The organism is Streptomyces sp. NPDC036813 (genome assembly GCF_055609245.1).
Genome location: NZ_JBVJPV010000016.1, coordinates 169,630 through 224,750 on the forward strand (window position 1 = coordinate 169,630; position 55,121 = coordinate 224,750).

Consider the following 55,121-nt stretch of genomic DNA (forward strand, 5'->3'; position numbering starts at 1 on the left):
GGCTGCGGTGCCGCCTCGTGCACACGGCCTACGGGCGGCGAGCCAGCAAGTGGGCGTCCAGGAAACCCCGTTCGGTGTCCGGGTCGTGGATCAGCCGGGCGAACGTGACGAGTCCGGCGCCGGCCAGCAGCTCGGCGAACCGGTCCACCGGCCAGCTGTAGGCGGGCGTCACCTTGTGGTCGAAGCGGACCGGCTCCGGTCCGTCGGTCGCGAAGAACGAGACCAGGAGCAGGCCACCCGGAGCCAGCACACGTACCTGCTCGGCGAGCAGCGCGGGCAACTCTCCGGGCGGAGTGTGGATCATCGAGTAGTGGGCGAGCACGCCGCCGAGCGCGCCGTCCTCGACCGGGAGGGCCTCCATCCGCGCCTCGTCGAACCGCAGCGCCGGATGGGCCCGCCGGGCGTGGTCGACCATGCCCGGGGCGAGGTCCAGCCCGAAGGCGTCCAGCCCCAGGTCCTTCAACATGGCCGTCAGGTGGCCCGGCCCGCACCCGACGTCGGCTGCCCGCGGGTTCCCCGTCCCGCGCACCAGCTCGGCGAAGGTGCCGATCATGTTCCGCGAGAAGGGGTGCGTCTCCAACCGGTTGGCGAACTTCGACGCATACAGCTCGACGACCCCGTCGTAGGCCGCCCGGGTCTGCTCCTGGTGCTCCATCACGGGAAGGGAAGGTAACACCCCGGCGCAGTACCGGCACTTGGACCGTTCTGCGTCGTGGCGGAAGTTCACGCGTGGTCCAGTCCGCTGTCAGGTGCCCTGTCCTGGGAAGAGGGCAGCCCGAGAGCCCCGATTGGTCTAGTCCCATTTTGGTCCAGACCATTGACCCGCCTCCTGGCTCCGGCGATATTCCGGTAGTCGGCAACTCCCCCGCGTCTCGGGGGTGTTGTCCCAACCCTCCACACACCGGGACTGACATGAGACTCGTGCGATCCGTCCGCGCAGCCCTCACCGCCGCCGTCACCCTGGCGGCCGCGACAGGCCTCGCCCTCACGGGTACCGGCACCGCCCAGGCCGCCACCCCCCTGCCGAACCACGTCTTCGCCCCCTACTTCGAGGCATGGACCGGCGAGAGCCCCGCCGCCCTGTCCGCCCAGTCCGGCGCCAAGCACCTGACGATGGCGTTCCTGCAGACCGCTTCCAAGGGCTCCTGCACGCCGTACTGGAACGGCGACACGAGCATGCCGATCGCCGCCTCGACCTTCGGCGCCGACATCAAGACGATCCAGGCGAGCGGCGGTGACGTCATCCCCTCGTTCGGGGGTTACACGGCCGACACCACCGGCACCGAGATCGCCGACAGCTGCACCGACGTCCAGCAGATCGCCGCCGCCTACGAGAAGGTCATCACCACCTACGACATCTCACGGCTCGACATGGACATCGAGGTCGACTCGCTCGACAACTCCGCCGCCATCGACCGCCGCAACAAGGCCATCAAGCTGGTCGAGGACTGGGCGGCGGCGAGCGGGCGCAGGGTCGAGATCTCCTACACCCTTCCGACCACCACGCACGGCCTCGGGGACACCGGTGAGGCCCTGCTGCGCAACGCGGTGAGCAACGGCACCCGGGTCGACGTCGTGAACCTCATGACGTTCGACTACTACGACAACCAGGCCCACGACATGGCGAAGGACACCCAGACCGCCGCCCAGGGCCTGTACGACCTGCTCGCCGAGCTGTACCCGGGCAAGAGCCCGGCCCAGTTGTGGAACACGGTCGGCGTCACGGAGATGCCCGGCGTCGACGACTTCGGCAAGGCGGAGACGTTCACCCTGGCCAACGCCCGGACCGTGTACGACTGGGCCGTCTCCAAGGGCATCGACACCCTGTCGTTCTGGGCGCTGCAGCGGGACAACGGCAGCTGCGCCGGAGGTGCCGCCGCGGACAACTGCTCGGGCATCCAGCAGAACACATGGGACTTCACGCACGTCTTCGCGCCGTTCACCGGCGGCACCACCACCCCGTCCGACGACTTCTCTCTCGCGCTCAGCCCGGCCTCCGGGTCCGTGACCGCCGGCCAGTCCGTCACGGCCACGGTGAAGACGGCCGTGACGACGGGTGCCGCCCAGAGCGTGAAACTCGGCGTCGCCGGGGCCCCGGCAGGTGTCACCGCCTCCCTCAGCCCGTCGTCGGTCACCGCGGGCGGCACCTCCACGCTCACCCTGGCCACCAGCTCCGCCGCGGCCTCCGGCACCTACACGGTCACCGTGACCGGCGCCGGCACCTCGGGCAGCCACTCGGCGACCTACGCGCTGACCATCACCGGCGGCTCAGGCAACCAGTGCACGGATGCCCCGTGGGCCCGGGACAAGGTCTACACCGGCGGCCAGCGGGTGTCGTACAAGGGCCACTCCTGGAAGGCCAAGTGGTGGACGACGGGCGAGGAGCCCGGCACCACCGGCGAGTGGGGCGTCTGGCAGGACCTCGGCGCCTGCTGAACCGCCGCCCGTCACCTGCCCGGGCCGCCACGGCCCGGCAGAAGGCCCCCGGACAAGGCGTCGGAACCGAGCCTCGTCCACGGGGGCCCCTGCGGGGGCCGTCGGGGCCGCGAAGGATCCCTGGCCCTCCTGCCGCCCCTCGACGACACCGGCTACCGGTGGATCCGACCGCCGCCGAGCAGCTGGGCTTCGTGGTCGGCGGGTCCGGCGCCCTCACCCGCGGGGCCGGGGGCGGCGTGTCCCAGGCCCCTGCGGATCGCGATCTCCACGGGTGAGTACGCGCCGTCGGCCCGGTCCAGTTCGTACGGCGCGGCCGGCATCAGCGGCGGCTGGGCCATGAAGCGCGGTCGCACACCGTGGTGCGGTTGCGCCGCGTGGACCAGGAACGGGTGGCACAGAAAGACGTCCCCCGGGGAACCGGTGGCGAGGGCGAGCGGGCGGTGGGCGGATGCCGCTGCGAGGTCCGGCGCGATGGCCAGGCCGCTCGCGCCCTCCTCCCCGTACGGCTCCAGCACCTTCGGCACGTCGAGATGGGAGCCGACCCGGATCCGGGTAGGGGCGTCCTCCTCCCCCACCTCGCTGAACAGGAACAGCATCAGCAGGGCCCGGCCGCGTGAGCGGAGATTGGTGAAGGGCCAGGTTTCGCCCTCCACCACATAGCTGCCCTCGATGTGCCAGCCCGCGTCGTCGGGCTCCTCCTCGTGCGGGAAGCGCAGCGGGAAGGTGCCGAGCGAGTAGCGCGGCTCCCAGCGCCCGGCGCCGACCAGCAGGTCGTACGCCCGGTGCAGGTCCGGGGAGTTGGGTGCGGCGGCGAACGGTCCCTGTGCCATCCCGCCGACCCAGTGCACGGGCCGTGTCCACGTCTGCGGGTCGTCCGGGTCGCAGCCCGTCTCCTGCCACAGCAGCCGCGCGCAGCTCGCCGCCACGCGGGGCGCGACGGCGCCCTCCAGCTTGACGAAGCCGTCGCGGAGGAAGCGGGATACCAAGGTCGTGTCGTCCATGCCTCCATCGTGCGGCGCCGCCCGTGACGGCCACCCGACACTTGCCGCACCGCTTTTCTCGGGTGGGGCGGGCGGTTCCTCGCCTGATTGAATCGTCGGTCGGATCTTGGAGGCGACGGTGCTGGAGCGGTTCAATCAGGTCATGGAGCACATCGAGGGTCAGCTCGACAGCTCCATCGACGCAGGCGAGCTGGCGCGAGTCGCCGCCACCTCGGAGTACCACCTGCGGCGCATGTTCTCGGCGCTCGCGGGGATGCCGCTGTCCGAGTACATCAGGCGCCGGCGGCTGACCGTCGCGGGCGCGGAGGTACTGGCCGGTGAGCGGACGCTGCTGGAGATCGCCGTGCGGTACGGATACGGCTCGGGAGAGGCGTTCGCACGGGCCTTCCGCAGCGTGCACGGCGTCGGACCCGGCGAGGCGCGGCGCACCGGTGCGGCGCTCAGCTCCCAGCCGCGGATGTCCTTCCGCCTCGTCGTCGACGGGAGCAGCAGCATGCGCTACCGCGTCGTGCACAAGCCGGAGTTCAACGTCGTCGGGGCGAAGGCCCGGGTGCCGCTGGTGCACGCGGGGCCGAACCAGGCGATCATCGATTTCGTCCGCGGGATCGGCCACCAGGTGAGGGAGCTGCTGGAGAGACTGTCCGACCAGGAGCCGCGCGGCATCCTCGCGGTCTGCGACGACCTCGACCCCAGCCGGACGGAGGGCACCGAACTCGACTACTACCACGGGGTCGTCACCTCGGCCTCGGCGCCGGAGGGCATGGCCACGCTGCCCGTGCCGGCCGGGACATGGGCGGTGTTCACCGCCTCGGGGCCGGCCCCGGAGGCGATCCAGGCGCTGTGGCGGGACGTGTTCACCGAGTGGTTCCCGTCCAACCCGTACCGGAGCCGCCCCGGGCCGGAAATCCTGCGTATGCGGATGTCGACGGACGGCAAGGTGGCGGATGCCGAGCTGTGGCTGCCGGTGGAACGGGAGCCGGTTCAGTGATGCGATGACGTGGCGCCGAACCGGCCGCGAGCGGCGCCGTCCCGGGTCCGGGCCTGCGGGTGAGTTCCGTCAGGTGGGGAGCGGGCGGTCACGAGCAACTCGCCGCGCACCGGGCCCGGTAGGGCACGGCCTGGCCTCACGGGCGACACGCCCGGGCGCCCCGACAGACGAACTGCGGCGTTCCACCGGTACGGCCCTGCCGATCCTGCTAGCTTGAGGCCGCCGCGATCATGGCGCGGGAGGTCTTCGTCGCGGGGCCGGGACGAGGGCCGTGGGGGCGGTCGGGACCGGGACCGTCTCGCGGGTGCCGATGACGTGACGCCGTGCCGGGGGGAGAGAGTATGCGTTCCATACGCAGGCCGGGGGGCCGGGAGAGAGCGCGCTGGGCCGCTGTGGTGGTCACGGCCGGTCTGCTGGCGGGCTGTTCACAGTCCGGCGGCGACGGGTTGTCGGCGGGGCAGCGGCATCGTGAGGGAACTCCGTCGGCGACGGCAGCCACCGGCTCGCCGGTGACGCCCTCCGCCAGTACCTCGGCGGGCGGTGCCACCGATGCGTCCCCGACGACCCCCTTCACGCCCGACGCCGCCAAAGTGCCCAGGACGACCGCGGACGCCGAACGGCTGGCCGACGCGGTCGCACTGCGACCCGAGGAGTGGCGGCAGGACTTCGTGGCGCAGAAGCCGGCCGCGAGCGCCCCGGGCACCTGGGCGGTGCTGGACGACTCGTGCCGGTGGCAGCGGCAGAAACCCCCCGCCGGCGTGCTGGCCGGCGTCTCGCGCTACAGCGAACTGCCCGGCGGTACGGACGCCGCCACGATCAAAGTGACCGCCATGGTCACCGTCCACGCGTCCCTGACCGGCGCCGACCAGGAACTGAGCACCACGCTCGAAGAGGTGCTGCGCTGCCCGGACCAGCAGATCAGGTCGGGCGAGCGGGTGACGGGCCTCGGGTCGCTCGGCAACCCCTTCGGCAAGGGCGACCAGAAATACGCCGACGACACCGTCTACGAAGCCGGCCACTACGACCTGGGCGGCGCGGCACCGAACGGCCAAGGCGCCGCGGGCCAGGCCCAGTTCACGTATCAGTGGCTGGTGGCCCGGCTGAGCACGGTGACGGTGGGCGTGTCGGCGCGCTGTGCTGCCGGCTGCACCCAGCAGCAGCTCAGCCGCACGGCGATCGACGGACTGGTGCGGATGCTGCAAAGGATCAGGACGTCGCTCGGGACGGTGGGCTGATGGAACCGCTGCGTACCTCCGACCCGGCCAGGGTGGCGGAGTACCGTCTGCTGCGCCGGCTCGGCGCGGGTGGCATGGGAGCGGTCTACCTGGCGCGCTCCAGGGGCGGCGCCCTCGTCGCCCTGAAGCTCGTGCTGGAGGAGTACGCCGCGGACGACGGCTTCCGCGAGCGGTTCCGTCGCGAGGTGGCCGCGGCCGGGAGTATCACCAGTCCGTGGGCCGTACCCGTCGTCGACGCCGACTCCGAGGCAGCGGCCCCCTGGCTCGCGACCGAGTTCGTGCCCGGCCCGTCCCTCGCGGAGGCCGTCGCGGCCCATGGGCCGCTCGCACAGCCCGGGCTGAGGGTGCTGGGAGCCCGGCTCGCGGAGGCCCTGCACGCCGTCCACACGGCCGGGCTGGTGCACCGCGATGTCAAACCCGGCAACGTGCTGCTGGCCCTCGACGGACCACGACTGATCGACTTCGGTATCGCGCGGGCACCGGAGGACACCGCGCTGACCGCGACCGGCATCGTGGTCGGCACCCCCGGATACCTCTCACCGGAGCAGGCCCGGGCAGGCGACGGTCCGTCGGTGGGAGCGCCCAGCGACATCTTCTCCCTCGGCTGTGTCCTCGCCTTCGCCGCGACCGGGCGGCCCCCGTTCGGCACCGGCGCCCCCGACGCGCTGATGTTCCGCGCGGTGCACGACCCCGCGAACCTGGACGGCGTACCGCAGGACGTCGCCGCGGTGGTGCGCGGCTGTCTGGAGAAGGACCCGCGGGACCGCCCCACCGCCGACGAGGTCAGGGCGGCGTTCGAAGGTGACCGGCCGGTGCCCGACCAGGCAGAGGGTGCCGGTGGTGCGCTGGGCGGCACGCCCGAGGCGGAATCCCCCGTGTGGCTGCCCGAACCGGTCGTCCGGCTGATCGCCGAACGGTCCGCGTCCGTGCTCGAACTGCCGGACATCGACGCCACCGAAGTGGACACGGCGGCCGTGCCCACCGCCGGCGCGCCCACCGAGACCGCCGCGGAAGCCGCGGCACCACCGGGACGCCGCCGGTTGCTGCTGCTCGCCGGAGCCGCGGCGGTCGTCGCGGCCGGGGGCGGGCTCACCGCGTGGGCGGTGACCCGCGACGACGACCCCCCGGCGGCCACCGCCGGCGGGCTTCCCGTGTACGTCCTCGGGGTGCACGCCGACCTGACCGGGGACCGCAAGGACATCGGCAGGGCCCAGGAGCGCGGTGTGCGGCTGGCCGTCGAGCAGTTCAACGCCCGCGCGGACCGGCCGTTCACGCTCTCCGTGCGGGCCGAGGACGACCGTGGGGACCCCGCCGAGGCAGCGCGCGCGGCGCAGCGGCTGGCCGCCGACCGCTCGGTCCTCGCCGTGATCGGGCCCACCACCGACGCCACGGCAGCGGTGTCCCTGACGACGTACGACACCGCGCTGCTGCCGGTCGTCGCGGTGTCGCCGGGGGCGATCAGCCTGTCCGTCCAGGGGCACAAGTCCTTCTTCCAGGCCCGCCCCCAGGATTCGATCCTGGGGTTCTACCTGCGCGCGTTCCTGCTCGGGACGGCCCGCGCGCGGACCGTCGGGCTCATCGACGACCGGAAGGCGGACGACTACGCCTGGGAGCTCTGCGGCCCGTTGAGCAAGCTGCTGCGGGAGGCCCAGCGGCCGGCCGTGCCCAAGGTGGTCAGCGCGCTGCAGACCGACTTCGCCGCCGTGCTGGACGAGCTGATCGCTGCGGGCATCGACTCCCTCGTGTTCGCGGGCTACCACGACCGGGCGGCGCTGCTGGCAAGGGAACTGCACGAGCGGCGCTTCACCGGGGCGCGCGCGGCTGCTCACGGCGTCCTCGACGAGCGCTTCCTGAGCGCGGCGGGGGGCGCCGCCGACGGCTGGACGATCGTCGCTCCCGCCACCGACCCGTCCGTCAAACCGGAGGGACGGAAGTTCGCCGCCGCCCACCGCAGACGCTTCGGCACCGCACCGCACTGGTACGCCGCCGAGGCCTACGACGCGGCCGGCCTCGTCACGAGCGCCCTGCGGGCGCTGCCCGCCGCACAGCGCAACCGCGGGAAACTGACGGAGGCCGTCCGCGCCGTCACCTACCGGGGCATCACGAAGAACTTCGCCTTCGACGCGGCGACCGGTGCGCTGCGCATCGACGGCAGTGGCGTCTTCCTGTGGAAGGTCACGGGCGGCAGGTTCCAGTACGTCGGTCCGGCGCCGTACCAGGTCCCGGTCTGATGCAGCCCTTGCGCGCCACCGACCCGCCATGGGTCGGCCGCCACCGGGTGCTGCACCGGCTGGGCGCGGGCGGCATGGGCGTGGTGTATCTGGCGCGCTCGCCCGGCGGTGCCCTCGTCGCCGTCAAGGTCGTTCGGGCCGGGTACGCGGACGATTCCGGCTTCCGCGCCCGTTTCCGCCGCGAGGTGGAGATGGCCGGCCGGGTCCGCAGCCCCTGGGTGGTGCCGCTCGTCGACGCGGACCCGGACGCGGCCCTGCCCTGGCTGGTCACCGCGTTCGTACCCGGGCCGGCGCTCGCCGACGTCGTGGAGGAGTGCGGGCCGCTGCCGCCGGCACCGGTACGGCGTCTGGGGGCCCGGCTCGCCGAGGCGCTGGACGCCGTGCACGAGGCCGGCCTGATCCACCGTGACGTCAAGCCGGGCAATGTGCTGATCGCCCATGACGGACCCCGTCTGATCGACTTCGGCATCGCCCGGGAAGCCGAGGACACGGCGCTCACTGCCACCGGCACGGTGGTCGGCTCTCCCGGGTTCCTGTCGCCGGAACAGGCACGGGGCAGCGGCGGGCAGATCGGGCCGCCCAGTGACGTCTTCTCCCTCGGCTGTCTGCTGGCCTACGCCGTGACCGGCGTCCGGCCCTTCGGAGAGGGCTCGCCGGCCGGCATGCTGGCCCGCACGGTCTACGACGAACCCGACCTGGACGGTGTGCCGACCGGGCTGACCTCACTGCTGCGGGCGTGTCTGGAGAAGGAGCCGGGGTCCCGGCCGACGGCCGCCGAGGTGCGCCGGGCGCTGACGGCCACGGATCCGAGGCAGGGCGAGGCGTGGCCGCCCGCCCCGCGACCGCTGACGAACGACGCACGACCGTCTCCGCTGGAACCGCTGCCGGGCGACGCACGACCGTCTTCCCCGCAACCGCTGACGGGCGACGCGTGGCTGCCCGAGCCGGTCATGCGGCTGATCGCCCATCGCTCTGCGGCAGTCCTCGCGCTGCCCGCGGTCGAGGCGACGCAGGTGTCCGAGGGCCTCGGGCTCGCGGCCGGCCGGCCGACACCCGAAAGCGGCACCCCTGCTCCGGCCGGGACCGCACCGTCGGCCGGAACCACCGTCCCACCCGCCCGGTACACGCGCCGCCGGTTCCTCGCGCTGGGATCAGCGGCGGGTGTGGTGTCGGCCGGCGGCACAGCGGCCTGGTGGGCGGCACACGGCGGCCGGGGCGCCCCGCCATCGAGGACGGCGGCGAAACCGCCGCGTCTGGCCATCGCCGTCCAGGCGGATCTGACCGGACCTGGCCGGGCCGCAGGCATCGCCCAGCGCGACGGCGTGCTGCTCGCCGTGGACGCGTTCAACTCCCGCGCGGGGCAGCCCTTCCTGCTCGACCTGCGCATCCACGACGACGCGGGTCTGGCGAAACGGGCGGTGGCCGTCGCGGAGCAGTTGGCTGCCGACGACAGGATCCGCGCGGTGATCGGCCCGACCACCGACGCGTGTGCGACAGCCGTCCATCGCACCTATCAAGACGCGCAGGTGCCCATGCTCTGGGTGTCCGTCGGCGAAAGCACCACCGAGCTGCCCGCGTCCTCCGTCACCACCCGGGAGGCCGTGCCCACGAACCCGTCGGACGCCGCGCTGGCCGCCCCACTCGTCGCGTGCATCAACCGTCTCCCCGGCGCGCGCAGAGCGATGCTCATCGACGACCGCACGGAGGGCACGTTCGGCTCCGTCGTCTGCGCCTATGCCGCGGAGGGCCTGAGGTCGGCCGGGACGGTCGCGCCTGTGTCGGGCACCCTGGCAGCCGACGGCGACTTCTCCGCTCTCGCCACCCGCATCACCGACTCCCACGTCGACGCGGTCGTCTTCACCGGCGGCCCCGAGCGCACCGCGCGCCTGGCCGGGGCGTTGCGCACGGCCGGCTATTCCGGCGCGCGGCTCGCCACGCAGCGCGCCCTGGATCCGGCGTTCCTGCGGGGAGCGGACCGACTCGCCACGGAGGGCTGGCTGTTCGCGACGGTGTTCATCGACCCGGTGGCGGTGTCCTCCGCGAAGCCCTTCGTGACCGCCTACCGCAAACGCTTCCGGTCGGCCTCCCCGCCCTGGTACGCCGCCGAGGCGTATGACGCGGCACTGTTCGTCACCACGGCGATGGCCGCACTGGGCGCGAGCGGCGCGGCACGCGCGGCTGTCCTCAACCAGCTGCGCGACACCGAGTACCGCGGCGTCACCAAGACCCTGCGGTATTCGGCCACCACCACCTACGTGCGCGACGAGGACGCCCTCTATCTCTTCCGGTCCACGAACGGCCGCTTCCGCTTCCTCGGCCACTATCGAAGCGCCCGTCCACCGGGGTGAGCCGGACACCGGGAGAGCCGCCGACATTGGCTCGATCTGGGGCGAGCCGACAGCTTGCTCGCGGGCGGGAGCCGCGGTCACGCCGGCGGCATGGTGAGGTCGTGGGCGCTGACCGTGCGACGGGCGGCCGGGCGTGCTGCTCGGTGGCTGGCAGTGTGCGCCGTCGGGTCGTTCGTGGCGACCGGGTTCACCCTGTTCATGGCGTGGGTGCCGCTGGCGCTTTGGGCCCAGGGGCACCGGGAGCCGTCGGCTCTCTTCCTGGGGTGCGGTGGGGCCACGGTGTCCTTGGCCGTCCCCGTGCTGGCGGCTGTGTATCTGCATGCCCGTGACCGTGAACTGGCGTACATCTTCGTCGGATTCGGCCTGGGCCTCCTCGCCACCTGTGCGTTCGGCTGTGTTCTGTTCTTCGGCTGGCAGGACTCCGACCAGCAGGCTCTGCATGACCGCGGCATCGCGGCGACCGGTGTCGTGACCGAACAGTGGGAGTCGTCGACTCCGGATGGCACCACCTCCGGGGTTTTCGTGACTCTTCCGGACGGCTCCACACACAAGCTGCGAGGGGAGCAGTCGCCGGTGGGAGCGCAGGTCGTCGTGACAGTCGACCCCGTTCACCACGTCGACGACCGGCTGGGACCGCCGCCGGGGGCGCCCGACCATGTCGCACTGCGACTGTCGGTCGCCGCTGTGACGCTCGGCTGCGTTGTGTCGTCCGCGTGCTGCGCGGGGCTGCTGACGCAGGACATACGGCGCTGGGCGCACGCGGGGTGGGGGTCGAGGTCGCCTTCCGTGGCCGAAGGCGCCGCCGGGAAACGGCAGTTGTGATCGCCGCCGGGCTTCGTCCCGTGCCGCGGGCCTCCCCTTCGTGCGCCGGTCCGTGATCGACTGGGCTCATGACACAGCTGAGCCGCATCTACGTGGACGAGTGCCGGAACGGGAACGAGGGGCTGCGGGACGTGGTCGCGCGTGCCGCGCTGCCGCCCGTGTACGGCGGCGCCTGGCGCAGGCATCTGCTGCACCGGCCGTGGTTCGTGGAGGCGGAGGAAACTGCTGACTTCGCACGTGACGTGGAGGACCTGTTCGCGCTTCTCGTCTCGCTGCCGGACCGCCTGTTCGATGGCGACCGGGAACGTTACGCGGCCGCGCTCGGGCTCGCGCCCCGGCACGCGGCCCTGCTGCGGCGCTCGGCGGACGGGTACCCGGCGAAGCTGGGGCGCGCCGACGCGTACCACGACGGACGTGGCTACCGGCTCCTGGAGTTCAACCTCGGCAGCGAGATCGGCGGCATGGACATGGCCGTGTGCAACGCGGCGCTGCTCGGCGTCCCGGAGTTCTCAGGCTTCGCCGCCGCGCACGGCCTGGAGTACGTCGACACGGCCGCGCGGCTCGCGGAGGACCTGCGCGAGCGGGCCCGGCCTGTGCTGCCGGGCGGTTCGGTGGAGCCGGTGATCGGCTTGATCGAGGGGCACGGAGGCGTGGCCTCGTACGGGCCGTTGATGCGGTCGATGCAGGAGGCCATGGCCATGCAGGGCCTCGACGTGCGGATCGGCGAGGTGGACCAGCTGCGCACCCGGTCCGACGGGAAGCTGACCCTGGACGGCGCGCCCCTCGACCTCGTGCTGCGCAACTTCGGCGCGAGCCAGCTGCTCGACGACCCGGCGGGCCCGGAGGTCGCCGAGCAGTTGTTCCGCGCGCACGACGCGGGGCGGACGGTGCTGTTCACCACGCTGGAGAGCGGGTTGTACGCCCACAAGAACGCCCTCGCGATGTTGTCCGACCCGCGCTCGGCGGACGCCTTCGACGACGCGGAACGGCAGTTGGTGGAACGGGTGCTGCCGTGGAGCCGCACGCTGGGCCCGGCGGCCCCTGCGGCTCTCCTGGCGGAGTGCCACGAGCGCCGCGAGGAGCTGATCCTCAAGCCGGGCGCGGGCCACGGGGGCCTGGACTCCTTCGCCGGCTGGGAGTGCTCCGACGCCGAGTGGCGCGCGGCGCTGGCGACGGCCGCCGAGCGGGGTCACGTGGTGCAGGAGCGGGTGACCCCGCGCGCCGAGCCGGTCCTCGATCCGGCGACCGGCGCGGTCCAGGCGTGCATCGCGGTCCTCGGTGTCTTCCTCACCTCGCGCGGCTTCGCGGGTGCCCACGCCCGCGTGAACCGGGCGGACGGCGGTGCGATCGTGGGCTTGAGCAGCAACCCGGACACCCGGATGGCGTGCGTGTTCACGCACGGGTGAGGGGGCGGTACAGGGGGCCGGTGTGGCGTCGGCCATTTCGGCACGGTCGGCCAGATCGTGAGGTCGCTCGCCGGTGCGCCCTCCAGTTCGGCCTGCCGCAGGTCTGCGCCGGTGAGGTCGCAGCCTCGCAGGTGGGCCGATCGCAGGTGCGCGCAAGCGGTGCGCTGCCTGGCGGTCTGGGCCGTGTTCACCATCGTCATGCGCTTTGTCACGGACCTCAGGGCTGGTTGACCACCGCGGTGACGTCCGCGTCGGTGGTGGCCGTCTGGTACCTGGTTCCGTGGGTGCGGTCCCGCAGGGGACACGGAGCCGCAGCAGAGTAGCCACGCGGCGGCAGGGAGCTCACGCGCTTCCCGGCGAGAGTTCCCGGGTCCGCGAGCGGAACGTGCGGCGGTAGGTGTCCGGCGGCACCCCCAGCGTGCGGTTGAAGTGGCGGCGCAGCGTCGTGGCCGTACCCATGCCCGTGGACTTCGCGATGGTGTCGATGTCGTCGTCCGTCTTCTCCAGGAGTTCCTGGGCGTGGCGGATGCGCTGGGCGAGGAGCCACTGGAGGGGTGTGGTGCCCGTGGCCGCGCGGAAGTGGCGGCCGAGGTGGCGGGAGCTCATGCCGGCCTGGCGGGCCAGGTCCTCGACCGTCAGGGGCTGGTCGAGGCGTTCGATGATCCAGGGGAAGAGGGCGGTGAGCGGGTGGTCGTCCTGGTCGGGGACCGGGGCGGTGACGAACTGCGCCTGGCCGCCGGCGCGGTGCGGCGGAACGACCAGGCGGCGGGCGACGGTGTTGGCGATCGCCGAGCCGTGGTCGAGGCGGACGACGTGGAGGCACAGGTCGAGGGCGGCGGCCTTGCCGGCGGAGGTCAGCACGGTGCCGTCGTCGACATATAGGACGTCCGGGTCGACCTGGACGGCGGGATGGCGGTCGGCGAGGACGTCGGTGTGAGCCCAGTGGGTGGTGGCGCGCCTGCCGTCCAGGAGACCGGCGGCGGCCAGGACGAAGGCGCCCGTGCACAGGGAGACGATGCGGGCGCCCCCGTCGTGGGCGGCCCGCAGCGCGGCGATGAGGTCCGGGGGCGGGGGAACGTCGACGTCGGCCCAGCCGGGGACGATCACTGTGCCGGCGCGCCGCAGATGGTCGAGGCCGTGGTCCGGGGCGAGGCGGAAGTGGCCCAGCCGGACGGGGTGCGGGGCACAGACGGTCAGGTCGTACCAGGGGACGCTGACGGCGGCCGGTGCGGATCCGAACACCTCGAGCGCCACGGCGAGTTCGAAGTGCAGCATGCCGTCCGTGACGGCCAGCGCGACAGAAGCCATGTCTGAAATTGTATGGGGTGTGTCGTTCCGGACACTCACGGTTCGTTTCCCGGCCGCGCCAGGATGGCGCCAGGTGATCGGTTCACGAGAGGGAGGACGTCATGCCGGCGGGACAGACGGTGGCGGTGTACGGCGCGTACGGGCACACGGGACGGTTCGTGGTGGCACACCTGGTGGAGCGGGGGTTCACGCCTGTACTGGTGGGGCGCGATGCCCGCAAGCTCGGGGTACTGGGCGACGAGTTCCCGGGGTTCGACGTCAGACCGGCCGCCGCGGACGACGCCGGCGCGCTCGACCGGGCACTGGCGGGGGCCGCGGCCGTCATCAATTGCGCGGGACCGTTCGCGGTCACCGCGGTCCCGGTGATCGAGGCGGCTCTGCGCGCCGGGATCCCGTACGTCGATGTCGCCGCCGAGATCGAGGCGAACGCCGACACCTTCGCGCACTTCGCGGAGCGCGCCCACCGGGCCGGCGCGGTGGTCGTGCCCGCGATGGCCTTCTACGGCGGGCTCGGCGATCTGCTGGTCAGCGCGGCGATGGGTGACTGGACCGAGGCCGACGAGGTGCACATCGCCTACGGCCTGAACAGCTGGCACCCCACACCGGGCACCCGGCTCGCGGGCAAGGTGTCCGCCGAACGGCGCGGCGGGCGCCGGGTGCGGTTCACTCAGGGCCGGCTGGAGTACCACGACGACGAACTGCCCACCCTGACCTGGCCCTTCCCGCAGCCGATGGGGAGCCGGCCCGTCATCGGCGGGTTCACCATGGCCGACGTCGTCACCGTCCCCAGCCACCTGGCCGTTCCCGAGGTGCGCACCTACATGACGATCGAGGCGGCGGGAGGCGTGAGCTCGCCGGACACGCCCACGCCGAGCGCCGTCGATGAGCGCGGGCGCTCCGCGCAGACCTTCCTCGTCGACGTCGTCGTACGCCGCGGCGACGCCCAGCGCGGAGCGGTCGCGGGCGGGCAGGACATCTACGCCGTCACGGCGCCCCTCGCGGTCGAGGCCGTCGCCCGCGTCCTCGACGGACGGACCCGGGCGGTGGGCGTCGCCTCCGCCGGCGAGATCTTCGACGCGCCCGACTTCCTTCGCTCGCTGGCGCCCCACATCACCGTCACCCTTCAGGCGAAGTGACAAGTACCTCGTGATGATCAGAGTGACGCTCGGTCAGGGAGAGCGATCGCGAGGCCCGGGGAGCCCTCCGGCCTGGAGCGCGGTGACGTCGGCGTGGGCCTGCTCGACGGCATCGGGGTACGCCTCTCGCTCGGCGTGCTCGGCGAGCGCCCGGCAGACGCTCGCGAGGGAGGGCTTCTGTCCCTCGCGCTTGCCGGTGATGATCAGGCCGGGCCGGATCTGCTCGACGGGCTCGCCGCCCGCGCGGCGCCGCAGCACGGTGTGGAGCATGTCGTCGGTGATGACGGGCGGCCGGCCGCCGTGCTTGCCCTTGCGGGACGCGGTGTCCAGGCCCGCCGGCGTCGACTCCCGGATGTTCTCCCGCTCGGTCTGCGCCATCGCCGCGAAGAACGCGAACCCCAGCTTCCCGGCCCGGTGGTTGCGGGTGTTGGGTCCGGCGGGTCCGGCGCCGGCGCCTGCCGCGCATCGGGGAACCTCCCGGCGCCACCCGGATCAGCATCGGGCCCCGGTCCGGCTAGGGTTCGAGGAATCCGAGCGCCTGTGCGACGAATTCGCCATGGTACTGGAAGATGCCCCCGTGTCCGGCATCCGGGTAGAGGGGGACGAGTTCGCCCCGGGGGAGCCGCGCGGCCAGGTCGAGGGTGTTCTCGCTCGGCACCATCCGGTCGCTCTCGCCGTTGGCCACCAGGACCGGCTGGCCGATGCGGGACAGGTCGGCCGGCGGCTGGAGGCCCCAACGGCGGATGGCCCTCAGCTGGGCACGGAACGACGTCAGCGAGATGGATTTGTCTCGGTCGGCGGTACGCTCCTTCAGCCGTTCCACGAAGGCGCGTGCTTCCTTTCGGCCGTGCGCGGTGTCGGTGAAGAAGAGGTACTGCTTGGGGTCCTTGCGGGTCAGGAAGCCCTTCAGGGTGTCCTGGAGGGTGAGCGCGGTGACCTTGTCGATGCCGGGGCCTCCGGCGGGGCCCGTGCCCGCGAGGATGACCTTGCGCACCAGCTGCGGCTCCTCTGCCGCGATGACCTGGGCGATGAAGCCGCCCATCGAGAGGCCGAGCAGGTCGACCTGCTCGAAGCCCAGGGCGCGGATGAACAGCACCGCGTCGCGGGCCATCGCCTCGACCGTGTCGGGCGTGGAGCCGCCCGACGCACCGACTCCACGGTTGTCGAAGGCGATCACCCGGCGCCGGGCGGCGAGTCCGTCGATGACACGCGGGTCCCAGTTGTCCAGGACCGCGGCGAGGTGGTGGAGCAGGATCAGCGGTACGCCGTCACCTTCCCGGCCCAGCTGCCGGTAGACGAAGTCGACGCCGCGCACGGACACCGAACGAGTCGGCGCGTCTTTGTACGACGAGGCGGGGGCGGGCATGGGGGAACTGTGCGGTGCGCTCATGATCGATCCCTGTGGGGGTGGGGCGGAGGGAGACAGGATCCTCTCGTCGCCCGGGACTTGTGGGTCGTGGTTTCGGGTGGGGGTCTGGCCCTCACGCCATCGCGACGACGACCTTGCCGGCCTTGGCGCGGCCCTTCTCGGCGTACTCCATCGCCTCGCGTGTCTGGTCGAAGTCGAAGACGCGGTCGACGACGGGGCGGATCTCTCCGGCGTCGATGAGCCGGGTGAGTTCGCGCAGCTGGTCGCCGTCGGCCTTCATGAACAGGAAGGAGTAGGTGACGCCCTGGCGCTTGGCGTGGCGCCGGGTCTTCCAGCTCAGCGCGTTCATCGCCTGCCGCAGGACGGGGTTCGCACCGAGCTCGCGGGCGAAGTCCGCGTCGGGGGGTCCGGCGATGCTGACGGCCTTCCCGCCGGGCTTGAGGACCCGCAGGGACTTCTCCAGGGTCTCGCCGCCGAGGGTGTCCAGGACGACGTCGTAGCCGTCCAGGACCTCCTCGAAGTCCTGTGTCCGGTAGTCGACGACGACATCCGCGCCGAGCTCCTTGACCAGGCCGGCGTTGGCCGCGCTCGCGGTGGTCGCCACGTGTGCGCCCAGCTGCCTGGCCAGCTGGAGGGCGATGGTGCCGACTCCGCCGGAGCCCGCATGGATCAGGACCTTCTGGCCCGGCTGGACCTGTGCCTTCTCGACCAGCGCCTGCCACGAGGTGAGGGCGACCAGGGGCAGGGAGGCGGCCTCCGCCATGGTGAGGCCGGCCGGCTTGGGCGCCAGGTCGTTCTGGTGGACGGCGATGAGTTCGGCGAACGTGCCGATGCGGTCCTTGTCGGGCCGGGCGTAGACCTCGTCGCCCACCGCGAACCGGGTGACGTCCGACCCCACCTCGACCACCACCCCGGCGAGGTCGTTGCCCAGAACGAGAGGGAGACGGTACGGCAGGATCGCCTTGAAGGCGCCGTCGCGGATCCTGAAGTCCAGCGGATTGACGCTCGCCGCGCGGACCCGGACCAGCACGTCGTCGGCGCCCACCTGCGGGGCCGGAGTCTCGCTGATGCGGCCACCGTCCTTGTCGCCGTACCGCTCGATCATGAAAGCCTTCATCGTCGTCTCCGTTTCCCGCCCACAAGGGGACGTGACTGTTGCGCGTCGGTCTTCTGCGCGGACGGCACACTTTGTTGGGTTTGGTCCGGTGTTCACGGGGGCCCCTCGCCGATGCGATGGACGGACCTCACCGGCGCGGTGTCCGTCGCCGGGCATCAAGGCCGCCGACGGGACGATGTGCGCTCATGCCGCGTTCGGCGGTGCGGCCAGGCTCTGCTTCACGTACCGGGTGATCTCGTCGGCGAGGATCTCGGGCAGGCCCGCCTCGATGCCGGCCAGGGCCTGAGCGGCGACCTCGGCGGGGTCGGCCCTCTGGTCGGCGGGGACGCTCGCAGCCATGTCGGTGTCCATGTATCCGACGTGCAGGGCCGAGACGGCGATGCCCCGGGGCGCCAGTTCTTCCCGGGCCGCGCCGGTCAGCGCCCACGCCGCGGCCTTGGCCGCCGCATACGCTCCGAGGCCGGCCGGGTGCAGCCAGGACAGGACCGACAGGACGTTGAGTACGCCGCCGCCTCCGTTGGCCTCGATGACGGGAGCGAAGGCCCGCGTCACGGCGAGCGGACCGAAGAAGTTCACCTCCATCTCCAGGCGCACCGCGTCCGGGCTGCCCGCGATCAGCGGAGTGCCGGTGGAGATGCCGGCATTGTTCACCAGCAGCGTCGCGTCGGACGCGATCCGGGCCGCGGCCCGGATCGACTCCTCGTCCGTCACGTCGAGCCGCAGCGGGGTGACCCCCGGCAGGTCCACCGTCTCGGGGCGCCGGGCCGCCGCGTACACGCTCGCTCCGCGCTCCACGAGCTGGGCGGCCAGATGCCGCCCGAGCCCCCGGTTGGCTCCGGTGACCACCACGACCGCGTCCTTCAGTTCCATGCCCACTCCCAGCGTCACGGCCGACGTCGAGTGACCGACCCGGCCAAATTAGATTACGAGTGCAATCTAACCACTGGTCTAGGATAGATGCCAGTCGACATCCAATCGGGAGGTGGCCGATGGGCCGCGTATCGCAGGCGCAGGCAGAGGAGAACCGCCGACGGGTCGTGGAAACCGCGTCGCGCCTGTTCCGGGAGCGGGGGACTCACGTCAGCGTGGCCGACCTCATGAAGGCGGCCGGTCTGACCCACGGTGGCTTCTACAAGCAGTTCTCCTCCAAGGAGGCGCTCATCGACGAAGCCACCGCCCATGCCTTCGGCGAACTCGCCCGTCGTCACAAGGACGGACTCGAGCAGCATGGCGGGCAGCGCGGCGCCGCCCAGCAAGCGCTGATCGACACCTACCTCTCTCCCGAGCACCGCGACAGCCCGGCGGACGGGTGCCCCGTTGCCGCGCTCGCGACCGACATGGCGCGCGAAGGCGAAGATCATGAGGCCCGCCGGATCTACGCCGAAGGCGTGGCCGACTTTGCCGAGTGGCTCGCTACGGAGGACCAGGACGGCCTCACCCGGCTGTGCACCATGTTCGGCGCGCTCGTCCTGGCCCGGGCCACCAGCGGTTCCCCGCTCTCCGATGAGATCCTCACCGCCGCGCGTGCGGCACTGGCGGCAGCCGGCTGATCAGCGCCACGCCGCCGGTCGGGTGGTTTCCGCGCCGGGCGCGGTTCGGGGGCTCGGCACGGTGGCCGCCGTCCCAGTGAGGTCGAGGTGGGAGAGGCGACGAGGTTCTCCCGTTCCTCCTGCTTGCCCAGCGGCGAGACCTTGATCCACGGCTCGCCGTGCTTCTTGACGATGTCCGGCCCGCACGCTCGTCGCCCGCTACCGCGACGACACCTGGGGCGAGATGCGGACCAAGTGGCACTTCACCGTCGACGAGGGCAAAGTGTCCCGCTTCGAGACCGGCCAGGCGTAGGGCGGTCGCAGTCGGCAGGTGCCCCGGCCCCCGCGACCCCGCGTGAGGAGCGCTGCGTCTCACGGACGTGGGGGATGCCGGATCCAGGGTTTGCCGGCGCTGATCACCTTGGCCACTTCGCTCATGTCGTTGTTCAACTGGTGGTCGCGTCCGGGCAGTCGGTGCACCTGTGCCTGCGGAAGCGCGCGAGCGTAGAAATCGGCGTGCGACGGTGGGGCGATCTCGTCCTCGAGTCCGTGGAACACATGCACCCACGTCCCCCGCGGCAGTCTCGCGCCGAGATCACCGGGCAGTTCGAACTCGGTGCCCGGCCAGCCGCCGCTGCCGACGAACGGGGCGGCGATCAGCACGATCCCCGCGATCCTGCACTCCGGCGGCTGCTCGGCGAGTGCATGGACGAGGATCGTTCCGCCCACGGAGTGGCCCGTCACGACCGCGCCGTCGCCGAGTTTCGCCAGCTCGCGCCGGATCGCCGGGCTCCACCGGGCATGGCTCGGGTCGTCCTCGTCCGGCATCCGCGGGTAGCGGACCTCGTACGCGTCCCCGAGCTCTCGCCTCAGGCTGTCGACCAACTTGTCGTCCCACGCGTCGTGCGCGCCCGCGCCGCCGCCCTGGATGAACAAGATCTGCTGAGTCCCTGTCATGGCAATCGCCCCTCGCCCCGTCCGACCACCCGGTGTTACCCGCTGCGGACAGATGGCAGCGCGCGGAGGACCCCGGCCGGCACCCGAACGGTGACCCAGGTGCCCCCATATGGATCTGCACGAACCCCGTCCTCGGGTGAGGCGAGCACGACGCCCGCCTGGCGCGCCCCTCTTGCCGGGAAGGCCCGGCGCTGACGCTTCGGGAGAGGCAGGACCACGTTGTGATCACACGGGGGTTAGGATCACGCCGACTCTTCAACTCTCCCAGGGGGAAGGCCAGTTCATGTTCAAGACACGCAGCCGGACAGGCACGGTGCTGGCGGCGACCGCCGTATCGGTCTGTCTCTCGATCGGTGTGGGTGCGGGCAGCGCCTCGGCGGCGCCCCGGCTCACCACCGACACGATCTGGTACCAGGACGGCAAGTCGGTGGTCGTCTCCCTCTACGCCGACGGCAAGTACGCCGGCGCGGTGACCTGGAACGCGGACCCGCTGGGCGAGAAGCCCGGGGACGCACTGCAGGCGTACGACGGCGGGGCCGACGGCTGGGGCGTCAAGGGGACGGTCACGGACCCCTGGATCTACCGCACGGCCTCGACCGCGGGGCACGCCTCCCCGTACACCACCAAGTGGGTGACCGGTGACATCAAGGAGGGCACGTGGCTGGACATCTCGGTGTGTCTGGTCAAGGGGTCGGAGAAGGTCTGCGACTACAACCTGCCGCGCGTCTCCTCGTAACCGCACGCACCTGACGCCGGCGGACTGAACCGGGGCACATGAGGGGGGCCGTTCCGGTTCGGGGCGGCCCCCCGCTTTCACACTTGAGTGACTGCCGCTGGACGACCGGCATCCGTCGCCGAGGCGGGTGGGCGTCGTCGCGTTACTCGCGGACCTGAGCGTGCGCTGCGGGATGCCCGTCGCGGCTGTCCGAGCCCAGGCCCGCGAGAAGGCGCAGCCCGTCCTCGGCGGGGCTGCCCGCAGCTGCCGACAGCACCAGCAGCTCCATGCCCGAATCGTCCGGGAGCGCGAAGTTCTCCTGGTGCAGCTCCAGCAGTCCGACCAGCGGGTGCCGGTACGCCTTGCGTCCGTGTGTACGGGCACGGACGTCCGCGCGGGCCCAGAGGCGGCGGAAGCGCTCGCTGCCCATCGCCAGCTCGCCGACGAGCGAGGCCAGGCGGGGATCCTCGGGGTATTTGCCGGCGGCCAGCCGAAGGTGCCCGACCACGTCGAGGGTGCATGTCTCCCAGTCGGCGTAGAGGCCGCGCTCGGTCTCCTCGAGGAAGATGTGCCGGGCGATGTTCAGGCCCGGCATCGGCCGGCCGAACAGGAGCCCGGCGAGACGGTTCCCCGCGAGCGCGTCCAGGCGGTGGTTCATGATCAGCGCGGGTGCGTCGGCGACCAGGTCGAGGACGCGCAGCAGCTCCGGCCTCACCCGGCCGCCGGGCACCTTCGCACTGCGGCGGCGCTGGCGGGCCAGCCGGTAGAGGTGCCCGCGTTCGGTCTCGTCGAGAGCGAGGACGCGGGCCAGTGCGTCGAGGACCTGCTCGGAGGGCTGGGTCGCGCGGCCCTGCTCCAGGCGTACGTAGTAGTCGACACTGACTCCGGACAGGTGTGCGACCTCTTCGCGGCGCAGCCCTTCGACCCGACGACGGCTGTCGGTGGGGATGCCCACAGCCGCCGGGTCGACCCGGGCACGGCGGGTCCGCAGGAAGCCGGCGAGATCGTCCATGCCGCCAGTATGGCCTCTGAGCTGCCCGTGAAGGTGGTACTGCCGTTACCAGGAAGTCCCGTCCGACGGAAGCGGCGCCCCTGAACACCGGCGCCGCGGCGCTCCAGGATCGAAGGCACCCGATCCGAAGGAGTTTTCATGAAGACGCTGATCGTGCACGCCCACCCGGAGCCGAAGTCGCTCAACAGCGCGCTGAAGGACCTCGCGGTGTCCACGCTGGAGGACGCCGGGCACGAGGTGCGGGTGAGCGACCTGTACGCGATGAACTGGAAGGCGGCCGTGGACGCGAGGGACTACGGCCCCCACGCCTCGAATCCGCTGAGGGTCGCCCTGGACTCGGGCCGGGCCTTCGATGCCGGAACACTCACCCCGGACGTCCGCGCCGAGCAGGAGAAGCTGTTGTGGGCCGACACGATCATCTTCCAGTTCCCGCTGTGGTGGTACACGATGCCCGCGATCCTCAAGGGCTGGGTGGACCGGGTGTTCACCTACCACTTCGCGTACGGCGTCGGCGAGCACAGCGACACCAGGTACGGCGACCGCTTCGGTGAAGGCACCCTCGCGGGCAGGAGAGCTCTGCTGTCGGTGACCACCGGCGGCCCGGAGTCGCATTACGCCGCTCGCGGGATCAACGGCCCCATCGACGACCTGCTGTTCCCGATCCACCACGGCATCCTCTACTACCCGGGCATCGAGGTGCTGCCGCCGTTCGTGCTGTACGGCACCGACCGGATGACCCGCGAGGAGTTCCCGGACGTCGCCAAGGCCTGGACGCAGCGCCTGCTCACCCTGGAGTCGACCGAGCCGATCGCGTTCCGGCGACAGAACTTCGGCGACTACGAAATCCCCTCACTGCAGCTGAAGGAGGGACTGGAGCCCGCGGGCCGCATGGGCTTCGGACTGCACGTACGCGACTGACCGCCGACGATCGGCGGGCGAACCGGGGCACGATGACAGGGCTGGTGTGCCGAGTGGTGTGGCCCTCACCTGCCGGATACACCTCTGCGGTCAGTCTGCCCTCCGGCCAGCAGGCCAGCCGATCGACGGCAAGGCGATCGTCCCATGGGGGAGGTCGCCGTCGGCCTCGCACGGGGGCGGCTGACCGGCTCGGGCTTGCCCCGGCCGAGGCATCGGGCCGGCCTGCGCCGCACAGCGCCTCGGGTGCGGGTAGCGCGGCTACCCCGACGGCAGTTCAGCGATGCCGCTCCTCAGGCCACGGCCGGAACTTCCGCCGACCCCATTCCTGAGCCTGCTCCCTGAGACGGCGACGCGACCAGAGCATCCACAGCGCCAACGGCGTGGCCGTGAGAGCGCCCGGCAATGCCGTACCCCGGCCGTCCTGTCCTTCACTGCGGTCACGCGAGGTCGGTCAGGTCCTCCGCGTACACCTGTGACAGGGGTTGCGGGCCCACGTACTGCTGGCAGTTGCACTGGCCGGCCTCGTAGCGCAGGGGCTTTTTGTTCTCGTCCCAGGCCGTCGGCAGCTCGACTCGTTCGTGGCAGCGGCCCTGCTTGTCGTGCTTGGCCAGGTGATGCGTGCAGCCGCACACCGGCTCCGGGGGCCTGTTCGCCGCTTCGACGGCCAAGCGCTCCTGTTTCGCCGCCTCCAGCAACTGCAGTCTGCGCTCGTGCCGGTTGCGCAGCGCGGTGCGGATGTTGTCGGCCGCCCAGGCGAAACCGCCCGTCCAGAAGGCGATGAGCACCCACCAGAACCAGTCCATCAACTGCCCCTTCCCCCTTGGTCCCTGCCGGGTCAGCATAGGGGGCCGTGCCGAGCGCCTTGGGGTGTACGTCTGCCCTGGTCGGCATCCTTTGCTTAGGATCGGGCGCATGGCCCTGATCACTCGTGACGTCGACCGGTTCCAGGCCGCCAGGCCCCGGCTGGAGGCCATCGCCTACCGGTTGCTCGGCTCGGCGAGCGAGGCCGAGGACGCCGTGCAGGAGACGTTCCTGCGCTGGCAGGCGGCCGACGTCGAGCGGATCGAGGTGCCCGAGGCCTGGCTGACCAAGGTGCTCACCAACCTCTGCCTGAACCAGCTCACTTCGGCACGCGCCCGGCGTGAGACGTACGTGGGGAGGTGGCTCCCCGAGCCACTGCTCGCCGGGGACCCGATGCTCGGCCCGGCCGACACCGTCGAGCAACGCGAGTCGGTGTCGTACGCCGTCCTCGTGCTGCTGGAGCGTCTGTCGCCCAACGAGCGGGCGGTGTACGTGCTGCGCGAGGCCTTCGCCTACCCGCACCGGGAGATCGCCGAGATCCTCGACATCACCGAGGCCGCCAGCCAGCAGATCCATCACCGGGCCAAGAAGCACGTCGCGGACGGCAGGGCGCGTACCGAGATCGACGAGGCCGCCGCCCGCAGGATCGTCGAGGAGTTCCTGGCCGCGGCGACCAGCGGCCGGACCGAACCCCTGGTGCGGCTGCTCACCCAGGACGCCGTCTCGGTCGGCGACGGCGGCGGGAAGGTCCCGGCCCGCGCGAAGGCGTTCGAGGGGGCGCTCGCGGTCGCCAAGTTCCTGCGCGGCCTGTTCAAGCCGAGCGCGGCCAAGAGGGCCCACGTCGGCGGCGCGGCCGAGATCTACGCGACGACGGCCAACGGCGAACCCGCCGTCGTGGCGGTCGTGGACGGCCGGGTCGTCGGTATCACCTGCCTGGAGGTGAGCGCGCGGGGCATCGTCGCGCTGCGCAGCCAGGTCAACCCCGACAAGCTGGTCCGCGCGAGTGAGCTGTGGGCCGCCGCGGACCACGGGGACCCGCTGTACACGCTCTGACCAGGTGTGACGTCCTACCGGGCGTGACGCGCGCCGAGTGTGATGTGCTTCACATCCTGATCCTGTCAGGAAACGCCGGGCTGCCCGGTTCATGAGGCGAAACCGCGCAGACAGCGGCGCGATCCTCACCGACAGGAGCAGGCCCATGCAGCACCGCATCGTCGTCCTCGGAGCCGGCTACACCGGAGCCATCGCCGCCGGGCGCCTCGCCAAGCGGCTGCACCGCGAGGACGTCACCATCACCCTCGTCAACCCCGAGCCCGACTTCGTCGAGCGGGTCCGGCTGCACCAGCTGGCGGCCGGTCAGGACCTCAGGCCCCGGCCGTTCGGCGAGATGTTCGCGGGCACGGGCGTCGAGCTGAAGCTCGCGAAGGTCACCGCCGTGGACGTGGACCGCAAGGCGGTGACGGTCACGGCCGCCGACGGCGGCGGGCGGGAGGAACTGGCGTACGACACCCTGGTCTACGCCCTCGGCAGCGGCTGGAACGACGGGGGCGTCCCCGGCGTCGCCGAACACGCCCACGAGGTCTCCAGCCGGCCCGGCGCCCTGCGTCTGCGCGACCGCCTGGCCGCCCTGGACTCCGGCCGGCCCGTGGTCGTCGTCGGCGGTGGCCTGACCGGCGTCGAGGCCGCGACCGAGATCGCCGAGGCCCGCCCGGACCTCGACGTCGCCCTCGCCGTCCGCGGTGCGCTCGGCGACTGGCTGTCGGCCAAGGGCCGCGCCCACCTGCGGAAGGTCGTGGACCGGCTCGGCATCACGGTCCACGAACACGCCGAGGTCACCGCCGTGGAGGCAGACGCCGTGACGACGGCCGACGGCCGGACGGTCCCCGCCGAGGTCACCGTCTGGACCACCGGCTTCGCCGTCCACCCCGTCGCGCAGGCCACCACGCTCGAGGTGACCGACGGCGGCCGGATCGTGGTCGACGACACGATGCGCTCGGTCTCCCACGAGGACGTGTACGCCGTGGGCGACGCGGCGATGGCGATCGGCCCGGGCGACAAGCCCCTGCGGATGTCCTGCGCCTCGGGCGTCCCCATGGCCTGGCAGGCCGCCGACGCCATCGCCGCCCGTCTCGCCGGCGTCAAGGTCCCCCGCGTCCCCATCCGTTACTTCCAGCAGTGCATCTCCCTCGGTCGCAAGGAGGGCCTGATCCAGTTCGTCACCGCCGACGACCGAGCGGTCGAGCGCGCCCTGACGGGCCGCGGGGCCGCCTTCTACAAGGAGATGATCTGCAAGGGCGCGGCCTGGGGCGTGGCCAACCCGACCGCGGGCATGCCGTCCCGGCGCCGGCGGGTCCTGCGCCCGGAGACGGTCCACGCACCGGCCGGGGTGGCGGCCTGACCCCGGACGACGCCGCGGGCACGGGACACACACGGATCATGGACTACGGCGTGAGGGAGCCGGCGCGGCTCGGACAGGTCCGGCTGCCGGACGGTCGCCTCCTGGGCTGGGCGGCATGGGGGGCGGCCGACGGCACCCCCGCGCAGTCGGCCCCGGCGGGCGTGTGGTCCCCTCTCCTGGCGTGGGCAGTCGGCCCCCGCGGGTGCGTATCCCGGCCCCCGGCCGTCAGGTCTGCGGTGTCCGCCCGGGGCGGTTGTCGTAGCGGGCGGCCAAGGTGCGTACGGTCTCCGCCATGCGGTCGCGGAGTTCTGGCGGGGCCAGGACCTCGATGTCCGCGCCCAGTCGCAGGAACTCCCCGTGGGCGTGGTCGATCGATTCGATCGGCAGCCGGGCCTTTGTCCACCCGTCGCTCGTGGGCGTCACTCCGAGACGGCGGGCGCCCTCCGGGGTGACCCGCACCAGGGCCTCCCCCGTGTGCAGCCGGGCCCGGAAGTCGGCCACGTAGTCCTGCCAGTACGTGGCCAGGTCGAACCCCTCCGGAGCGGCGAACTCCGCCAGCGGACGAAGGGCGAGGATCTGGTCGACCCGGTAGGTGCGGATCCCCGGCGGCCCGCCCGCGACCAGGTACCAGCGGCCCGCCTTCAGCACGAGCCCGTGCGGCTCCACCCGCCGCTCGATCTCCTCCGGCGCCCGCCAGCGCCGGTACCGCAGCAGCACCGCCCGCCGCTCCCACACCGCGGCGGCGACCGCGGCCAGGTGGGGCGTGCGGTCGGCGTCGCTGTACCAGCCGGGGGCGTCGAGCAGGAAGCGTTCCCTGATCCGCCCGGCGTGTTCGCGCAGCTCCGCGGGGAGCGCGGCGCGCAGCTTGAGCTGGGCGGTGGCGAGCGCCTCGCCGAGGCCGAGGTCGGCGGCGGCGCCGGGCAGCGCGGCGAGGAACGCGGCCTGCGCCTCGTCGGCGGTCAGACCGGTGAGCCGGGTCCGGTAGCCGTCGACCAGGCGGTAGCCGCCCGCGTGTCCGGCGGCGCCGTACAGCGGGATGCCGGCGGCGACGAGCGCCTCGACGTCCCGGTAGACGGTACGGACGGACACCTCCAGCTCCTCGGCCAGTTGCCCGGCCGTCATCCGGCCCCGGTTCTGCAGCAGGAGGAGCACGTTGACCAGTCGGCTCGCGCGCATGCCGCACAGTATCCGCCTTCACTGACAGTGGATGTCAGGGGACCGTCCCTAGTCTGCGGCGCATGAACGACTTCGACTTCCTGCACGGCTCCTGGGACGTGGCCAACCGCCGGCTCACCGCACCGCTCGAGGCGGGCTCGGGGACCTGGGTGGAGTTCCCCGGTCACGCGGTGGTCCGGCCGCTGTTCGGGGGCGCCGGCAACATCGACGAGATCACCTTCCCCACCCTCGGCCGTCAGGGCGTGACCCTGCGCCTGTTCGACCGCGAGACGCGGCGCTGGTCGATCCACTGGTCCGACAGCCGGACGGGCCGGCTGGACCCACCGGTGGTCGGGGGCTTCACCGGCGACCGCGGTGACTTCCACGGTGACGACACCTACGACGGGCGCCCGATCCGGGTGCACTTCACCTGGTACCGCCTCGGCCCGGACAACGCCCGCTGGGAGCAGGAGTTCTCCGCCGACGACGGCCACACCTGGGAGCACAACTGGACCATGGACCTCACCCGCAGCGGGCGGACCGGCGCATGAGCATCGTCGAGCTGCGGCAGTACACCCTGCGTCCGGGAGCCCGGGAGACACTGATCGAGCTGTTCGAGCGCGAGTTCGTGACCGGTCAGCAGGCGGTCGGCATCACCGTCGGCGGCCGCTTCCGCGACCTGGACGACCCGAACCGGTTCGTCTGGCTGCGCGCGTTCCCCGACATGGCGCGCCGCCGGCGCTCGCTGGAGGCGTTCTACGGCGGCCCCGTCTGGCAGCAGCACCGCGACGCGGCCAACGCCACCATGACCGACAGCGACGACGTCCTGCTGCTGCGCGGCCCGGGCTTCACGCCTGCGCCCGGCGCGGTCGAGGTGCTCGCGACCGTCTGCCACCCGTCCGGGGCGACCGCCTTCGACGCGTACGCCGCACGGCACCTCGGCCCCGGCCATGCGCTGCACCGCACCGAGCACGCCGAGAACGACTTCCCCCGGCTTCCGGTCCGCACCGGGGAGGACGTCCGGGTCTGGTTCGGCCCGGCGGAACCGCCGCCCTGGCCGACCCGGCGACTGCGGCTCGAACCGGTGACGGCCTAGGGTCTGGGGGAGCCACCCACCCCGCAGGCCGACGGCACCGCTTGCCCCTGTCCGGTAAGGAATCACGGCATGACCATCGCGCACGCCTTCCCCCTGGAGCCCACCTCGATCCATGTGCCCGACGAGGTCCTCGACGACCTGCGGGCCCGTCTCGCGCTGACCCGTCCGCCGCTGGACGAGGGGAACGCGGACTGGTCCTACGGCGTACCGGACAGCTTTCTGCGTGAGCTGGTCGCCTACTGGCGGGACGGCTACGACTGGCGCAAGGCGGAGAGCGCCATCAATGTGCACGAGCACTACGAGGTGAGTGTCGCCGGTGTTCGCGTGCACTTCATGCGCAGGCCCGGCCGCGGCCCGCGCCCGGTCCCGCTGATCCTCACCCACGGCTGGCCGTGGACGTTCTGGCACTGGTCGAAGGTGATCGACCCGCTCGCCGACCCGGCCGCGTTCGGCGGCGACCCCGCCGACGCGTTCGACGTCATCGTGCCGTCCCTGCCCGGCTTCGGCTTCCCCGGCCCGCTCACCGGCTTTCCGGACGTCAACTTCTGGAAGGTCGCCGACCTCTGGCACACCCTGATGACCGAGACCCTGGGGTACGACAGGTACGCCGCCGGGGGCTGCGACATCGGCGGGCTCGTCTCCAGCCAGCTCGGGCACAAGTACGCCGACGAGCTGTACGGCATCCACATCGGCTCCGGGCTGCCGCTCGACTTCTTCAACGGCCCCCGCGCCTGGGACTTCGCCCGCAACCGGCCCCTCACCGACGGCCAGCCCGCCGACATCCGTGGCCGCATCATCGAGCAGGACCACCGCTGGGCGTCCCACCTCGCCGTGCACATGCTCGACGGCGCCACCCTGGCCCATGCCCTGAGCGACTCACCCGCCGGACTCCTCGCCTGGCTGCTGGAGCGCTGGCACGCCTGGAGCGACCACGGCGGCGACCTCGCATCCGTCTTCACCAAGGACGACCTGCTCACCCACGCCACGATCTACTGGGTGAACAACTCCATCGCCACATCGATGCGTTACTACGCCAACGCCAACCGCTACCCGTGGACCCCCGCCCACGACCGCACCCCCGTCGTGCAGGCCCCGGTTGGCCTCACCTTCGTCACCTACGAGAACCCGCCCGGCATCCACACCGCCGAGGAGCGCGTCCGGGCGTTCCGGAACGGCCCGCAGGCGAAGTGGTTCAACCACGTCGACGTCAACGCCCATGACCACGGCGGCCATTTCATCCCCTGGGAGAACCCCGACGCCTGGGTGAGCGACCTGCGCCGCACCTTCCGCGACCGCAGGCCCTGACCGACCGGGAATCGACCAGCCGGCCGCCAGGTTGAGGAGTCTGCACCCGCGTCCTCCGAGGAGAAGACATGCCCGACGAACCCGCAGTCCGTGAACTCCGCTTGGTGGTCACGGCCGCCGACTACGATGCGGCGCTGCACTTCTACCGCGATGTCCTGGGCCTGCCCGAGCGCGGTGCTTTCGCCTCTGCCGACGGGCGGGTCACCATCCTCGACGCCGGCCGGGCCACCTTGGAGCTCACTGACCCGAACCACGCTGCCTTCATCGACGAAGTCGAGGTCGGGCGGCGAGTGGCCGGCCCCATTCGGGTCGCCTTTCAGGTAGACGACTCGGTCGCCGTGACGTCGAAGCTTGCCGCTGCCGGAGCGCAGGTGGTCGCCGAGCCGACGCGGACCCCATGGAACTCACTGAACTCCCGTCTTGAAGCACCGGGTGCTCTCCAGCTGACCCTCTTCACCGAGCTCGACGAATAGATCGTCAACGGTTACGGGTCCGGTTCCGCGCCGACGGCGTTCCCGGACACCGGCCTCGCCGCGTCGAGGAGAGGCCGGAAAAAAATACTCGGCCGGTGATGTCGAGAACCCGTGGCCGGCTCCGTCCCCGAGGTGAAGGTGACCGCAACGGGTCACCTCGGGACCAAGGAGTCGGACCATGGCCAAGTACCTGCTGCTGAAGCACTACCGCGGCGCCCCGGAACCGGTGAACTGCGCGCCCATGGATCAGTGGACCCCGCAGGAGATCTCCGCACACGTGCGGTACATGAACGACTTCGCGGCGCGGCTGGAGAAGACCGGCGAGTTCGCCGGCGGCCAGGCGCTCTCCCCCGACGGCACCTGGGTCCGTTACGACGGTGAGGGGCGCCCGCCGGTCGTCGGCGGCCCGTTCGCCGAGACCAAGGACCTGATCGCGGGCTGGATGGTGATCGACGTCGACAGCTACGAGCGGGCCGTCGCGCTGGCCGGGGAACTGTCCGCCGCCCCCGGGAAGGGCGGGAAGCCGATCCACGAGTGGCTCGAGCTGCGCCCCTTCCTGGCCGCATCGCCCACCGTCACGGACTGTCCTCACGGGTGATCGAGGACCGGTACCGCAGCCGTACACGCAAGCGGACTTCGCCGCGGAGGGAGACCGGCTTCTCCCGGAGGCGGAACAGGCTCGCGGCGGTCCTCGCCGAGCACTCCCACGACACCCCCAGCGCTGACACAAGGAGCACTACATGACCCGGCAGACCGACGGCCGCCGCATCGTCACCAACATCGCCCTCTCCCTCGACGGCCGCTACGCCGCCCCGGACAACCCGCTCGACATGAGCTGGGTGATGCCCTACGCCGTGACCGACGTCGCCCGCGACCACCTGACCGGCCTGTGGGAGACGGCGACGACGGCGCTGCTGGGCCGTGTCAACGCCGAGGGGTTCCTCGGGTTCTGGCCCACCGTCATCGGCATGGAGGGCGCGGACCCGCGCGACGAGGGCTTCGCGAAGTGGCTCGTCGACACCGACAAGGTCGTGCTGTCCTCCACGCTCGAGGGGGCGCCGTGGGAGCGGACGACGATCGTCGACAAGCCGGCCAAGGAGGTCGCCGCGGACCTCAAGGCCACCGAAGGCGGCGACATCCTCGTACTCGCCAGCGCGAGCGTCATCAAGGCGCTGCTGGCAGCCGGCCAGGTCGACCGGCTGGCTCTCACCGTCTTCCCGGTCGTCCTCGGCGGCGGACCGCGGCTCTTCGACGACGGCCTGCCCGCGAGCAAGTGGACGCTCGTCAGCCGGACCGCGGGCGAACACGGCACGCTGGCGCTGGTCTACGACGCGATCCGCTGAACCGCACGCCGGGCGACGACGTGACCGCCCCGGCCGGCGCGTCGAGCCGGGCAAGGGCCCCGCGTCGAGGGCGAGTTCAGACGGAACGGGCTCGCGCAGGCAGGCCGGCGTGTCATGATCACCGGGCGGCCTCGCGCCCCGGCACGCCGACCTGCGGCCAGGGCCGTACCGGGGCGTGCGGACCGAAGGAAAGGGATCTCAGCGTGCGCAGACTCGTCCACTACGTCGCGACCACTCTCGACGGGTTCATCGCGGGCCCGGACGGCGCGGACCCCACCGGTCCGAACGGCTTCTGGCCCCTGTCGGAGGACTACATACGGCACCTCGTGGCCGAGTACCCGGAGACGCTGCCCGTGCAGGCGCGGCAGGCGCTGTCCGTCACGGCGGAGGGCACGCATTTCGACACGGTGCTCGAGGGGCGGCGCAGCTACGAGATCGGTCTCGCGGCCGGAATCACCGACGCCTTCCCCCACCTGCGTCACCTGGTGTTCTCCCGCACCCTGACCGAGAGCCCGGATCCGGCCGTGGAGCTGGTCGCCGACGACCCGGTGGCGGTGGTGCGCAAGCTCAAGGAGCAGGAGGGCAAAGACATCTGGCTGCTCGGTGGCGCCGAACTGGCGGGCTCCCTGTACGCCGAGATCGACACCCTGATCCTGAAGATCGGCCCGCTCACCATCGGCGACGGGATCCCGCTGTTCTCCCGCAAGGCCGCTTTCGATCCGCGCACCTGGACCCTGGCCGACCACACCGTCCTCGGGAGCGGCGCGGTATTCCTCACCTACTCCCGCGCCGACGGCTGAGCGCCCCCGGCGGCGGGGGGCGCAGGACGGGCGTGGTCTGCCGGCCGGCGGCTGCCAAGGGAACCCAGTCGTGCCCTCGTGCCTGAATCGTGCCGCGCGGCACCCGCAAGGGCCGCCCGCCAGAAGGAAACGCCGGCCGAGCCGGTCCGTCCACAACGGCGGCACGTCCGGAGTTCTCGCGCGGGGTGGTTGGCGGCTTCCTCCAGTCCAGCAGGGCGGCCTGGACGATGAACCCCGTCCAGCCGCCTGCGGCGCGGAACAGGGAGCGCTGCTCGTCGCCTGCGTCAGCCCGGCAGATGAGGGCGCAGGTGTGAGGCCCGGGCGGCCACCAACGCGCCGGTGGCAAGAGCGATGCCGCCCATGAGAAGGAAGTAGGCGGGCAGGGGCAGGACGGCCGTCAGGCGGTACAACTGGCCGCCGAGGACGACACCGACGGCTGCGAACATGCCGTTGAGGGCGAGGAAACGGTTGAGGTAGCCGGGCGGGGCGACGGCGGCGGCCAGGGCGAGGCCGGCCGGGGCGAGCACCACCTCGCCCAGCGAGTACAGCAGGTAGACGGCGATCAGCCAGGCCACGGAGACATCACCGGTGCGGGCCAGCAGGGCGGCCCCGGCCATGACGACGAAGCTCAGGCCGGCCGCTGCCAGGGCACCGGCGAACTTGGCGGTGGTCGTCGTGCGCAGCCGGCCTGCCAGGGGGGCCAGCAGCAGGACGAACAGCGGGTGCACCGACTGCATCCAGCTCGCGGGGATGGTGAAGCCGAGGATGGCACGGTCGGTGTGGTGGGCGGCGAACAGCGACAGGACGGAACCGCTCTGCGCAAAGATCATCCAGAAGGCCGCCGAAGCCGCCATGACGGTGGTGAAGGCGGTCAGCCGGGCGCGGTCCACGGTGCTGCGCCGGCCCAGGGAGCGCAGGTACACGAACGGCAGGCACACCGTCGCGAGGCCCAGCACGGCCAGCAGCGCGAGCAGGGGCAGCGCGCCGACGACGACGGCGGTCGTGGCCGCGGCGCCGACCACGAGGACCGCGGCGGCGCGCCGGGCGGCCGTACGGGCCTCGGCGCGGGTCAGGGGCCGGGTGGGGGCGCTGCCGGTGCCGTCGAGGACGCGCAGGCCGATACGGAACTGGGCGAGGCCCGCCGCCATGCCGAAGGCGGCCGCGGCGAACCCCAGGTGCCAGGTGACCTTTTCGGCGAGGAAGCCGGTGACGACCGGGGCGAGCAGTGCGGAGACCTGGATGCACATGTAGAAGCGGGAGAAGGCCTCCTCCCGCTTGGCCGTACCGCTGACGGCGGACACCATGGCCGCCAGGGACGGCTTGACCAGGCCGGTGCCGACGACGACCAGCGCCAGACCGGTGTAGAGCGCGGGAGCCGTGGCGACGGCGAGGACGGCGTGGCCGCAGGCGATGAGCGCACCGCCCGCCAGGACGGCCCGGCGGGCGCCCAGGACCCGGTCGGCGAGCCAGCCGCCGGGCAGCCCGGCCAGGAAGTTCAGGGACATGTAGGTGGCGAACAGCGCGGTGGCCGTCTGCTGGGACATGCCCAGGCCGCCGTCGGCGGGCGCGGCGGTGAGGTAGAGGACGAGGATCGCCGCCATGCCGAAGAAGCTGAAACGCTCCCACAGGTCGACGCCGAGCAGGGTGAGAAAGCCCCGGCGCGCCCCGGGCCCCGAGGGAGTGCCGGGTGGCGCGGGCGGGACGTACAAACCGTTACCGGTCCGGCTCGGGCTGGTCACGGCGTCCTCACGACGTACCCGGGCACCGCTGTGGTCGCGTGTCCGGCTCGGACTGTCCACGGTTCTCTCCTTCGTGCGGGAGTCGGGCGGGGGCCAGGTCGTGCGCCCGCAGCCACTCCGACCAGGGGCGGCTGTCGTGGTATCCGGGGACTGTCTCGGCCGGAGCGCCTCAAGGTCCTTCGTCTGCCGTTACGCGAGGGCGTGGATGTCGCCGGGGCGCCGCTGGGCACCCCAGCAGTTCGATGAAGGCCGGCGTGATGCGGATGTCCCACCCGGCCCGGTCCAGGACGGTGTGGAACGGGCTGTGCGTCATCTGACGTGGTCCCCACTGCGTCGGCGGGCCTCGCGGTTCCGGGTCCCAGCTTGGAGGGGCCGTCTCGAACGGCCCTGGTGTCCGGCTGGGCCGCCGCCGGAGCGTGGAAACGGCGTGGGCCGGCGGGCCTCGCGGCCCGCCGGCCCCACGCCGTGCGGTTCGGCTAGCCGAAGATGTGGATGTTCTCCTCGACCCAGTCGCGCAGGGTCAGCGGAGCCTTGCCGGTGATCTCCTCGACGGCGTTCGAAACTTTCCAGTCCCAGGCGGCCGACTGACGCTTGAGCTCGAGCAGGGCCTCGAGGCGGGGGCCGCCCCAGCCCATGCGGTCGAACTCGGCCTGTGCCTCGGCCTTGGTGCGCTCGACGACCTCGACCTCCTGGCCGAGGGCCTCACCGATGATCTCGCCCTGGCGCTGCGGGCTGAGGGCTTCGGCGCCGGTGAGCGTGTAGGCCTGGCCCTCGTGACCGGAGGTGGTGAGGACCTTCGCGGCCACAGAGGCGATGTCCCGCGGGTGGATCATCGCGGAGACGGGGTCACCCTCGGTGACATACATGGTCCGGTTCTTGGCGATGGTGTCCGCGTACCCGTAGAGGTAGATCATGAAGGTGCCGGGGCGCAGGATGGTCCAAGCCAAGCCGGATTCCTGGATGACCTGTTCGCCGGCCCGGTGGCCCGAGGTCAGCGGGTCGGTGGCGCCGTAGCCGACGCCGCTGGTGGAGAGCTTGACCAGGTGCTTGACGCCGGCCTCGCGGGCGGCGGCGACGAGGGTGCGCTCCTGGACCGGGCCTTCGGGGCCGTAGCCGGGCGGGCAGACGAAGACGCGGTCGACGCCGGCGAGGGCGGCGGGGAGCGTCTCGGGCTTGTCGAAGTCGCCGGCGACGACCTCGACGCCCTCGGGGAAGCGGGCCTTCTCCGGCGAGCGGGTCATGGCCCGCACGGGCACGCCGTCCGCGGCGAATTGAGCGACGAGTTCCGAGCCGACGTTGCCGGTGGCACCGGTGACGAGAATCATGCGTGTGTCTCCTTGGGATGTGCTGCACGGCGGAAGTCCGTGCGAGGGGGCCACTCGTGGAGTGGGAGAGTCAGGATTCGCCGCGGGGGGCAGAGGGGCTGGTGGCGGTGTCGTCGCCGGGCTGCCCGGAATCGTCACCGCCATGGCCGTGGCCATCGGCCGGCTTGACGTCCTTGAGGAAGAGCGCGGCCACCAGACCGATCGCGGCGATCGGAATCACCGCGTATGCCCTGGATGACGCGGAAGGCGATGAGCTGACCCATCGTCTGGGCGAGGCCGCGCAGAACCGATCCGACAAGGAAGACGGTGACGGAGGTCATGAAGACGCGCTTGCGCCGGCACGGCAGAGGCCTGGGTGGCAGGCTCGGGTGAGGTGGAAGCCAAGAGAGGTCCCAGTAATCGAGGAGCGGTGCCAGTACGTGGCATCCCCGGGTGCGGGAGTGCGCAGAACGAACTCAACGAAGTACGCTGCTCGCCTTGAGCAGCGGAGATGGGTGGTCGGATCTCGTCCGACTCCGGCCCTCTGGGCCCTCTCAACCTTCGATCAGCAGACTGCTGATCCCGGTCCTTCGGTGTTCGTCTTGGCTCTGGCCACTCCTGCTGGAAGCGATTACGGAACGCCAAGCACCGTAGCAGACGGGGCTGGGCGGCCACCAACGCGCCGACGGCAAGGGCGATGCCGCCTATGAGGAGGAAGTAGGGGGGCAGGCGCAGCGCGCCGACGACGGCGGTCGTGGCCGCGGCGCCGACCACGAGGACCGCGGCGGCGCGCCGGGCGGCCGTACGGGCCTCGGCGCAGGTCAGGGGAAGGCATCCTCCCGCTTGACCGTTGGCCGTACCGCTGACGGCGGACACCATGGCGGCCAGGGACGGCTTGACCAGGCCACGGCCGACGACGACCAGCGCCAGGCCGGTGCAGAGCGCGGGAGCCGCGGGCGCACGGAGGTGCGGAGGGCGCCTGTCGGGCGCCCTCCGCGGGTGCGGTCCGCCACCTGCCCTCAGTAGTGGGCGAGGACCTTGTAGATCTCGAACGGGCGCGCCCGGTGGGTGTCGCGGAACTCGCGCAGAGGGGCCGTCTGGTCCTTGTGCTGCGCCCCCGTCTCCCACTTCTCGAAGGACTCCCAGCTGTCCCAGTGACTGACCACCACGTAGCTGTCCGGACGCCCCAGTTCGGTCATGAGCTGGTTGCCCAGCAGACCGGGGGTGCCGGCCATGCGGCGGCTCGCCTCGTGGTAGGCCGCCAGGACGTCCTCACCTTGGTCGGAGAGGTGGTAGAGCACCACTTCCACCGCGGGAGCGGTGCTCATGCGGCCGCTCCTTCGAGGCTGGCCACGATCCGCATCGTGGCCATGGAGCCGCCGCTGCGGAAGGGGTGCAGCTTGGTGCGGTGCTGCAGGTGCGTGTCGCTGGTCTCGAACGCACGGAACTGCGGTTCGTCCACCCAGTCGCTGACGATGTAGTAGATGCCGTCCTCGTCCTCGGCCGTGCTCTTGGCCAGCCACTGGCCCCGGTTGGCCGGGTGGCCGGTGACGGAGTCGCCGACCTCCTGCCACATCCGCTCGAAGTCGGCCTCCATGCCCGGTTTGATCTGCATCCGCAGCATGACCCGGAACGTCGCGTCGCTCATGGTCAGATGCCTCCGTCGACGTTGAGGGTCTCGCCGGTGATGTAGGCCGACAGGTCGCTGAGCAGGAACAGCACGGGGGCGGCCAGCTCGTCGACGCGCCCGAGCCGGGCGAGAGCGGTCTTCTGGGAGTAGGTGGCGCGCAGGCCCTCGGCGCGTTCGGCCGGCAGCGTGTCGAATGCCTCGGTCTCGATGACGCCCGGGGCGACGACGTTGACGCGGATCCCCTTGCCGCCCAGCTCCTTGGCCAGGGAGCGGGTCAGGCCGATCATCGCCGCCTTGGCCGCGGTGTAGTGGGCGCGCAGCGGGATGCCCGCAGCCGCGCCGCGGGAGCCGACGTTGATGACGGAGGCTCCCGCACCGAGCAGCGGCAGCGCCTGCTGGATGATGCGGTAGCTGGCCGTCAGGTTGGTGTCCAGGACGCGCGACCACTCCTCGGGGGCGAGGTCGGCGAAGGGGATGTGGCTGATGACGCCGGCGTTGTTGACGATGCCGTCGAGCCGGCCGTACTTCTCCCTGGCCGTCTCGACCAGGGCGTCGACCTGGGCCAGGTCGCCCACGTCGGCGCGTATGACGTGGTGGTCGCCGCCGGTCTCCTTGAGCTCTCGGCGCAGGCTTTCGACGTACTCGCTCTCCTGCACGTAGCAGGTGAGGACGTCCGCGCCGGCCCGGGCGGCGGCGAGTACGATGCCCCGCCCGATGCCTCGGGTGCCGCCGGTGACCAGGAGTTTCTTGCCCTGCAGTCCGAGTTCCACCTGATGTCCTTCCGTGGTGTGACGGAGATTCACACGCAGCCGTCTACGTGGATGTTCTGTCCGGTGATGTAGGAGGCCTGGTCGCTGATGAGGAACAGCACGACGTTGGCGATCTCCTGCGGGGTGCCGAGGCGGCCGGCGGCGGCGAACTTGGAGAAGATCGCGCGCTGCTGTGCCGCTGCCTCGGGCGGCAGCTCGTCCAGGGCCTCGGTGTCGATGCGGCCGGGCGAGATGGTGTTGACGCGGATGTTCCGCGGGCCGAGTTCGCGGGCCAGGGAGCGGGTGAGGCCGATCAGCCCCTGCTTGACCGCCGTGTAGTGTGCGCCGCCGGCCATCCCGATGCGGGCCACCGTGGAGCCGAAGTTGACGATGGATGCGCCGCCGGCCAGGAGGGGCAGTGTGGCCTGGGTGACCTGATGGGTGCCGGTGAGGTTGGACTGCACGGCAGCAGCCCAGGCGGCGTCGGTGAGGTCGTCGTAGGGGGCCGGGGCGAAGTCGCCGGCGTTGTTGACGACTGCGTCGAGGCCGCCGAACAGGTCACGGGCACGGTCGGCCAGCAGTCGGGCGCCCGCGGCGTCGGAGGCGTCGGCGCGCAACAGGTGGCCGGAGCCGGGCAGCCCGGCGAGCTCCTTGCCGAGCGTGGTGACGTGGTCGTTCTCCTGCCGGTAGCAGGTGAGGACGTCCGCGCCGGCCCGGGCGGCGGCGAGCACGATGCCCCGCCCGATGCCCCGGGTGCCGCCGGTCACCAGGATGCGCTTGCCGGCGAGGTCGGAGTACGGGGCACGCAGGGCGCTCGCCGCGGTCTCGATCTTGCGCTTGATGATGTTCATCTGGACGACGGAATTGCGGTTGATGCGGTCGGTCATGCCGTCGTCGTCGAGCGGGGCCCCGTCCTTCATGTGGAAGTCCTGGGTCCACTGCATCCGCACGCCCCGGTCGGTCTGGGTGTACTCCCAGTGGATGTCCATGTACTCGAACGGCCCGGTCTCCACGCGGTGGGCGCGCACCGTGCGGGTCGCGGCGTCGGTGGTGCGCTGGGACACCCAGCTCCACACCTTGCCGTTCTCGTCGGGGTGCAGGGCGAGCCGGAAGGTGACGGTCGGCCCGTCCTGTTCGAGGATCTCGGCGAGTGAGTACTCGCTGAACAGTTCGGGCCACGACGCGACGTCGTTGGTCCGCTCCCAGACGAAGTCCATGGGGGCGTCGATGACGATGGAGTTGCTGGTGTGTCCCGCCATCACTCCTGCCTTTCGGGTTCGGGGGTCACGTGAGGTGGTCGGTGCGGTCCCCGGCGCCGAGCACGAGCGCGGAGGTGAAGCCGCCGTGTCCGCGGGCGAGCACCACAGCGGTGCGCAGCGGGGTGTGCCGGGGCCGTTCGACGACCAGGTCGATGCCCAGGTGCCCGGCGTCGACGGGGCCCGCGGTGTGCGGGATGACGTCGGCGGCCAGGCTGAGCAGGGCGGTGGCGACGTCGAGTGCGGCGCCGCCCGCGTACAGCCGGCCGGTGAGGGTCTTGGGCGCTGTCACCGGTACCCGGCCGGCCCCGAACACCTCGTTGACGGCGGTGGCTTCGGCGCGGTCGGCCTCGGGCAGTCCGGCGGCGTCGGCGAAGACCACGTCGACGGCGTCGGCGGTCAGGTCCGCGTCGGCGAGGGCGCGGCGGATCACCGAGGCGAGGGCGGGGGGACGACCCGAGCCGGGGGCGGGGTCGAATCCGGCGGCGTAGCCGAGGATGCGGCCGTAGTGGCCCACCCCGCGCTCGCGGGCGCCGTCCTCGCTCTCGACGACCAGGATGGCTCCGCCCTCACCGGGGACGTATCCGCGCGCCGCCTCGTCGAAGGGCAGGTAGGCGCGGGTCGCGTCGTCCACGGTGGACAGGGCGCCGGTGGACAGCTGCGCCGTCAGCCCGTAGGGGCACAAGGAGGCGTCGGTGCCGCCGGACAGCACCAGCCGCGATCCGGTGTCCAGCAGCCGGCGGGACTGGCCGAGGGCGTCCAGGCCGCCCGCCTGCTCGGCGCAGATGACGCCGCAGGGGCCGCGCATGCCGTGCCGGATGGACACCTGGCCGGTGGTGGCGGCGTAGAACCAGGCGATGGACTGGAAGGCGCCCACCCAGGCCGGTCCCCGCTGGTAGAGCTGCTCCATCTCCCGCTGGCCGAACTCGGTGCCGCCGGAGGAGCTGGCGGTGACCACCGCCATCTCGTACTCGGGCAGCGTGGCCGGGTCGGCCTGCGCGTCGGCCAGGGCCGTCTCGGCCGCGGCCAGCGCGAAGTGGGTGAAGCGGTCGGTGCGGGAGACGAGGATGTCGGGAATCAGCTGGTCGGCCTCGAACCCGGGTACCTCGCCGCCCACCTTGACCGGGTAAGTGCCGGTGTCGAAGCGGGTGATGCGTCCCAGGCCGCTCTTGCCGGCCAGGACGGCCTCCCAGTGCCGGCGCGCGCCGATACCGGTGGGGGCGATGACGCCGAGGCCGGTGACGACCGCGGGGCGGCGCCGCCCCTCGGGTATGCCGAGGGCACTCATGCTGCTTCCCTTCCGCCGCCGGCACCGGGGCGGCTGAGGATCATGGCGCTCTGGAAGCCGCCGAATCCGCTGCCGACGCTGAGCACGTGGTCCATGCGGTGCTCCCGGGCGGTGACCGGTACGTAGTCGAGGTCGCACTTGGGGTCGGGCACCGACAGGTTGGCCGTGGGGGGCACCACCTGGTGGCGCAGGGCCAGCGCGCAGGCGGCGACCTCCAGGGAGCCGATGGCGCCCAGGGAGTGCCCGATCATCGACTTGATGGAGCTGACCGGGATGTCGTAGGCGTGCTGTCCCAGGCTGCGCTTGAACGCGGCCGTCTCGTGGCGGTCGTTCTGCTTGGTGCCCGAGCCGTGCGCGTTGATGTAGCCGATGTCCGTGGGGTCCAGCCGGGCCCGGTCCAGGGCGACGCCGATGGCCTCGGCCATCTCCCGGCCGTCGGCCTTGAGTCCGGTCATGTGGTAGGCGTTGGAGCGGCTGGCGAAGCCGGCCACCTCGGCGTAGACGCGGGCGCCGCGGCGGCGGGCCGCTCCTGCCTCCTCGATCACCATGACCGCGGCGCCCTCGCCGAGGACGAAGCCGTCACGGCGGCCGTCGAAGGGCCGGGAGGCGCCGGCGGCGTCGTCGTCGTTGTTGGGCGTGGTGGCCTTGATGGCGTCGAAGCAGGCGGAGGTGATCGGCGACAGCGGGGCGTCGGTGGCGCCGGCGATGACGATGTCGCAGACGCCCTCCTCGATGAGCTGCACGCCGTGCGCGACGGCGTCCAGCCCGGAGGTGCAGCCGGTGGAGATCAGGGCGACGGGGCCCTGCGCGCTCGCCTGCCAGGCCACCTCGGCGGCCAGCGTGCTGGGCACCATGTATCCGTACAGGTGCGGCACGCCGTAGGTGTGGTCGACCAGCCAGTTCTTGCCGCTGTCGGACAGGACGACGTACTCGTCCTCCAGGCCGGTGGTGCAGCCGACGGCGCTGCCGATGCTGACGCCGGTGCGGCCCGGGTCGCCGGCCGTGGTGTCGATGCCGCTGTCCTCGATCGCCTCGCGGGCGGCGACGACCGCGAACTGGGCGGCGCGGTCCATGCGGCGGATCTCCTGGGCGCTCAGGCCCGCGGCCACCGGGTCGAAGTCGCACTCGGCGGCGACCCGGGAGCGGAACTTGCCCGCGTCGAACAGGGTGATGTCCCGGGTGGCCGTGCGCCCGCTGGAGAGCAGGTCCCAGTACGCCTCACGGCCGACGCCGCCGGGTGCGACGGCGCCGATGCCGGTGATGACGGCGCGACGGCTCATCGCGGGCCTCCGACGTCCGGGTTGGCGCCACCGTCGACGAGCGGCGCCTCGGTGTCCACGTGGCCGAGTTCCGGGCGCGGCGCCAGCGGGGAGAGGTGGAAGACCACCTGCGCCGGCTCCTGGCCGGTGTTGACCAGCCGGTGGCGCACCCCGATGGGCACGAGCAGGGAGTCGCCGGGGCCGAGCGCGACCGGCTCGCCGTCCAGCGTGATGCTCAGCTCGCCGGAGACGACGTGCAGGAACTCCTCGGAGTACGGGTGCAGATGCTCGGTGACGTACTCGCCGGGGCCGAGCCGCAGGGTTCCGCCGAAGCCGGAGGTGCAGCCGACGGTGCGGGGGCTGAGGGTGATGCGGATGTCGCCGCCGCGCTTGCGGTTGGCGGCGACCTCCTCCAGGTTCACCTTGGTGGTGGGGGCCGCTGTGGTCATCGGGTGCCGCCCAGGGTCGGGCCGGACGGCTTGGTGGTGACGGGGCCGTCCTGCGGGGTCCAGCTGTAGAACGGCACGGCCATCGCGTCGCGCGGCTCACGCCAGTCGGGGTCGTAGGGCGAGATGAACTCCTGCAGCCGGGTGTTGATGTCGTTGTACAGCGGGTGGCTGCGCGCCTTGTACAGGTTCGGGCCGATGTCCTGCTCGGCCTCCACAAGGTGGAAGTACAGGTCGTGGAAGGCGAACAGGGTCCGCCGGGAGACACCCACCATGTGCGGCAGGTCGGTCGAGTCGGAGTCCGCGAAGACCTTGGCGACGCCCTCGGCGTCGGCGAGGTTCATCCGCGCCACGATCAGTGTGCGGTGCACGTTGCCCTCCTGGCTTCTTCGGTCGTTGCTCCACCCTGGTGGGCGGCTCTCGAAGCTGTCTTGAAACGGTCTGGACCGGCGGCCGGGAAGATCACAGCTTCAGGTCGATCCGGTAGTCGGTCAGCCAGGTCTCCAGCTGCAGCACCATCTCCATGCTGGCCCGCTCGACCCAGGCGAAGGCGCCCTCGGGGGACTTGTCGGAGTCGACGGCCGCCGCGGTGGCGGTGGCGTCCAGCAGGCCCGCGACGGCCGCGCCGCGGTCGGTGGCCAGTTCGATGAACCGCCGGCGCACGAAGTCGCCGTAGGCCGCTTCCTGGGTGGTCGGGTAGGCGCTCTTCTTGCGGCGCAGCACCGGCTCGGGCAGCAGGTCGGCGACCGCGGAGCGCAGCAGGCTCTTCTCCACGCCGTCCACCCGCTTGAGGGCGGCGGGCACGTTGTAGACGTACTCCACCAGAGCCCGGTCGCAGAACGGCGGCCGCAGCTGCACGCCGTGGGCCATGCTCATGCGGTCGGCGCGGTCCAGGTGCGTGGGCGCCCAGCGGGTGAGGGCGAGGTAGGTGACCTCGCGGGCCCGGCGTTCGGCGGGGGTGTCGCCGTCGATGTGCGGAACCTCGGTCAGGGCGTCGCGGTAGTGCTGGTCGGCGTAGCCGAGGAAGTCGAGGTCCGTGCGCAGCCGGCGGTCGATCATGGAGGTGCCCAGGCCGCCCGCGGCGGCGTCGTGGCCGCGTTCGAAGGACACCCAGGGGAACGTCTGGGAGTTGCTGTGCTGCGGGTCGTAGGCCCAGAAGTAGCCGTTGAAGACCTCGTCGGCGGTTTCGCCGGACAGGACGGCGGCGAAGCCGGCCTCGCGCAGCCGGGCGAAGAACCGGATGAGGGAGACGTCCATGTCGCCGAGCGGGGAGGGGGCGTCCTGGCTGCGCAGGGACGCGGCGTGCACGGCCGGGTCGGTGAGCGCCGCGGTGTCCAGGAGGATCTCGGTGTGCTGCGTGCCGATGTGCTCGGCGGCGAGCGCCGCGTAGGGGGCGTCCGGGGTGGAGCGCATCGTGGGGTGCGGCTGGAAGTTCTCGGTGTAGCCGGTGAAGTTCACCGAGAAGCTGCGCAGCGGCCCGCCGCCGGCGGCGGTGAGGGTCTGGTGGGCCAGGGCGGTCAGGGCGCTGGAGTCGATGCCGCCGGAGAGCATGGCGCCCACGGGCACGTCGGCGCGCAGGTGGCCGGCGACGGCGGAGGCGAGCAGGCCGCGCACGGTGGTGATGGTGTCCGGCAGGCTGTCGGTGTGGTGCCGGGCCGGCAGCGACCAGTAGCGCTGCTCGGTGCTGCCGGAGGGGCGGACGACGAGCACGTGGCCGGGGACGACCTCCCGCATGCCGTGGAAGACGCCGGTGCCGGGCTTGCGGCTGTGGGCGAACAGTTCGCGCAGGCCGTCGGCGTCGACGACGGGGGCGACGTCGGGGTGGGCGAGCAGGGCCTTGGGTTCGGAGCCGAACAGCACGCCGGTGGGCGTCGGGTAGTAGCTGAGGGGCTTGACGCCGAGGCGGTCGCGGGCGAGCAGCAGTTCCTGGCGGCGCACGTCCCATACGGCGACGGCGAACAGCCCCTCCAGGCGGGTGAGGAAGTCGGTGCCCCACTCGAGGTAGGCGTGCAGGGCGGTCTCGGCGTCGCCGCCGCCGGTGAAGCGGTGGCCCTTGGCGGACAGTTCGGCCCGCAGCTCGTCGTGGTTGGTGATCGCGCCGTCCAGGGCGAGCACCGCGACGTCCGTGCCGCCCTCGGTGCGGTGCACGACGGGCTGGCGGCCGGTGTCGGTCACATCGAGCAGGGCCAGGCGGCGGTGGGCGAGGGCGGCGTGGCCCTGCGCCCATACGCCCTGACCGTCGGGTCCGCGGTGCGCGAGGGTGGCTGCCATGGCCTCCACGACGCGGGTCTGCGGGGCCAGGTCCCGCTGGAAGTCGACCCAGCCGGCGATTGCGCTCATCGGGAGGTCCTCTCATTCACGGCGAGTTCAGCGGTGTCGCCGGCGTCGAGGGTGACGGCGACGAGGGTGAGCGGGATGCCGGCGACGGCGGCCCGGAAGTCGTCCAGGGTGGGTTCGGTCCCGTCGGCCACGGCGATGCCCAGGCGGCGCGGGCCGGCCTCGGGGCCGTAGCGCTGCCACAGCTCCAGGTAGCCGCGGGCGGTCAGGTCGGCGTCGGTGACCATCCGGAAGCGGGCCGGGGTGCGCCGGCCCTGCCAGGTGAGCTCTCCGTCGGCGGCGGGGGCGAGGTTGTGCCGCCAGGAACTGGAGGTGGCCAGGTACAGGGCGCCGTCCAGGCGGTGCACGCCCGCGGGCACGGTGTAGGGCCGTCCGCTGCGCCGCCCGGTGAAGTGGACCAGCGCCAGATGCGCGGCGACCGGGCCCGGGTCGGGCCGGGACAGCAGGGCGGTCATCCGGGCGTTGGCGGCCGCCTGCTCCTCGGCGTCGCGCGGCGCGCGGGTGATGCGTGCGAGGGCGGCGGCCGGCTGCCCGGTGGCGGCCGTCATGACAGCACCACCGCGGCGGCGGTCAGGGTGCAGCCGGCGATCGCGAAGCAGGTGCGCAGCAGGTGCCAGTCGCGCCACTGGCGGCGCGGGTCCGGCCAGGTGGGGCCGAGGTCTTCCGGCCGGGTCTTCTTGACCCTGTTGTTGATGGGCACGTTGCGCGTCTGGGAGACGACCGCGACACCGGCCATGGCGAGCGCGCCGGCGATGAACAGGGCACGCGGTCCGGTGTGGTCGGCGCGCACCGCGAACGCGGCGTCCACGATGACCGAGCCGCTCACGATGAACGGCATGATCCGGTCGTAGCGCTTGCCGAGCAGCTTGTGGGTGTCCACGTAGCGGTCGGGGGTCATCGCGATCAGGGCGGGCATGACACTGATCGCCACGGCGAACAGCACCCCCGCCACCAGGCCGGTGCCCAGCAGCACCAGCACACTCAGTGTCTCCACCACGGCCTGTGGCCTTTCGTCCGGCTTGCCAACGTCATGAGCGGCTTCGACGATCGCAGCGGCTCCTCGTACGCGGCTCGAACCGGTCTGGACGCCGTCGTCCGCGTCCGGTGCGGGGCGCGGGCGCGGTCCGAGCGGGCCTCTAGGGCTGCGCTGTTGGCTGGCCGGGACTGTCCGGAGTCGGGTCCACCCAGCACTCCGGGCACGACGGCATCGAGACAAGGAGCACAGCGGTGGCTGAGCGAACCGACGTACTGATCGTGGGCGGCAGCATGGTGGGCCTGGCCCAGGCACTGTTCCTCGCCCAGCAGGGCATCCGGCCGATCCTGGTCGAGCGGCACCCCCACATCTCGGCCCACCCGCGCGCGCAGGCGGCCAGCCCCCGCACGATGGAGCTGATGCGGGCGCTCGGCCTGGAGCAGGCGGTGCGCGCCCAGGAGAACCCGCACGCCCAGTACGGCGACATCCTGCAGGTCGAGTCGCTGAGCGGGGCCGAACTCGGCCGCTTCGACGGCCCCTTCCGGCACGACCCGAACGAGGTGAGCACGACCGGCTGGACCCTCATCGGGCAGGACCGCTTCGAGCCGGTGCTGCGGGCGAAGGCCGAGGAGCTGGGCGCGGACATCCGCTTCGGCACGGAGCTGGTGAGCTACGAGCAGGACGCCGACGGGGTCACCGCCGTGCTGCGCGATGTGCGGCACGACACCGAGACCACCGTCCGCGCCGCCTACCTGGTCGCCGCGGACGGTGTGCGCAGCCCGATCCGCGAGGGGCTCGGCATCGGCACGCACGGGCAGGGCGTCTTCGGCCGCCAGATGAACATCATCTTCCACGCCGCGCTGGACGAGTACGTCGCCGGCCGGCGCTTCTTCCTCTGCTTCGTCAGCAACGACCGGGTCAAGGGCGTGCTCGGCCGGCTCGACGACTCCGACCGCTGGGTGCTGGCGCCGAGCCTGCCGCCGCAGGAGACGCATGCCGAGTACTCCGAGGAGGACTGCGTGGAGATGGTGCGGGCCGCGGTCGGCGTGGCGGATCTCGACGTCGCGGTGGAGACCAGCACCAGCTGGGAGATCGCCGCCCGGGTCGCCGACCGGTTCCGCTCCGGCCGGGTGCTGCTGGCCGGGGACGCGGCTCACATCATGCCGCCCACCGGCGGGTTCGGCGGCAACATGGGCCTGCAGGACGCGCACAACCTGGCGTGGAAGCTGGCGCTCGTACTGCGCGGACAGGCCGGCGTGGAGCTGCTGGACACCTACGAGGAGGAGCGGGTCCCGGTCGCCGAGTTCACCGTCGAGCAGGGCGTGATCCGCTATCTGCAGCGCAGCGGCCTGGACGAGGAGGCCGCGGCCCGGCACCGGCCGGAGACGACTGTGCTGTTCGGGCACGTCTACCGGTCGGGTGCGGTGCTGGCGGAGACCGGCGCGGACGACGGCGCCCCGGTGGAGGACCCGACCCAGCCGTCGGGCCGGCCGGGCACCCGTGCCCCGCACATCGTGCTGCGCTCCGGCGGCACGGACGCCCCGCTGCACGATGTGCTGACGGGCGGCTGGCTGCTGCTGGCCGGGCCCGAGGCCGGACTGTGGGAGCGGGCGGCCGGCGGTGTGTCGCGGCTGACCGGCATCGACCTCGCCTTCCATCGGGTGGGCGGGGAGGAACCGGTGGAGGTGGTCGAGGAGTTCCTGAAGAAGTACGGCATCACCGCCTCAGGTGCCGCGCTGGTGCGCCCCGACGGCTTCCTGGCCTGGCGCTCGGCCGGTCAGCCCGCGGACCCGGCGGTCGAACTGTCGGCGGTCGTGCACCGGTTGCTGTCGCGCACCCTCTGAGCGGCCGGCCGCCCCGCACGGCACTGGGCGCGCCTCCCGGGATTCGGGAGGCGCGCCCAGTCGTGTGTGTGGGGGGCGGCCGCTGTGGCGCGGGGTGGCCGCTGTTGGTGCGGTGCGGCCGTTGTGGTGCGGGGCGTGCCGTCGTGGTGCGGGGCGGCCGCTGACGGAACCGGCCGCCGGGTGGGGGCCGAGGGGCCGGTTCCGTCGCCGGCGGGGGTCAGTCCAGGCAGAGGATGCCGCGCAGCACCCCGGTCACCGTGGAGGTGACGTCGCCGGCGGGGCCGCCGGCCGAGCGCCAGGCGACGAAGCCGTCGGGGCGGACCAGGGCGGCGCCGCCCTCGCCGATGCCGTAGCGCTCGGTGAAGGTGTTCTCGACGTCGGCGTAGTGGCCGCCCTCGCCGATGCCGCGGACGGTCAGCATCAGGCCGAGGTCGCGGGCCGCCTCGGTGGCGGCGGCCCACGGCCCGACGGGGCCGGCGGTCAGCAGGGTGAAGCCGACCGGGAAGAGGTCGACGGTGGAGAAGGGGCCGTGCTCACCCTCGACGACGACGTGCGGGGCACGCGTGCCGGGCCGCCCGCTGGGCTTGTCGGGGTCCTCGGTGATGGTCCACGCCTGCGGGTCCTCACCGGCGAACGCGCCCTCGGGGTAGGCGTATCCGAAGGTCATCGTCGTCTCGTCGACCAGGTCCTTGGCCACCTCGTCGAACGCCTTGCCCTCACGGACGGCGAACCGCAGCATGGCCTGGCGCACGGTCTCCTGGGCGACCGGACGGCGCTCGGAGTCGTAGCTGGCCAGCAGCCGCTCCCCTGCCTTGCCCTCCAGCACGAGGGCGAGCTTCCAGGCCAGGTTGTAGGCGTCCTGGATGCCCGTGCTGGCGCCGAAGGCACCGGTGGGCGGCATCACGTGGGCGGCATCGCCGGCAATGAGGAAGCGGCCGCGGGCGAGGGTGTCGGCGACCCGCGCGGAGATGTCCCAGGCGGGCATGTCGACCGACTCGATGGTCAGCGGCAGGTCGGGGACGCCGACGGCGGCCCGGACGAGTTCGACGCAGCGCTCTGGGGTGAAGTCGTCGGCGCTCTGGCCCTTCTCCGGGAAGAAGGAGACGTTGATGACCCACTTGCGGTCGTTGTCGATGGGGATGATCGTGCCGCGCACCTGCGGGTTGTTGACGTAGGCCGCGATGATCCTGCGGCCCCGCAGGGCGTCGGTGAGGTCGGCGTCGAAGAAGAAGCTGACCAGGTTGGTGAGCGTGCCGCGGCCGTGGGCGTCGATGCCGAGCATGTGCCGCAGCGGGCTGCGGCTGCCGTCCGCGGCGACCACGTAGGAGGCGCGCAGTTCGCTGCTCTCGCCGGTGCCGAGGTCGGTGAGCGTGGCGCTCACCCCGTCGGCGTCCTCCACGACCGCCTCCAGGCGGGTGTGGAAACGCAGATCGACGCCGACCTCCTCGGCACGCTTGCGCAGGATCGGCTCCAGCTGGTTCTGGTCGATCAGGGTCCACTGGGTGGGGCTGATCCGGCTGATGTCCTCGATCGAGGCGTTGGGCATGCGGACCCGCTCGTTGCCGGCGAGGGTCTCGACGTGCACCAGGTCGGTGTTGCCGGATATCGGCGAGCGTCCGGCCCGTACCCGCTCCTCCATGCCGACCGCGCGGTACAGCTCCATGGTGCGCGGGTTGATGGCACGGGCCTTGGGGTGGACGGAGGTACTGGGGTGGCGTTCGACCAGTGTGGCCTTCACACCGTGGTGGGCGAGGAAGACGGCGGCGGACAGTCCGGCGAGGCCACCGCCGACGATGAGAACGGGCACCTTCTCCTGGCTCATGTTGATTCCTTGGCTCGTTGGGCGGCCGTGCCGTCCAGGTCGGTCATCGGGTGGCGGTCACCAGCGTGTGCGTGCCGAGCAGCGGCTGTGCGGCGGGGGCGGTGAAGCCGGCCTCGCGCAGCCAGTCGTTGAGGTCCCCGATGCGGTACTCGGAGCCGTCGGGGCTGACCAGGCGCATGTGCAGGCTGGAGAGCAGGCGCTCGGCGCTGCGGCGCTCGTCGTCGATCATCCGGTCGTAGACGAGGATCTGCCCGCCGGGGTTGACGGCCGCGTGGACCCGGCGCAGCAGCTCGCGGCGCCGGTCGGTGTCGAAGCCGTGCAGGATGTGCCCGAGCACGATGACGTCGGCCCGGGGGATGTCGTCGGCGAAGAAGTCGCCGCCGGTGAACTCGATGCGGTCGGTGTGGCCGAGGCGGCCGACGTGCTCGGTGAACAGCGGGCGGGTGCGTTCCAGGTCGAACACGCCCGCCTTCAGGTGGGGGTGCTCGCGGACCAGGACGGAGGCGAGGTTGCCGCGGGCGCCGCCGAGGTCGACGAAGGAGGAGTGCCGGGACCAGTCGATGCGGCCGGCGAGTTCGACGCCCATGCGGTCGCTGTAGGCGTCCAGACCGGCGAAGAAGCGCTTCATCTTCTCCGGGTCCTTGTGCTTGTCCCCGACGAACCCGCCCTTGTCGGGGTCCAGGTGCTGCGGGGCACCGGTGGTCAGCGCCTCGGTGAGCCGCCCCCACGTCCCGTACAGGGTCTCGTTGGTGAGCTCCACGAAGCCACCGAGGTAGGTGGAGGCGCCGGGCACCAGGTAGGCCGCGGCCAGCGGCGCGTTGGCGTACCGGTCGCCGGTGCGCTCCAGCAGACCGAGGCCGGCCAGCGCGTCGAGGAAGTCCTCGGCCATGCGCGGGTGCAGACCGGTGGCGGCGACGATCTGCTCCGCACCGGCCGGCCCCTCGGCGAGCGCACCGAACACGCCGAGCGTCACGGCGCTGTGCAGCACCTTGGCCGCGCAGTCCGCGATGGTCAGCTTGATCAGCGGACCGGGGTCGACCGCCGCGGCTGTCGTACGGTCATCGGTCGTTGTCACGCGAGCCTCCTAAGCGAGCCTGGGGACCGCTGCGGTCCTCGCCCGACAATGGCGGGTGCGCGTGGAGTCCGGCTCGAAGCGGCCTGCAGCGCCGGGGCTCGGCACCGCGTGAGCGGTCGCGCGCGTTGGGGCGGGGCACCGTGTGAGCCGTCGCGCGGCGGAGCGCGGCGCCGCGTCAGCGGTCGCGCGGCGGGGTGCTGCACCGCGTCAGCCGTCGCGCGGCGGGGTGCTGCACCGCGTCAGCCGTCGCGCGGCGGGGTGCTGCACCGCGTCAGCCGTCGCGCGGCGGGGTGCTGCACCACGTCAGCCGTCGCGCGGCGGGGTGCTGCACCGCCAGAGCGGTCGGCCGGACGAACGGCCCGGGTACGGGGGCCCGCGGGGAACATGGCCGGGCATGGAGAAGGCCGCCCTCCCGCACAGTGGTGGGAGGACGGCCCCGGCCGTGCATCACGCGCGGGGGATTCGCGTGGATCAGGCCGCTTCGGGGGTGGCTCCGGTGGGTGCCGGGTCCGAGGCGGGGGCGGACTCGCGCTCGCCGCCGCCGTGGTGCTGCGAGCGCAGCGTGAGGTTCTTCATGCACAGGGTGATCAGGAGGCCGACCGCGAGGATGGGCACCGAGGTGACGAACACCGGTGTGAGGGCCGCGGCGTAGGCCTGCTCGACGGCGTGGCGCACGGGGGCGGCCAGCGAGTCGAGGACCGACTGGGACGACAGCGCTTCGTGGTCGACGCCGCGCAGGGCACCGGCCGGGACGCGTGCGGTGATCTCGTCGGTGAGGCGCCCGTAGAAGATCGAGGCGAACAGCGAGATGCCGATCGAGGTCCCGAAGGAGCGGCCGAAGGTGGCGACACCGGAGACGGCGCCGAGGTCCTTGGGCGGAGCCGTGTTCTGCGCGGCCTGGGTGAAGACCTGGGCGGACAGACCGGAGGCGAAGCCGAAGACCACCATGAACAGCACGGACACGATCCGCGGGGTGGAGGCGTCCATGGTGGACAGCAGCAGCGCGCCGACGATGCCGAGAGCCATGCTCACCACGGGGAAGATCTTGTACTTGCCGGTCTTGCGGATGATCTTGCTGGAGCCGATGGAGGAGAGCACCAGGCCGAGCATCATCGGCAGCAGCACGAAGCCCGAGGTGGTGGGGCTGGCGCCGGTGACGACCTGGACGTACAGGGCAAGGAAGTTGACGGAGCCGACGAAGACGACGCCGCAGATGATGGTGCCGAGCAGCGACAGGGTGAACGTCGAGTCCTTGAACAGCCGCAGCGGCACGATCGGTTCGACGGCGCGGGACTCGGACACGATGAACAGGGCGAGGCACAGGACCGCGGTCACGCCGAGGCCGATGATCCGCGCGGAGGTCCAGGCGTACTGGACACCGGCCCACGAGGTGAGCAGCGTCAGGCTGATGATGGCACCGGAGAGGGTGACGATGCCGGCGTAGTCCAGGCGGGACTGGCGGACCTGGCGGGGCAGGTGCAGGTACTTGGCGAGCAGGAAGAAGACGACGGCGCCCAGGGGAAGGTTGACCAGGAAGACCCAGTGCCAGCTGAGCACGTCGGTGAGCAGGCCGCCGATGGCGGGGCCGGCCAGCGAGGCGCCGGCGAAGATCATGCCGAACATGCCGTAGTACTTGGCGCCCTCACGGGGCGTGAACAGCTCGCCGATGATGGCCAGGACGGAGACGAAGATGCCGCCTGCGCCCATGCCCTGAACAACGCGGAAGGTGATGAGCGCTTCCATCGATCCGGAGGCGCCCGAGAGCGCGGAGCCCACCAGGAACAGGGTCATCGCGGACAGGAAGGTGACCTTGCGGCCGAAGAGGTCGCCGAGCTTGCCGTAGATGGGCGTGGTCACGCTGCTGGCGATGACGTAGGCGATGGTGACCCACGCGAAGAGGTCGATGCCGTGCAGGTCGCCCACGATGCGGGGCAGCGCGGTGGCGACGATCTGGGTGTCGAGGATGCCGAGGAACGCGGCGAGCATGCACCCGACCATGGTGGGGGTGATGCGGGTGCCGGAGGAGTGGAGCCCTCCCGTAGCCCGGGCGGTGGGAGCGGACATGATGAGCCGCCTTTCGAGTCGGTGTGTGCGGTCCCCCTCGCACCGACCGCTGGAGGCGGCGGCGTCATCTTTTCGCGGGCCCGTCAGGGGCTTAGGGGAGGTCACTTCGTGCTGTTGTGCAGCGGGTGGGGGGGTGCGGCCGGCCCGGCGGGGGTCCGGGCCGGCCGCTGCCTTGCGGAGTTACGGGACCAGCACGACCTTGCCGAGCTGGGCGCGGGCCTCCATCAGCTCGTGGGCCGTGACGGCCTCCTCGAGCGGCAGCCGCTCGTGGATCACGGGCTTGACCTGGCCGGAGGCGATGAGGTCGAGCAGGTGGCGCTGACCGGCGGCCACGGCGTCCTGCTTGTTGTAGAGCATCGCGTAGAGGCTGAAGCCGGCGACGTTCTTCATGCGGGACAGGGCCAGGGTCGGGATCGGCGGGATGTCGCCGGAGGCGGAGCCGTAGAAGACGAGGGTGCCGAACTGGGCGGTGATGCCCAGGGACTTCAGCAGGACGTCGCCGCCCACGGTCTCCAGGACCACGTCGGCGCCGCGGCCGTCGGTGGCGGCGAGGACCTGGTCCACCCAGTCCTCGTCGGTGTAGTCGATGGCGACGTCGGCGCCGAGCTCGCGCACGAAGTCGAGCTTGGCCTTGGAGCCGGCGGTGGCGATGACCTTGCCGGCGCCGAGGGCCTTGGCGATCTGGACGGCGAGGTGGCCGACGCCGCCGGAGGCCGCGTCGATCACGATCGTCTGGCCGGGCTGGAGGCGGCCGGCCTCGCGGATCGCGTGATACGCCGTCTGGGCCGGGCTGGGCAGGAGGGTCGCCTCGGCGGCGTCCAGGTCCTGCGGGATCTTGATGAGGAAGTCGGCGCCCGTGACGACGTAGTCGGCGTAGGCGCTGTGGTCGACGTCGCCGACGACCCGCTCGCCGACGGCGAAGCCGGTGACGCCCTCGCCGACAGCCTCGATGGTGCCGGCGACGTCACCGCCGGGCGCGCCGGGCAGTCCGGCGTGACCGCCGATCGGGATGCCCTGGCGGCGCTGGACCTCGGCGAAGGTGACGCCGATGGCCTCGGCGCGGATCAGGACCTGGCCCGGACCGGGCTGGGGCTTCTCCGTCTCCTCCAGGCGGAGGACGGACGGCGCACCGTGCTCGTAGTGGCGGACGATTCGCATTGCTGTCTCCATGGGGGGTTATCCGTCGAGCCGCGCCGCGCGTGCGCCGCCTGGCTCCGTCCGGCGATCCGGATTACGTATGCATGTTGTCATGCATTTGATTGTTCGTCCACACCATATTGAGGAGCGCACGGGTTCTTTGCCTTTACTTGAAGACCGGCCGGCTGGGCCCCTCGGTCCCCGCCCAGGCCGCCAGGGCCGCACGCAGCCCCTCGGCGATCTCGGTGGGCGAAGCGTCCTTGTCGGCGGCCCAGGCGACGTATCCGTCGGGGCGGACCAGCAGGCCGGCCAGCTCCGGCTCCTGCTCGCACGCGCCGACGACATGCCGCACGCGGCCGGCCCAGGCGACGGGCTCGGCCCACTCCCCGTACACCTCGGCGATCTCCGGGCGGCCGGAGAGGTCGAGCAGCGCGAAGGTGCCGCGGCGCAGCAGCTTGGGGAGGGTCACCGGGCCCTCGTCGGTGGTGACGGTCAGGTCGCGCGCGAAGTCGCCGAGCAGACGGTGCTCGGGGCCCGGGATGTCGTAGCGGACAGCGACACCGCTGAGCATCTCGGCGACGTGCCGGTTGACCTCCTCCTTGCGCATGAGGTCCTCGAAGAGCTCACGCAGCGGAGTGACGTACGGGTCGGGGTTCATCAGCGCGATCTGCGCACGGGTGTTGGCGAGCACCTTACGGGCCGGGGCCTGGCGCTCACGGTCGTAGGTGTCGAGCAGCCCCTCGGCAGCCCAGCCGTTGATGTCGGCGGCGAGCTTCCACCCGAGGTTGAGCACGTCCTGCAGACCGAGGTTGACGCCCTGGCCGCCGACCGGGAAGTGGGTGTGGGCGGCATCGCCGGCCAGGAAGAAGCGCCCGGCGCGGTAGCGCTCGGCCTGGCAGGCGGAGTCGGTGAACCACGAGAGCCACCGCGGCCGGCTCGCGCCGAGGTCGCTGCCCCAGATCTCGCGCAGGCTGTCGGTGAACTCCTCCAGCGTCAGCTCGCCCTCGGCCTCCCGCTCCTTGTGGAAGTCGAAGGTGGCGACGCGGTGGTAGGTGTCGTCCAGCGGCACACAGAAGAGCAGTCCGCGCTCGGTGCGCTCCATGCCCATCGGAGCCTTCTCGCCGTCGGCGAGGACGACGTCGGCCAGCCGCGCGGTGACCTTGCCGCCGGTGCCCGGGAAGGCGATCCCCGCGGCCTTGCGGACCAGGCTGCGGCCGCCGTCGGCGCCCACGAGGTAGCGGCCGCGCAGGGTGTACGACCCCTCGGGGCCGGTGACGTCGGCCTCGACGCCGTCGGCGTCCTGCCGTACGGCGGTCACCTCGTGACCGCGGCGGATCTCGACGCCGAACTCCTGCGCGCGCTCCTCCAGGAGGCGCTCGGTGCGGGTCTGCTCGGACAGCAGGGCGTAGTTCTGCGCGCTGTCCAGCAGGGAGAAGTCGACCCAGACGTCGAGGCCGGCGAAGTGGCCGTTGTTCCAGGACGGGGCGCCGTCACGGAAGCGCTCCAGCAGGCCGCGGCGGTCCAGCGACTCCAGCGAACGGGCGTGCAGACCGAAGGCCTTGGAGTGCGGGGTGCGCTCGGGAAGCCGCTCCAGCACCACGGGCTTGGCTCGGGAGATGCGGAGTTCGGAGGCGAGCAGCATGCCCACCGGGCCTCCGCCGACGATGAGGACGTCGAAGTCGAAGTCCTGGTTGTCCGGCATGGAAGTCCTTTCAGGGGGGAAACATTGACGAGAGATTATATGCATGAAATCATGCAAGCACTTGCTAGCATACACATGCTCGCCTGCTTGTAATCACCGGGCCTAGGATGGGGACATGGAGACTTCGACCAGGCAGACAGGCGTCCCGTCGAGGCAGGGTCCGCTCACCGCGGCCGACCCTCTCGACGCGGTGGGTCCGGCTTTCTCACGGCTGCGCCGCGCGTCGGCGCTGAACGCCGAGACGACGGTCTCGCGCAAGGACATGACCCGGACCCTGGTCCTCAACATCGTCGAGGAGGGCCCGGAGGAGGACGGCCAGGAGATCACCGTCGGCGTCGTCGCCGAACGGCTTGCCGTGGATCCCTCGGTCGCCAGCCGCATGGTCACCGACTGCATCTCCGCGGGCTATCTCGTGCGCGCCGCATCGCAGCAGGACGGACGCCGCACGATCCTTCAGATGACCGACGAGGGCGTGGCCATGCTGGCCGCCTTCCGCCGTCATCAGCGAGCGGCCTTCGAGTTCATCACCCGGGACTGGCCCGAGGCCGAACGCCTCCAGTTCGCCCGCCTGCTGATCAAGTACGTGGAATCGGTGGC

General features: G+C 72.0%; 52 protein-coding genes and 3 pseudogenes (1 of these 55 running past the window's edge). 23 read left to right on the plus strand and 32 right to left on the minus strand.

Annotated elements, in window-relative coordinates; translation table 11 throughout:
* Window positions 1–28: 28 nt before the first annotated feature.
* The gene (locus tag ACZ67Q_RS30020) at window positions 29–655 is read right to left on the minus strand and encodes a class I SAM-dependent methyltransferase (protein WP_471188636.1); all 627 of its coding nucleotides are present in this window, start codon (window positions 653–655) and stop codon (window positions 29–31) included.
* Window positions 656–912: 257 nt separating this feature from the next.
* Here ACZ67Q_RS30020 and ACZ67Q_RS30025 point away from each other — a divergent pair, with 257 nt between their 5' ends.
* Window positions 913–2,436 (plus strand): glycosyl hydrolase family 18 protein, encoded by a 1,524-nt coding sequence (locus ACZ67Q_RS30025; protein ID WP_471188457.1) that lies wholly within the window; start codon window positions 913–915, stop codon window positions 2,434–2,436.
* A gap of 152 nt (window positions 2,437–2,588) precedes the next feature.
* Here the strand turns inward: ACZ67Q_RS30025 and ACZ67Q_RS30030 are convergent, their stop codons facing one another.
* Window positions 2,589–3,437, minus strand: coding sequence for a phytanoyl-CoA dioxygenase family protein (locus tag ACZ67Q_RS30030; RefSeq protein WP_471188460.1), 849 nt, complete (start codon window positions 3,435–3,437; stop codon window positions 2,589–2,591).
* A 118-nt stretch (window positions 3,438–3,555) separates the two neighbouring features.
* On the opposite strand from ACZ67Q_RS30030, the gene ACZ67Q_RS30035 reads away from it, so the two are divergent.
* The 6 genes from ACZ67Q_RS30035 to ACZ67Q_RS30060 all read left to right on the plus strand — a co-directional run bounded on the left by ACZ67Q_RS30035 (window position 3,556) and on the right by ACZ67Q_RS30060 (window position 12,467).
* Window positions 3,556–4,425, plus strand: a complete 870-nt coding sequence (locus ACZ67Q_RS30035) for an AraC family transcriptional regulator (protein WP_471188639.1) — start codon at window positions 3,556–3,558, stop codon at window positions 4,423–4,425.
* Between the two features lie 590 nt (window positions 4,426–5,015).
* Entirely contained in the window at window positions 5,016–5,660 is a 645-nt protein-coding gene (locus ACZ67Q_RS30040; protein WP_471188463.1) for a hypothetical protein, read from the plus strand.
* Window positions 5,660–7,891 (plus strand): bifunctional serine/threonine-protein kinase/ABC transporter substrate-binding protein, encoded by a 2,232-nt coding sequence (locus ACZ67Q_RS30045; RefSeq protein WP_471188466.1) that lies wholly within the window; start codon window positions 5,660–5,662, stop codon window positions 7,889–7,891. Before ACZ67Q_RS30040 ends, ACZ67Q_RS30045 begins: the two co-directional genes overlap by 1 nt.
* Complete coding sequence (locus tag ACZ67Q_RS30050) at window positions 7,891–10,239, plus strand: bifunctional serine/threonine-protein kinase/ABC transporter substrate-binding protein (protein ID WP_471188468.1); 2,349 nt, start codon at window positions 7,891–7,893, stop codon at window positions 10,237–10,239. Before ACZ67Q_RS30045 ends, ACZ67Q_RS30050 begins: the two co-directional genes overlap by 1 nt.
* Before the next feature lie 90 nt (window positions 10,240–10,329).
* Window positions 10,330–11,061, plus strand: coding sequence for a hypothetical protein (locus ACZ67Q_RS30055; RefSeq protein WP_471188470.1), 732 nt, complete (start codon window positions 10,330–10,332; stop codon window positions 11,059–11,061).
* A gap of 68 nt (window positions 11,062–11,129) precedes the next feature.
* Window positions 11,130–12,467 carry a hypothetical protein gene (locus ACZ67Q_RS30060; protein WP_471188472.1) on the plus strand — a complete coding sequence of 446 codons (1,338 nt, stop codon included), beginning with the start codon at window positions 11,130–11,132 and terminating at the stop codon, window positions 12,465–12,467.
* Between the two features lie 86 nt (window positions 12,468–12,553).
* Here the strand turns inward: ACZ67Q_RS30060 and ACZ67Q_RS30065 are convergent.
* Window positions 12,554–12,667: pseudogene (locus ACZ67Q_RS30065) on the minus strand (pentapeptide repeat-containing protein); the annotation flags it as partial.
* A gap of 142 nt (window positions 12,668–12,809) precedes the next feature.
* Window positions 12,810–13,775, minus strand: coding sequence for a helix-turn-helix domain-containing protein (locus tag ACZ67Q_RS30070; RefSeq protein ID WP_471188474.1), 966 nt, complete (start codon window positions 13,773–13,775; stop codon window positions 12,810–12,812).
* A 101-nt stretch (window positions 13,776–13,876) separates the two neighbouring features.
* Here ACZ67Q_RS30070 and ACZ67Q_RS30075 point away from each other — a divergent pair, with 101 nt between their 5' ends.
* Entirely contained in the window at window positions 13,877–14,911 is a 1,035-nt protein-coding gene (locus ACZ67Q_RS30075) for a saccharopine dehydrogenase NADP-binding domain-containing protein (protein ID WP_471188476.1), read from the plus strand.
* 33 nt (window positions 14,912–14,944) lie between these two features.
* On the opposite strand, the gene ACZ67Q_RS30080 is transcribed toward ACZ67Q_RS30075, so the two are convergent.
* The 4 genes from ACZ67Q_RS30080 to ACZ67Q_RS30095 all read right to left on the minus strand — a co-directional run bounded on the left by ACZ67Q_RS30080 (window position 14,945) and on the right by ACZ67Q_RS30095 (window position 18,267).
* Window positions 14,945–15,289, minus strand: a complete 345-nt coding sequence (locus ACZ67Q_RS30080; RefSeq protein WP_471188478.1) for a hypothetical protein — start codon at window positions 15,287–15,289, stop codon at window positions 14,945–14,947.
* A gap of 136 nt (window positions 15,290–15,425) precedes the next feature.
* Window positions 15,426–16,301, minus strand: a complete 876-nt coding sequence (locus tag ACZ67Q_RS30085) for an alpha/beta fold hydrolase (RefSeq protein ID WP_471188481.1) — start codon at window positions 16,299–16,301, stop codon at window positions 15,426–15,428.
* A 91-nt stretch (window positions 16,302–16,392) separates the two neighbouring features.
* Window positions 16,393–17,397, minus strand: a complete 1,005-nt coding sequence (locus ACZ67Q_RS30090; RefSeq protein ID WP_471188483.1) for an NADP-dependent oxidoreductase — start codon at window positions 17,395–17,397, stop codon at window positions 16,393–16,395.
* Window positions 17,398–17,580: 183 nt separating this feature from the next.
* Complete coding sequence (locus ACZ67Q_RS30095) at window positions 17,581–18,267, minus strand: SDR family oxidoreductase (protein ID WP_471188485.1); 687 nt, start codon at window positions 18,265–18,267, stop codon at window positions 17,581–17,583.
* 119 nt (window positions 18,268–18,386) lie between these two features.
* On the opposite strand from ACZ67Q_RS30095, the gene ACZ67Q_RS30100 reads away from it, so the two are divergent.
* Both ACZ67Q_RS30100 and ACZ67Q_RS30105 read left to right on the plus strand, forming a co-directional pair.
* Entirely contained in the window at window positions 18,387–18,947 is a 561-nt protein-coding gene (locus tag ACZ67Q_RS30100; protein WP_471188488.1) for a TetR/AcrR family transcriptional regulator, read from the plus strand.
* Window positions 18,948–19,128: 181 nt separating this feature from the next.
* A pseudogene (locus ACZ67Q_RS30105) lies at window positions 19,129–19,239 on the plus strand (nuclear transport factor 2 family protein); the annotation flags it as partial.
* A 59-nt stretch (window positions 19,240–19,298) separates the two neighbouring features.
* Here the strand turns inward: ACZ67Q_RS30105 and ACZ67Q_RS30110 are convergent.
* Window positions 19,299–19,883, minus strand: coding sequence for an alpha/beta fold hydrolase (locus ACZ67Q_RS30110; RefSeq protein WP_471188490.1), 585 nt, complete (start codon window positions 19,881–19,883; stop codon window positions 19,299–19,301).
* A 283-nt stretch (window positions 19,884–20,166) separates the two neighbouring features.
* Here ACZ67Q_RS30110 and ACZ67Q_RS30115 point away from each other — a divergent pair, with 283 nt between their 5' ends.
* The gene (locus ACZ67Q_RS30115; RefSeq protein WP_471188492.1) at window positions 20,167–20,619 is read left to right on the plus strand and encodes a hypothetical protein; all 453 of its coding nucleotides are present in this window, start codon (window positions 20,167–20,169) and stop codon (window positions 20,617–20,619) included.
* Window positions 20,620–20,761: 142 nt separating this feature from the next.
* Here ACZ67Q_RS30115 and ACZ67Q_RS30120 read toward each other — a convergent pair whose 3' ends face one another.
* Entirely contained in the window at window positions 20,762–21,610 is an 849-nt protein-coding gene (locus tag ACZ67Q_RS30120) for a helix-turn-helix transcriptional regulator (RefSeq protein WP_471188494.1), read from the minus strand.
* A gap of 138 nt (window positions 21,611–21,748) precedes the next feature.
* On the opposite strand from ACZ67Q_RS30120, the gene ACZ67Q_RS30125 reads away from it, so the two are divergent.
* Window positions 21,749–22,528, plus strand: a complete 780-nt coding sequence (locus tag ACZ67Q_RS30125) for an NAD(P)H-dependent oxidoreductase (protein WP_471188497.1) — start codon at window positions 21,749–21,751, stop codon at window positions 22,526–22,528.
* Window positions 22,529–22,965: 437 nt separating this feature from the next.
* On the opposite strand, the gene ACZ67Q_RS30130 is transcribed toward ACZ67Q_RS30125, so the two are convergent.
* Complete coding sequence (locus ACZ67Q_RS30130) at window positions 22,966–23,331, minus strand: hypothetical protein (RefSeq protein ID WP_469813889.1); 366 nt, start codon at window positions 23,329–23,331, stop codon at window positions 22,966–22,968.
* Between the two features lie 109 nt (window positions 23,332–23,440).
* Between ACZ67Q_RS30130 and ACZ67Q_RS30135 the strand changes: the two genes are divergently transcribed.
* Window positions 23,441–24,382, plus strand: a complete 942-nt coding sequence (locus tag ACZ67Q_RS30135; RefSeq protein ID WP_471188499.1) for an RNA polymerase sigma-70 factor — start codon at window positions 23,441–23,443, stop codon at window positions 24,380–24,382.
* 145 nt (window positions 24,383–24,527) lie between these two features.
* Window positions 24,528–25,727, plus strand: a complete 1,200-nt coding sequence (locus ACZ67Q_RS30140; protein ID WP_471188502.1) for an NAD(P)/FAD-dependent oxidoreductase — start codon at window positions 24,528–24,530, stop codon at window positions 25,725–25,727.
* A 225-nt stretch (window positions 25,728–25,952) separates the two neighbouring features.
* Here the strand turns inward: ACZ67Q_RS30140 and ACZ67Q_RS30145 are convergent, their stop codons facing one another.
* Window positions 25,953–26,903, minus strand: coding sequence for a helix-turn-helix transcriptional regulator (locus ACZ67Q_RS30145; protein WP_471188504.1), 951 nt, complete (start codon window positions 26,901–26,903; stop codon window positions 25,953–25,955).
* A 62-nt stretch (window positions 26,904–26,965) separates the two neighbouring features.
* Here ACZ67Q_RS30145 and ACZ67Q_RS30150 point away from each other — a divergent pair, with 62 nt between their 5' ends.
* The 7 genes from ACZ67Q_RS30150 to ACZ67Q_RS30180 all read left to right on the plus strand — a co-directional run bounded on the left by ACZ67Q_RS30150 (window position 26,966) and on the right by ACZ67Q_RS30180 (window position 31,899).
* Window positions 26,966–27,433, plus strand: a complete 468-nt coding sequence (locus tag ACZ67Q_RS30150) for a hypothetical protein (protein WP_471188507.1) — start codon at window positions 26,966–26,968, stop codon at window positions 27,431–27,433.
* Window positions 27,430–27,978, plus strand: coding sequence for an NIPSNAP family protein (locus tag ACZ67Q_RS30155; protein ID WP_471188509.1), 549 nt, complete (start codon window positions 27,430–27,432; stop codon window positions 27,976–27,978). The genes ACZ67Q_RS30150 and ACZ67Q_RS30155 overlap by 4 nt, the downstream gene beginning before the upstream one ends.
* A gap of 69 nt (window positions 27,979–28,047) precedes the next feature.
* Window positions 28,048–29,283, plus strand: a complete 1,236-nt coding sequence (locus tag ACZ67Q_RS30160) for an epoxide hydrolase family protein (RefSeq protein WP_471188512.1) — start codon at window positions 28,048–28,050, stop codon at window positions 29,281–29,283.
* Window positions 29,284–29,351: 68 nt separating this feature from the next.
* The gene (locus tag ACZ67Q_RS30165) at window positions 29,352–29,756 is read left to right on the plus strand and encodes a VOC family protein (RefSeq protein ID WP_471188514.1); all 405 of its coding nucleotides are present in this window, start codon (window positions 29,352–29,354) and stop codon (window positions 29,754–29,756) included.
* 178 nt (window positions 29,757–29,934) lie between these two features.
* Entirely contained in the window at window positions 29,935–30,354 is a 420-nt protein-coding gene (locus ACZ67Q_RS30170; RefSeq protein ID WP_471188516.1) for a YciI family protein, read from the plus strand.
* Window positions 30,355–30,496: 142 nt separating this feature from the next.
* Window positions 30,497–31,099, plus strand: a complete 603-nt coding sequence (locus tag ACZ67Q_RS30175) for a dihydrofolate reductase family protein (protein WP_471188518.1) — start codon at window positions 30,497–30,499, stop codon at window positions 31,097–31,099.
* 203 nt (window positions 31,100–31,302) lie between these two features.
* Window positions 31,303–31,899, plus strand: coding sequence for a dihydrofolate reductase family protein (locus ACZ67Q_RS30180; RefSeq protein WP_471188520.1), 597 nt, complete (start codon window positions 31,303–31,305; stop codon window positions 31,897–31,899).
* A gap of 284 nt (window positions 31,900–32,183) precedes the next feature.
* On the opposite strand, the gene ACZ67Q_RS30185 is transcribed toward ACZ67Q_RS30180, so the two are convergent.
* The 15 genes and pseudogenes from ACZ67Q_RS30185 to ACZ67Q_RS30255 form a co-directional block, all read right to left on the minus strand.
* Complete coding sequence (locus tag ACZ67Q_RS30185) at window positions 32,184–33,698, minus strand: peptide MFS transporter (RefSeq protein WP_471188522.1); 1,515 nt, start codon at window positions 33,696–33,698, stop codon at window positions 32,184–32,186.
* 416 nt (window positions 33,699–34,114) lie between these two features.
* Complete coding sequence (locus ACZ67Q_RS30190) at window positions 34,115–34,963, minus strand: SDR family oxidoreductase (RefSeq protein ID WP_471188524.1); 849 nt, start codon at window positions 34,961–34,963, stop codon at window positions 34,115–34,117.
* A 70-nt stretch (window positions 34,964–35,033) separates the two neighbouring features.
* A complete protein-coding gene (locus tag ACZ67Q_RS30195) occupies window positions 35,034–35,183 on the minus strand; it encodes a hypothetical protein (RefSeq protein WP_471188527.1) in 150 nt (49 codons plus the stop codon).
* 778 nt (window positions 35,184–35,961) lie between these two features.
* Window positions 35,962–36,270: an antibiotic biosynthesis monooxygenase family protein gene (locus ACZ67Q_RS30200; protein ID WP_471188529.1), complete on the minus strand. Its 309-nt coding sequence runs from the start codon at window positions 36,268–36,270 to the stop codon at window positions 35,962–35,964.
* Window positions 36,267–36,590 (minus strand): antibiotic biosynthesis monooxygenase family protein, encoded by a 324-nt coding sequence (locus tag ACZ67Q_RS30205; protein ID WP_471188531.1) that lies wholly within the window; start codon window positions 36,588–36,590, stop codon window positions 36,267–36,269. The genes ACZ67Q_RS30200 and ACZ67Q_RS30205 overlap by 4 nt, the downstream gene beginning before the upstream one ends.
* A gap of 2 nt (window positions 36,591–36,592) precedes the next feature.
* On the minus strand, window positions 36,593–37,342 hold the full coding sequence (locus tag ACZ67Q_RS30210) for an SDR family NAD(P)-dependent oxidoreductase (RefSeq protein WP_471188534.1): 750 nt from the start codon (window positions 37,340–37,342) through the stop codon (window positions 36,593–36,595).
* 29 nt (window positions 37,343–37,371) lie between these two features.
* Window positions 37,372–38,151, minus strand: a complete 780-nt coding sequence (locus ACZ67Q_RS30215; protein ID WP_471188642.1) for an SDR family NAD(P)-dependent oxidoreductase — start codon at window positions 38,149–38,151, stop codon at window positions 37,372–37,374.
* Window positions 38,125–38,580: pseudogene (locus ACZ67Q_RS30220) on the minus strand (SRPBCC family protein); the annotation flags it as partial. The pseudogene ACZ67Q_RS30220 and the gene ACZ67Q_RS30215, both read right to left, overlap by 27 nt.
* A gap of 25 nt (window positions 38,581–38,605) precedes the next feature.
* Window positions 38,606–39,865: a ketosynthase chain-length factor gene (locus ACZ67Q_RS30225; RefSeq protein ID WP_471188537.1), complete on the minus strand. Its 1,260-nt coding sequence runs from the start codon at window positions 39,863–39,865 to the stop codon at window positions 38,606–38,608.
* Entirely contained in the window at window positions 39,862–41,145 is a 1,284-nt protein-coding gene (locus ACZ67Q_RS30230; RefSeq protein ID WP_471188539.1) for a beta-ketoacyl-[acyl-carrier-protein] synthase family protein, read from the minus strand. The genes ACZ67Q_RS30225 and ACZ67Q_RS30230 overlap by 4 nt, the downstream gene beginning before the upstream one ends.
* Complete coding sequence (locus ACZ67Q_RS30235) at window positions 41,142–41,573, minus strand: cupin domain-containing protein (RefSeq protein ID WP_471188542.1); 432 nt, start codon at window positions 41,571–41,573, stop codon at window positions 41,142–41,144. The genes ACZ67Q_RS30230 and ACZ67Q_RS30235 overlap by 4 nt, the downstream gene beginning before the upstream one ends.
* A complete protein-coding gene (locus ACZ67Q_RS30240) occupies window positions 41,570–41,941 on the minus strand; it encodes a TcmI family type II polyketide cyclase (protein ID WP_471188544.1) in 372 nt (123 codons plus the stop codon). The genes ACZ67Q_RS30235 and ACZ67Q_RS30240 overlap by 4 nt, the downstream gene beginning before the upstream one ends.
* A gap of 91 nt (window positions 41,942–42,032) precedes the next feature.
* On the minus strand, window positions 42,033–43,910 hold the full coding sequence (gene asnB, locus ACZ67Q_RS30245; protein WP_471188546.1) for an asparagine synthase (glutamine-hydrolyzing): 1,878 nt from the start codon (window positions 43,908–43,910) through the stop codon (window positions 42,033–42,035).
* Window positions 43,907–44,455, minus strand: a complete 549-nt coding sequence (locus tag ACZ67Q_RS30250; protein ID WP_471188549.1) for a PNPOx family protein — start codon at window positions 44,453–44,455, stop codon at window positions 43,907–43,909. The genes asnB and ACZ67Q_RS30250 overlap by 4 nt, the downstream gene beginning before the upstream one ends.
* The gene (locus ACZ67Q_RS30255) at window positions 44,452–44,904 is read right to left on the minus strand and encodes an anthrone oxygenase family protein (RefSeq protein ID WP_471188552.1); all 453 of its coding nucleotides are present in this window, start codon (window positions 44,902–44,904) and stop codon (window positions 44,452–44,454) included. The genes ACZ67Q_RS30250 and ACZ67Q_RS30255 overlap by 4 nt, the downstream gene beginning before the upstream one ends.
* A gap of 230 nt (window positions 44,905–45,134) precedes the next feature.
* On the opposite strand from ACZ67Q_RS30255, the gene ACZ67Q_RS30260 reads away from it, so the two are divergent.
* Window positions 45,135–46,724, plus strand: a complete 1,590-nt coding sequence (locus ACZ67Q_RS30260; protein ID WP_471188554.1) for an FAD-dependent monooxygenase — start codon at window positions 45,135–45,137, stop codon at window positions 46,722–46,724.
* A gap of 217 nt (window positions 46,725–46,941) precedes the next feature.
* On the opposite strand, the gene ACZ67Q_RS30265 is transcribed toward ACZ67Q_RS30260, so the two are convergent.
* The 5 genes from ACZ67Q_RS30265 to ACZ67Q_RS30285 form a co-directional block, all read right to left on the minus strand.
* Window positions 46,942–48,546 (minus strand): FAD-dependent monooxygenase, encoded by a 1,605-nt coding sequence (locus ACZ67Q_RS30265; protein ID WP_471188556.1) that lies wholly within the window; start codon window positions 48,544–48,546, stop codon window positions 46,942–46,944.
* Window positions 48,547–48,589: 43 nt separating this feature from the next.
* Window positions 48,590–49,621, minus strand: coding sequence for a methyltransferase (locus ACZ67Q_RS30270; RefSeq protein WP_471188559.1), 1,032 nt, complete (start codon window positions 49,619–49,621; stop codon window positions 48,590–48,592).
* 471 nt (window positions 49,622–50,092) lie between these two features.
* Window positions 50,093–51,685, minus strand: a complete 1,593-nt coding sequence (locus tag ACZ67Q_RS30275; RefSeq protein ID WP_471188562.1) for an MDR family MFS transporter — start codon at window positions 51,683–51,685, stop codon at window positions 50,093–50,095.
* A gap of 180 nt (window positions 51,686–51,865) precedes the next feature.
* Window positions 51,866–52,843, minus strand: a complete 978-nt coding sequence (locus tag ACZ67Q_RS30280; protein ID WP_471188565.1) for a quinone oxidoreductase family protein — start codon at window positions 52,841–52,843, stop codon at window positions 51,866–51,868.
* Window positions 52,844–52,988: 145 nt separating this feature from the next.
* The gene (locus tag ACZ67Q_RS30285) at window positions 52,989–54,524 is read right to left on the minus strand and encodes an FAD-dependent monooxygenase (protein WP_471188567.1); all 1,536 of its coding nucleotides are present in this window, start codon (window positions 54,522–54,524) and stop codon (window positions 52,989–52,991) included.
* A 115-nt stretch (window positions 54,525–54,639) separates the two neighbouring features.
* On the opposite strand from ACZ67Q_RS30285, the gene ACZ67Q_RS30290 reads away from it, so the two are divergent.
* Window positions 54,640–55,121 carry the 5' portion of a MarR family winged helix-turn-helix transcriptional regulator gene (locus ACZ67Q_RS30290; RefSeq protein ID WP_471188570.1) on the plus strand. It continues 31 nt past the right edge of the window, so only the first 482 of its 513 coding nucleotides appear in the window; its start codon is at window positions 54,640–54,642; the stop codon falls past the right edge of the window.

Bases quoted from the DNA above. Each gene is read 5' to 3' on its own strand.
- ACZ67Q_RS30145 (WP_471188504.1), bottom strand. From the start codon at position 26,903: ATGCGCGCGAGCCGACTGGTCAACGTGCTCCTCCTGCTGCAGAACCGG.
- ACZ67Q_RS30160 (WP_471188512.1), top strand. From the start codon at position 28,048: ATGACCATCGCGCACGCCTTCCCCCTGGAGCCCACCTCGATCCATGTG.
- ACZ67Q_RS30020 (WP_471188636.1), bottom strand. From the start codon at position 655: ATGGAGCACCAGGAGCAGACCCGGGCGGCCTACGACGGGGTCGTCGAG.
- ACZ67Q_RS30165 (WP_471188514.1), top strand. From the start codon at position 29,352: ATGCCCGACGAACCCGCAGTCCGTGAACTCCGCTTGGTGGTCACGGCC.
- ACZ67Q_RS30100 (WP_471188488.1), top strand. From the start codon at position 18,387: ATGGGCCGCGTATCGCAGGCGCAGGCAGAGGAGAACCGCCGACGGGTC.
- ACZ67Q_RS30200 (WP_471188529.1), bottom strand. From the start codon at position 36,270: ATGAGCACCGCTCCCGCGGTGGAAGTGGTGCTCTACCACCTCTCCGAC.
- ACZ67Q_RS30285 (WP_471188567.1), bottom strand. From the start codon at position 54,524: ATGCCGGACAACCAGGACTTCGACTTCGACGTCCTCATCGTCGGCGGA.
- ACZ67Q_RS30135 (WP_471188499.1), top strand. From the start codon at position 23,441: ATGGCCCTGATCACTCGTGACGTCGACCGGTTCCAGGCCGCCAGGCCC.
- ACZ67Q_RS30130 (WP_469813889.1), bottom strand. From the start codon at position 23,331: ATGGACTGGTTCTGGTGGGTGCTCATCGCCTTCTGGACGGGCGGTTTC.
- ACZ67Q_RS30045 (WP_471188466.1), top strand. From the start codon at position 5,660: ATGGAACCGCTGCGTACCTCCGACCCGGCCAGGGTGGCGGAGTACCGT.
- ACZ67Q_RS30150 (WP_471188507.1), top strand. From the start codon at position 26,966: ATGAACGACTTCGACTTCCTGCACGGCTCCTGGGACGTGGCCAACCGC.
- ACZ67Q_RS30280 (WP_471188565.1), bottom strand. From the start codon at position 52,843: ATGCGAATCGTCCGCCACTACGAGCACGGTGCGCCGTCCGTCCTCCGC.
- ACZ67Q_RS30085 (WP_471188481.1), bottom strand. From the start codon at position 16,301: ATGAGCGCACCGCACAGTTCCCCCATGCCCGCCCCCGCCTCGTCGTAC.
- ACZ67Q_RS30030 (WP_471188460.1), bottom strand. From the start codon at position 3,437: ATGGACGACACGACCTTGGTATCCCGCTTCCTCCGCGACGGCTTCGTC.
- ACZ67Q_RS30190 (WP_471188524.1), bottom strand. From the start codon at position 34,963: ATGATTCTCGTCACCGGTGCCACCGGCAACGTCGGCTCGGAACTCGTC.
- ACZ67Q_RS30265 (WP_471188556.1), bottom strand. From the start codon at position 48,546: ATGAGCCAGGAGAAGGTGCCCGTTCTCATCGTCGGCGGTGGCCTCGCC.
- ACZ67Q_RS30230 (WP_471188539.1), bottom strand. From the start codon at position 41,145: ATGAGCCGTCGCGCCGTCATCACCGGCATCGGCGCCGTCGCACCCGGC.
- ACZ67Q_RS30225 (WP_471188537.1), bottom strand. From the start codon at position 39,865: ATGAGTGCCCTCGGCATACCCGAGGGGCGGCGCCGCCCCGCGGTCGTC.
- ACZ67Q_RS30095 (WP_471188485.1), bottom strand. From the start codon at position 18,267: ATGGAACTGAAGGACGCGGTCGTGGTGGTCACCGGAGCCAACCGGGGG.
- ACZ67Q_RS30235 (WP_471188542.1), bottom strand. From the start codon at position 41,573: ATGACCACAGCGGCCCCCACCACCAAGGTGAACCTGGAGGAGGTCGCC.
- ACZ67Q_RS30155 (WP_471188509.1), top strand. From the start codon at position 27,430: ATGAGCATCGTCGAGCTGCGGCAGTACACCCTGCGTCCGGGAGCCCGG.
- ACZ67Q_RS30170 (WP_471188516.1), top strand. From the start codon at position 29,935: ATGGCCAAGTACCTGCTGCTGAAGCACTACCGCGGCGCCCCGGAACCG.
- ACZ67Q_RS30080 (WP_471188478.1), bottom strand. From the start codon at position 15,289: ATGGCGCAGACCGAGCGGGAGAACATCCGGGAGTCGACGCCGGCGGGC.
- ACZ67Q_RS30125 (WP_471188497.1), top strand. From the start codon at position 21,749: ATGAAGACGCTGATCGTGCACGCCCACCCGGAGCCGAAGTCGCTCAAC.
- ACZ67Q_RS30115 (WP_471188492.1), top strand. From the start codon at position 20,167: ATGTTCAAGACACGCAGCCGGACAGGCACGGTGCTGGCGGCGACCGCC.
- ACZ67Q_RS30090 (WP_471188483.1), bottom strand. From the start codon at position 17,397: ATGAAGGCTTTCATGATCGAGCGGTACGGCGACAAGGACGGTGGCCGC.
- ACZ67Q_RS30025 (WP_471188457.1), top strand. From the start codon at position 913: ATGAGACTCGTGCGATCCGTCCGCGCAGCCCTCACCGCCGCCGTCACC.
- ACZ67Q_RS30250 (WP_471188549.1), bottom strand. From the start codon at position 44,455: ATGACGGCCGCCACCGGGCAGCCGGCCGCCGCCCTCGCACGCATCACC.
- ACZ67Q_RS30050 (WP_471188468.1), top strand. From the start codon at position 7,891: ATGCAGCCCTTGCGCGCCACCGACCCGCCATGGGTCGGCCGCCACCGG.
- ACZ67Q_RS30070 (WP_471188474.1), bottom strand. From the start codon at position 13,775: ATGGCTTCTGTCGCGCTGGCCGTCACGGACGGCATGCTGCACTTCGAA.
- ACZ67Q_RS30175 (WP_471188518.1), top strand. From the start codon at position 30,497: ATGACCCGGCAGACCGACGGCCGCCGCATCGTCACCAACATCGCCCTC.
- ACZ67Q_RS30140 (WP_471188502.1), top strand. From the start codon at position 24,528: ATGCAGCACCGCATCGTCGTCCTCGGAGCCGGCTACACCGGAGCCATC.
- ACZ67Q_RS30275 (WP_471188562.1), bottom strand. From the start codon at position 51,685: ATGTCCGCTCCCACCGCCCGGGCTACGGGAGGGCTCCACTCCTCCGGC.
- ACZ67Q_RS30075 (WP_471188476.1), top strand. From the start codon at position 13,877: ATGCCGGCGGGACAGACGGTGGCGGTGTACGGCGCGTACGGGCACACG.
- ACZ67Q_RS30060 (WP_471188472.1), top strand. From the start codon at position 11,130: ATGACACAGCTGAGCCGCATCTACGTGGACGAGTGCCGGAACGGGAAC.
- ACZ67Q_RS30055 (WP_471188470.1), top strand. From the start codon at position 10,330: ATGGTGAGGTCGTGGGCGCTGACCGTGCGACGGGCGGCCGGGCGTGCT.
- ACZ67Q_RS30110 (WP_471188490.1), bottom strand. From the start codon at position 19,883: ATGACAGGGACTCAGCAGATCTTGTTCATCCAGGGCGGCGGCGCGGGC.
- ACZ67Q_RS30205 (WP_471188531.1), bottom strand. From the start codon at position 36,590: ATGAGCGACGCGACGTTCCGGGTCATGCTGCGGATGCAGATCAAACCG.
- ACZ67Q_RS30120 (WP_471188494.1), bottom strand. From the start codon at position 21,610: ATGGACGATCTCGCCGGCTTCCTGCGGACCCGCCGTGCCCGGGTCGAC.
- asnB (WP_471188546.1), bottom strand. From the start codon at position 43,910: ATGAGCGCAATCGCCGGCTGGGTCGACTTCCAGCGGGACCTGGCCCCG.